At 44.7% G+C, this 41,517-nt stretch carries 41 protein-coding genes and 1 pseudogene; 21 read left to right on the top strand and 21 right to left on the bottom strand.

From position 1 onward, the window contains the following. The first annotated feature begins 626 nt into the window (after positions 1-626). The 6 genes from AB4482_RS09465 to AB4482_RS09440 are packed head-to-tail and all read left to right on the top strand — an operon-like array spanning position 627 to position 5,904. Positions 627-1,070, top strand: coding sequence for a PTS sugar transporter subunit IIA (locus AB4482_RS09465; RefSeq protein WP_017065190.1), 444 nt, complete (start codon positions 627-629; stop codon positions 1,068-1,070). Positions 1,071-1,099: 29 nt separating this feature from the next. Beyond that, positions 1,100-2,506 carry a PTS mannitol transporter subunit IICB gene (locus AB4482_RS09460; protein ID WP_372074844.1) on the top strand — a complete coding sequence of 469 codons (1,407 nt, stop codon included), beginning with the start codon at positions 1,100-1,102 and terminating at the stop codon, positions 2,504-2,506. Between the two features lie 48 nt (positions 2,507-2,554). Beyond that, the gene (locus AB4482_RS09455) at positions 2,555-3,826 is read left to right on the top strand and encodes a zinc-binding dehydrogenase (RefSeq protein ID WP_372180831.1); all 1,272 of its coding nucleotides are present in this window, start codon (positions 2,555-2,557) and stop codon (positions 3,824-3,826) included. A 52-nt stretch (positions 3,827-3,878) separates the two neighbouring features. Next, on the top strand, positions 3,879-4,397 hold the full coding sequence (locus AB4482_RS09450) for an MltR family transcriptional regulator (protein WP_372180833.1): 519 nt from the start codon (positions 3,879-3,881) through the stop codon (positions 4,395-4,397). Positions 4,398-4,407: 10 nt separating this feature from the next. Continuing rightward, positions 4,408-5,142: a nucleoside/nucleotide kinase family protein gene (locus AB4482_RS09445; protein ID WP_017065845.1), complete on the top strand. Its 735-nt coding sequence runs from the start codon at positions 4,408-4,410 to the stop codon at positions 5,140-5,142. A 15-nt stretch (positions 5,143-5,157) separates the two neighbouring features. Further along, positions 5,158-5,904: a phosphatase gene (locus AB4482_RS09440; protein ID WP_372074845.1), complete on the top strand. Its 747-nt coding sequence runs from the start codon at positions 5,158-5,160 to the stop codon at positions 5,902-5,904. 138 nt (positions 5,905-6,042) lie between these two features. Here AB4482_RS09440 and AB4482_RS09435 read toward each other — a convergent pair whose 3' ends face one another. Then, positions 6,043-6,258: a hypothetical protein gene (locus tag AB4482_RS09435; RefSeq protein WP_017065196.1), complete on the bottom strand. Its 216-nt coding sequence runs from the start codon at positions 6,256-6,258 to the stop codon at positions 6,043-6,045. A gap of 448 nt (positions 6,259-6,706) precedes the next feature. Here AB4482_RS09435 and AB4482_RS09430 point away from each other — a divergent pair, with 448 nt between their 5' ends. The 3 genes from AB4482_RS09430 (at position 6,707) to AB4482_RS09420 (ending at position 8,040) form a co-directional block, all read left to right on the top strand. Then, positions 6,707-6,967, top strand: a complete 261-nt coding sequence (locus AB4482_RS09430) for a DUF5062 family protein (protein WP_017061084.1) — start codon at positions 6,707-6,709, stop codon at positions 6,965-6,967. Positions 6,968-7,335: 368 nt separating this feature from the next. Beyond that, entirely contained in the window at positions 7,336-7,491 is a 156-nt protein-coding gene (locus AB4482_RS09425) for a DUF5993 family protein (RefSeq protein WP_017061085.1), read from the top strand. Between the two features lie 9 nt (positions 7,492-7,500). After that, on the top strand, positions 7,501-8,040 hold the full coding sequence (locus AB4482_RS09420) for a disulfide bond formation protein B (protein ID WP_372130868.1): 540 nt from the start codon (positions 7,501-7,503) through the stop codon (positions 8,038-8,040). 105 nt (positions 8,041-8,145) lie between these two features. Here the strand turns inward: AB4482_RS09420 and AB4482_RS09415 are convergent, their stop codons facing one another. From AB4482_RS09415 to AB4482_RS09405, 3 genes are all read right to left on the bottom strand, one after another. After that, entirely contained in the window at positions 8,146-8,775 is a 630-nt protein-coding gene (locus tag AB4482_RS09415; RefSeq protein WP_372180829.1) for a bifunctional 4-hydroxy-2-oxoglutarate aldolase/2-dehydro-3-deoxy-phosphogluconate aldolase, read from the bottom strand. Between the two features lie 15 nt (positions 8,776-8,790). Beyond that, positions 8,791-9,759 (bottom strand): sugar kinase, encoded by a 969-nt coding sequence (locus AB4482_RS09410; protein ID WP_171733173.1) that lies wholly within the window; start codon positions 9,757-9,759, stop codon positions 8,791-8,793. 113 nt (positions 9,760-9,872) lie between these two features. Continuing rightward, a complete protein-coding gene (locus AB4482_RS09405; RefSeq protein WP_372180827.1) occupies positions 9,873-11,306 on the bottom strand; it encodes a PTS transporter subunit EIIC in 1,434 nt (477 codons plus the stop codon). Positions 11,307-11,566: 260 nt separating this feature from the next. Here AB4482_RS09405 and AB4482_RS09400 point away from each other — a divergent pair, with 260 nt between their 5' ends. Then, a complete protein-coding gene (locus tag AB4482_RS09400; protein WP_004732372.1) occupies positions 11,567-12,766 on the top strand; it encodes an enolase C-terminal domain-like protein in 1,200 nt (399 codons plus the stop codon). 186 nt (positions 12,767-12,952) lie between these two features. On the opposite strand, the gene AB4482_RS09395 is transcribed toward AB4482_RS09400, so the two are convergent. Continuing rightward, complete coding sequence (locus AB4482_RS09395) at positions 12,953-13,660, bottom strand: GntR family transcriptional regulator (protein WP_372180825.1); 708 nt, start codon at positions 13,658-13,660, stop codon at positions 12,953-12,955. Positions 13,661-13,937: 277 nt separating this feature from the next. Here AB4482_RS09395 and AB4482_RS09390 point away from each other — a divergent pair. After that, a pseudogene (locus AB4482_RS09390) lies at positions 13,938-14,560 on the top strand (HAD family hydrolase). 37 nt (positions 14,561-14,597) lie between these two features. After that, positions 14,598-14,792: a hypothetical protein gene (locus AB4482_RS09385; RefSeq protein ID WP_017072485.1), complete on the top strand. Its 195-nt coding sequence runs from the start codon at positions 14,598-14,600 to the stop codon at positions 14,790-14,792. On the opposite strand, the gene AB4482_RS09380 is transcribed toward AB4482_RS09385, so the two are convergent. Both AB4482_RS09380 and add read right to left on the bottom strand, forming a co-directional pair. Beyond that, on the bottom strand, positions 14,789-15,355 hold the full coding sequence (locus tag AB4482_RS09380; RefSeq protein ID WP_102321248.1) for a sugar O-acetyltransferase: 567 nt from the start codon (positions 15,353-15,355) through the stop codon (positions 14,789-14,791). The two genes, AB4482_RS09385 and AB4482_RS09380, sit on opposite strands and share 4 nt — an antisense overlap. A gap of 118 nt (positions 15,356-15,473) precedes the next feature. Next, positions 15,474-16,472 carry an adenosine deaminase gene (gene add, locus AB4482_RS09375; RefSeq protein WP_372180824.1) on the bottom strand — a complete coding sequence of 333 codons (999 nt, stop codon included), beginning with the start codon at positions 16,470-16,472 and terminating at the stop codon, positions 15,474-15,476. Between the two features lie 126 nt (positions 16,473-16,598). Between add and AB4482_RS09370 the strand changes: the two genes are divergently transcribed. Then, positions 16,599-17,546 carry a LysR family transcriptional regulator gene (locus AB4482_RS09370; protein ID WP_017061092.1) on the top strand — a complete coding sequence of 316 codons (948 nt, stop codon included), beginning with the start codon at positions 16,599-16,601 and terminating at the stop codon, positions 17,544-17,546. A 306-nt stretch (positions 17,547-17,852) separates the two neighbouring features. Here AB4482_RS09370 and AB4482_RS09365 read toward each other — a convergent pair whose 3' ends face one another. The 9 genes from AB4482_RS09365 to AB4482_RS09325 form a co-directional block, all read right to left on the bottom strand. After that, the gene (locus AB4482_RS09365) at positions 17,853-18,233 is read right to left on the bottom strand and encodes a hypothetical protein (protein ID WP_017057786.1); all 381 of its coding nucleotides are present in this window, start codon (positions 18,231-18,233) and stop codon (positions 17,853-17,855) included. A gap of 64 nt (positions 18,234-18,297) precedes the next feature. Beyond that, a complete protein-coding gene (locus tag AB4482_RS09360) occupies positions 18,298-20,346 on the bottom strand; it encodes a glycoside hydrolase family 3 N-terminal domain-containing protein (RefSeq protein ID WP_102398630.1) in 2,049 nt (682 codons plus the stop codon). A gap of 272 nt (positions 20,347-20,618) precedes the next feature. Next, positions 20,619-21,122: a YgjV family protein gene (locus AB4482_RS09355; RefSeq protein WP_017057788.1), complete on the bottom strand. Its 504-nt coding sequence runs from the start codon at positions 21,120-21,122 to the stop codon at positions 20,619-20,621. Positions 21,123-21,251: 129 nt separating this feature from the next. Further along, a complete protein-coding gene (locus AB4482_RS09350; protein WP_017068137.1) occupies positions 21,252-21,878 on the bottom strand; it encodes a bifunctional 4-hydroxy-2-oxoglutarate aldolase/2-dehydro-3-deoxy-phosphogluconate aldolase in 627 nt (208 codons plus the stop codon). Positions 21,879-21,887: 9 nt separating this feature from the next. Continuing rightward, entirely contained in the window at positions 21,888-22,880 is a 993-nt protein-coding gene (locus AB4482_RS09345; protein WP_372130854.1) for a sugar kinase, read from the bottom strand. Between the two features lie 3 nt (positions 22,881-22,883). Beyond that, on the bottom strand, positions 22,884-24,296 hold the full coding sequence (uxaC, locus tag AB4482_RS09340; RefSeq protein WP_102394443.1) for a glucuronate isomerase: 1,413 nt from the start codon (positions 24,294-24,296) through the stop codon (positions 22,884-22,886). Positions 24,297-24,308: 12 nt separating this feature from the next. Beyond that, positions 24,309-25,772 carry a fructuronate reductase gene (locus AB4482_RS09335; protein ID WP_372130852.1) on the bottom strand — a complete coding sequence of 488 codons (1,464 nt, stop codon included), beginning with the start codon at positions 25,770-25,772 and terminating at the stop codon, positions 24,309-24,311. A gap of 96 nt (positions 25,773-25,868) precedes the next feature. Continuing rightward, positions 25,869-27,176: a TRAP transporter large permease gene (locus tag AB4482_RS09330; RefSeq protein WP_017068141.1), complete on the bottom strand. Its 1,308-nt coding sequence runs from the start codon at positions 27,174-27,176 to the stop codon at positions 25,869-25,871. 15 nt (positions 27,177-27,191) lie between these two features. Then, entirely contained in the window at positions 27,192-27,704 is a 513-nt protein-coding gene (locus AB4482_RS09325; protein WP_017068142.1) for a TRAP transporter small permease, read from the bottom strand. A gap of 299 nt (positions 27,705-28,003) precedes the next feature. Between AB4482_RS09325 and AB4482_RS09320 the strand changes: the two genes are divergently transcribed. From AB4482_RS09320 to uxuA, 3 genes are all read left to right on the top strand, one after another. Further along, positions 28,004-28,987, top strand: coding sequence for a TRAP transporter substrate-binding protein (locus AB4482_RS09320; protein ID WP_029235323.1), 984 nt, complete (start codon positions 28,004-28,006; stop codon positions 28,985-28,987). A gap of 107 nt (positions 28,988-29,094) precedes the next feature. Further along, the gene (locus AB4482_RS09315; protein WP_017068144.1) at positions 29,095-29,877 is read left to right on the top strand and encodes an FCD domain-containing protein; all 783 of its coding nucleotides are present in this window, start codon (positions 29,095-29,097) and stop codon (positions 29,875-29,877) included. A 207-nt stretch (positions 29,878-30,084) separates the two neighbouring features. Then, positions 30,085-31,272: a mannonate dehydratase gene (gene uxuA / locus AB4482_RS09310; RefSeq protein ID WP_017068145.1), complete on the top strand. Its 1,188-nt coding sequence runs from the start codon at positions 30,085-30,087 to the stop codon at positions 31,270-31,272. A gap of 99 nt (positions 31,273-31,371) precedes the next feature. Here the strand turns inward: uxuA and AB4482_RS09305 are convergent, their stop codons facing one another. Next, positions 31,372-32,145 (bottom strand): helix-turn-helix domain-containing protein, encoded by a 774-nt coding sequence (locus tag AB4482_RS09305; RefSeq protein ID WP_372111209.1) that lies wholly within the window; start codon positions 32,143-32,145, stop codon positions 31,372-31,374. Positions 32,146-32,242: 97 nt separating this feature from the next. Here AB4482_RS09305 and AB4482_RS09300 point away from each other — a divergent pair, with 97 nt between their 5' ends. From AB4482_RS09300 to AB4482_RS09285, 4 genes are all read left to right on the top strand, one after another. Further along, entirely contained in the window at positions 32,243-33,376 is a 1,134-nt protein-coding gene (locus tag AB4482_RS09300) for a multidrug effflux MFS transporter (RefSeq protein WP_372130850.1), read from the top strand. Between the two features lie 155 nt (positions 33,377-33,531). Beyond that, positions 33,532-34,050, top strand: a complete 519-nt coding sequence (locus AB4482_RS09295; RefSeq protein ID WP_372130848.1) for a TetR/AcrR family transcriptional regulator — start codon at positions 33,532-33,534, stop codon at positions 34,048-34,050. Continuing rightward, positions 34,047-35,102, top strand: a complete 1,056-nt coding sequence (locus tag AB4482_RS09290) for an alcohol dehydrogenase family protein (protein ID WP_372130846.1) — start codon at positions 34,047-34,049, stop codon at positions 35,100-35,102. Before AB4482_RS09295 ends, AB4482_RS09290 begins: the two co-directional genes overlap by 4 nt. A gap of 236 nt (positions 35,103-35,338) precedes the next feature. Next, positions 35,339-36,433, top strand: coding sequence for an HDOD domain-containing protein (locus AB4482_RS09285; RefSeq protein ID WP_372130844.1), 1,095 nt, complete (start codon positions 35,339-35,341; stop codon positions 36,431-36,433). A 96-nt stretch (positions 36,434-36,529) separates the two neighbouring features. On the opposite strand, the gene AB4482_RS09280 is transcribed toward AB4482_RS09285, so the two are convergent. From AB4482_RS09280 to AB4482_RS09265, 4 genes are all read right to left on the bottom strand, one after another. Beyond that, positions 36,530-38,050 (bottom strand): SgrR family transcriptional regulator, encoded by a 1,521-nt coding sequence (locus AB4482_RS09280; RefSeq protein WP_372180821.1) that lies wholly within the window; start codon positions 38,048-38,050, stop codon positions 36,530-36,532. A 10-nt stretch (positions 38,051-38,060) separates the two neighbouring features. Continuing rightward, positions 38,061-39,071, bottom strand: a complete 1,011-nt coding sequence (locus tag AB4482_RS09275; protein ID WP_372136986.1) for a Gfo/Idh/MocA family protein — start codon at positions 39,069-39,071, stop codon at positions 38,061-38,063. A 113-nt stretch (positions 39,072-39,184) separates the two neighbouring features. Further along, positions 39,185-40,084 carry a homocysteine S-methyltransferase family protein gene (locus AB4482_RS09270; RefSeq protein ID WP_372136985.1) on the bottom strand — a complete coding sequence of 300 codons (900 nt, stop codon included), beginning with the start codon at positions 40,082-40,084 and terminating at the stop codon, positions 39,185-39,187. A 107-nt stretch (positions 40,085-40,191) separates the two neighbouring features. Continuing rightward, the gene (locus AB4482_RS09265; RefSeq protein ID WP_372136984.1) at positions 40,192-40,581 is read right to left on the bottom strand and encodes a site-specific integrase; all 390 of its coding nucleotides are present in this window, start codon (positions 40,579-40,581) and stop codon (positions 40,192-40,194) included. Between the two features lie 336 nt (positions 40,582-40,917). On the opposite strand from AB4482_RS09265, the gene AB4482_RS09260 reads away from it, so the two are divergent. Continuing rightward, positions 40,918-41,427, top strand: a complete 510-nt coding sequence (locus AB4482_RS09260; RefSeq protein WP_017069595.1) for a hypothetical protein — start codon at positions 40,918-40,920, stop codon at positions 41,425-41,427. The last annotated feature ends 90 nt before the right edge of the window (positions 41,428-41,517 follow it).

Below are 41,517 nucleotides of genomic sequence, written 5' to 3'. Positions count from 1 at the left end.
GGTGTTCATGACACGCTTACTAAACAACTAGTAAAAGAGTCTATAAGTACCTATAACAATATGAGGCCGCACCTTAGTCTCAGGATGAAAACTCCAAATGAGGTGCATGAAAAAAGCCAACAGCTGATGCTGTTGGCTTAGTAGAAATACTGTCAACGTATTTTAGGACGAGACAGAACCAATGATAACCAAATTATCCAATATGAGGCAGATCTGAATAGGTGCGTGAACGAGGTGTTACTCACTTACAAAGTGGTGGTGTTTGTATTTCATACGGGATCTTGGTCACTGATCTTAGCGCTTAACATTACCCAAACGCCCAAATTAAATGTAACCATCATCACAATTAATACTTGGTCAATACGTATAAATAGATCTTTATCACGTTTGTGTAATCTTATTTAAATCCTATAATTGGGCTTGCTATCAAATTTAAACTATTGACTTGTTGTTAATAATAAAATTGTAATTAAATTTCATGATAAATATGAGAGGTAGAGAATAACTAATCGTTTGACTCTGATATTTAAGTGACCTGGATCTCACTTTGTTGCCATTTCTCTATTCTTCTACTTCCATTGATAATAATCCCAACAAAAACGAACAAAGAATAACTGGGATATATTATGCTTTATGACCTTATTGACCACGACCTAATTGATGTTATTAACCACTCTGAATACAAGTGGGAAGATGCAGTTAAGGAAACGACTCGTTACCTACAAGATAAGGGCTACGTTACCGATAACTACGCAGACGCGATCATTCAGTCAACGCATGATAATGGACCTTATTACGTTCTTTGTCCAGGTATTGCTATGCCTCATGCCCGCCCAGAAGCAGGTGTACTAAAGACTGGACTTGGTATTCATGTCTTTTCTAACCCGGTGGATTTTGGGTCTGATATGGGGCCTGCCAATGTCTTATTAACATTAGCTGCAAAGGATTCAGATACACACATTGAGGTTATTCAAGCGCTTAGCGAAATGCTGGTTGATGAAGAAAACATTGCCAAACTGGCTGCTTCTTCTTCAAAAGCAGAAGTGCTTGAAATTATTAAAAGTTACTAATAATAACCTTTGAAAATAAGGAATATAACGTGTCTACAAATATAAGAGCCAAAGTGCAAGCTTTTGGTGGTCATCTGACTGCCATGGTATTGCCAAATATCGGAGCCTTCATTGCTTGGGGCTTCATTACCGCATTATTTATCCCAACAGGTTGGATGCCGAATGAGTATTTCGGTGAGCTTGTTGGTCCGATGATTACCTATTTATTACCATTATTGATTGGTTATACCGGTGGTCAGATTGTTGGTGACAAGCGTGGTGCTGTAGCTGGTGCTATCGGTACTATGGGTGTTATTGCCGGCGCCGAGATTCCAATGTTTGTTGGTGCAATGATCATGGGTCCACTAAGTGGCTGGGTGATTGTTCAAATCGATAAACGCCTACAAGACAAGATCCCTTCTGGTTTCGAGATGGTGGTAAACAACTTCTCGCTAGGTATCTTCGGCATGTTGATGTGTCTATTTGCTTACGCGATTGTTGGTCCAGCTGTAACTGCAGCGAACCTATTCGTTAAATCGGGCATCGAAGCGCTTGTAGCGACTGGCTTCCTACCGTTACTTGCAATTATTAATGAACCAGCAAAAGTCTTGTTCCTGAACAACGCTATCGACCAAGGTATTTACTACCCACTAGGCCTACAAGCAGCAGCTGAAACAGGCAAATCTATCTTCTTTATGGTGGCGTCTAACCCTGGCCCTGGTTTAGGTATGCTTCTGGCTTACGCTAAGTTTGGTCAAGGTCTAAGTAAGAAATCAGCACCAAGTGCAATCATCATCCACTTCTTCGGTGGTATTCATGAGCTGTACTTCCCATACGTGCTAATGAAGCCAATCATGATTTTAGCGATGATTGCAGGTGCGGCAACAGGCATCGCAACGTTCAATCTACTTGATGCTGGTCTGGTTGCAGGTCCAAGTCCAGGTTCAATCTTCTCTTACCTAGCTCTAACACCAAAAGGCAGCTTCTTCGCGACCATCGCCGGTGTAACAACAGCAACGATTGTTTCTTTCTTAGTCGCAAGCGCAATCCTCAAAGTAAGCAAGAAAGAGGAGTCTGAAGAAGAGTTTGAGCAATCAATCACAGACATGAAAGATATGAAAGCTGAAGGTGCAGCAGCAAAATCGCCAGCACAAGCAGCGGTAAAAGCAGAAGCGAAAGACATTAAATTTGTCGCCTTTGCATGTGATGCAGGGATGGGCTCAAGCGCAATGGGGGCATCAACCTTTAAGCGCAAACTCGAAAAAGCCGGCTTTAACGTTGAAGTGAAGAACTTCGCAATCGAAAAAGTGCCGAGCAACGCGGACGTGGTGGTGACCCACGAGAGTCTAGAGAGTCGAGCAATCAAAGCAACAGGCCTGCCTGTGGTGACCATCAAGAACTTCCTACATGACCCAGCATTAGACAACCTAATGGACACCATCGGTCAGCAAGCTTAATTAATATTCTGGGGTCAGGTATTGGCCCCACTTTTCGGAGATAAAATCATGGTTCAAACAACTGCAGCGGTAATTTGTGGTGAGAAAGACGTTCAACTAAGAACCTTCGATCTACCAAAGATTTCAGATGATGAACTGCTGGTTAAAAACGTTTCAAACAGCATCTGTCTATCGACTTACAAAGCAGCACTCCTCGGCAGTAACCACAAACGTGTGCCTGAAAATATTGCTGAAGTACCTGTAATGACAGGCCATGAATACGCAGGTGTGATTGTAGAAGTAGGTGCTAACTTACAAGACCGTTTTAAGCCGGGCGAACCATTTGTACTGCAGCCCGCAATGGGCTTGCCAACAGGCTACTCAGCAGGCTACAGCTACGAGACATTCGGTGGTAACGCGACGTACTCAATCATCCCTAAAGTAGCGATTGATTTAGACTGTGTGCTGCCATACAAGAGTTCTTACTATGCAAACGCATCGCTTGCAGAGCCAATGTCTTGCATCATCGGTGCGTTCCACGCTAGCTACCACACAACCCCATACGTGTATGAACATCAAATGGGCATCAAAGAGGGCGGAGCGTTAGCGCTACTTGCATGTGCTGGCCCTATGGGTATTGGCGCGATTGATTACGCGATTAACGGCCCTGTGAAGCCAAGCCGTATTGTGGTGACTGATATCGATGAAGCTCGTCTCTCGCGCGCAGAAAGCCTTATCCCGGTATCAAAAGCGACCGAGAATGGTATTGAACTCCATTACGTAAACACAGCGAAAATTGATGACCCTGTTACGTACTTAAAAGAACTGAATGACGGCAATGGCTATGACGATGTCATGGTGTATGCAGCGGTTGCACAGGTGCTTGAGCAAGCTGATGAGCTATTAGGTAACGATGGCTGCCTGAACTTCTTTGCTGGTCCAACAGATAAGCAATTTAAAGTACCGTTCAATTTTTACAATGTGCATTATGAATCTACGCATATTGTAGGAACCTCTGGCGGTTCAACAGGGGATATGGTTGAATCCATTGAACTTTCGGAAGCGGGTAAGATCAACCCATCATTTATGCTAACTCACGTTGGTGGCTTAGAGGCGGCACCTCACACTATCCTAAATCAACTGGATATTCCGGGTGGTAAAAAGCTAATCTACCCGCATATTGACCTGCCACTGACGGCAATTGATGAGTTCCATAAGCTAGCAGAGCAAGACCCGTTCTTCGGCGAACTAGACCGAATTTTGAAAGATAACAACTACGTTTGGAACGAACTGGCAGAGAAAGCAATGCTTGAGTTCTACGGCGTTAGCCTAACGGCGTAATCGATGATTTCGTGGCAGCTACACTGCTGCCACGACCAATAAGGAACATGTTATTACGGTGCAAGACGAATTATTAGATGCCTTAGAAGAGTGCGAAACCGCCACTAGTTTTATCCAAGCATCTCATAAGCTGATTAGCGTTAAGTTAAAGCATTTGTTACCAAGGGTATTTGTTCAAGATCCTTTGGTGATTGAGTATGCCGTGACCCCTCTACTCAAAGAGGATGGTCCTTTGGTCGAGATTGATGTGGTATCAAAGCTGATGTTTGCGATGGGTAAGATCTCACTAGAGAGTTACGCAGATATTAACTTGTTTGACCAAATGCACGGTTTTGTCGCTCAGCAACAAGAGCCAATTTCGTTTAGTGATGATGTCATTTACGACTTCATCACTAATCAAGCGACGCTCTCAAAGAGCGACGGCAGCATCTATCTTGATTCGATTAACCAATTAAAATTTTCATCATTCGACTCCTTTTCTCAAGCTCGCTATGAGTCACTGGTCAAAACCGTGTTGAAGCTCGCTTGCGAAGGTTTATTAGAAACCGTGGAGAACGAAATTTTAGATTAAGGCTTTTCATATGAAAGTTTCCCTAAATGTCAGTGGCTTTGAGACCGAAGCTGTGTTTTCAGATAACAATATCGAACAAATTCATAAGCCATTGGTTGAAAAGTTTTCTCGTCTTTACCAAGAAAAGAACGAACGAACGGTTATATTCTTAGCTGCGCCTCCTGGCAGTGGAAAATCAACCCTAGCGGCATTCTGGGAGTACCTATCTCACACAATCCCAAATGTTGAACCATTGCAGGTGCTGCCTTTCGATGGCTTTCATTACCCGAACGAGATCCTCGATTCGAATTACACCATCCGCGGTGAAGAGAAGATAAAGCTGCGTAGTATTAAAGGCGCACACGAAACCTTTAACCTCACATCTCTTATCGACAAACTCAAGAAGCTAAAAGTTCAAGACCCAAAGTGGCCTTACTACGATCGTAACCTGCATGATCCAGTTGATGACGCAATCACCGTTGAAAAAGAGATTGTGGTGATTGAGGGAAATTGGCTTCTGCTCGATGAACCAGTATGGAGTGGGTTGAATGAGCTTGCTGATTTCACCATCTTCATCGATACCGCTCCTAAGTTTTTAGAAGAGCGTTTAGTGAACCGCAAGATTCGTGGTGGCTCAACGCTTGAAGAGGCTCTCGCTTTTTATAAAAGTTCAGATTCAAAGAATGTAGACATGGTTTTAAATCATTCTGTAAAAGCGGACCTAACTCTATATATGAACCAAGATGGTTCTTTTGATATCAATTAATTCTAGGAGGTCGCTATGAAGATCGTCGTCGACAGCCACACTCATACTCTTGCCAGCGGCCATGCTTACAGCACTATTATTGAGAACGCTAAAGCAGCACAGCATAAGGGGCTGAAACTTCTTTGTACAACGGATCATGCTCCTGAAATGCCGGGTGCCCCCCACTACTGGTTTTTCAACAATCAAAGAATTTTGCCCCGCTTTCTTCACTATGTTGGAATCCTGCGTGGAGTGGAAGCAAACATCACCAACATTGAAGGAGACTTAGATCTATCCCCTTCAACCTATCAGCACCTTGACTGGACTATTGCCAGCTTCCACGAACCTGTGTTTCCTCCATCCACTGAAGAGATACATACCCAAGCCCTCATTAATATAATTGAGGGGGGAAAGGTTGATGTGCTTGGGCACCTTGGTAACCCAAATTACCCATTTGATATTCGAGCCGTGCTCGAGTGTGCTAAACAGCACAATGTGGCGATTGAGGTGAACAATACCTCTTTGACGGGAAAAAGCCGCAAGGGGAGTGATGTACGCTGTTCTAAGATTGTGGAGATTGGAAAGCAAGTCGGGGTTTATTTCTCGACAGGCTCAGATGCCCATTTTTGTGAAGATATAGGGCGTGTAGATCTCGCCATAGCGCTCCTTGAAAAGCATGATGTGGAAGAAGACAAAATAATCACTACCTCAACATCCCGCTTTTTGAACTTTTTATTATTGCGCGGTAAGAGTCGAATCGAAGAATTTGCACACTTATATTAAGTGTGTTGTTGAGTTAATGATTACTGGTATCAAAAAGCCCAAAGCTATTAACTTTGGGCTTTTCCGTATCTGGTAACCAGCATTTTATAATGAATTTTTAAAAAGAGAATGCTTGGTGATAGAGAACTGATTGGTTGATTAATGCATGCCTGAGCGCATTTTGTCGGCGAGCGCAAAGAAGACAAAAATGACGAAGCATACTAGAGCAACACACAGTGAAGCTATGATTGTAGTTGCGTCTTTTGATATCAATGGAACAACGATAGAAGCTAATGCAACCAACATAACCAAGATATGAACGACTCGTCCGATGATTGGGTTTTTATGACAGAATGAAGCCCAGAGGTAACGCATTTTTAACACCAGTATAATATTAGTGGTTTTATTCTATTTTCTTAATGAGTGTTTTGTAAATAATATTCTATAACAAGAACCTGTAAATATGAACTAAGTCATCATTGTATAAAACTAGTTAAATAACAGGGGTTTATCAATAGAAAAAAGATTGCCTCTCATTTTTATAATAAAACATAGTATTCGGTATTGTGTTGGATATTAAGCTAAAATTTGTTCAATTTTGATTTCTTGACTTAAGATCTCATTTACTGAGTGTTTTGTTAAGAGATCGTTTGCGTATAGCCATTGATGCCATAAATACCAACCGAATTAGAATCAGCCTTGAGCCTGTTATTCGTTTTACGTTATTTATCAAAGCGACTCCTCAAATTGAGATCGAAGTAATCTTGTGAGTTTTTCGGTTTGATATACTCAGTATTCATTCGATAAAGATGATGGAGATGATATGTCGAAAACCGCGAAGATCATTAATGAAGATAAGCTGGTAAAAAAAGCAGTTGAAGTCGGTTTTAAGATGGCTAAGCTACAAGGTTTTGATTTGCCAAATTCATCCCAACCGATAAAGGTTAAAGCGGTGTACTTGTTCCTTGTTGAAGTCAATCAGATCACACCGTTACCGGACGATAAGCTTGATGGCGCGAACATCAAGAAGCGTTTAGCACTCTGGCTTCATAAGGCACTGCCGGACAATGACCCGCTGAAGTAAACTTGTATTACCTCATTTTTTATATTTGAAACCTAGCGATTTTTCGCTGGGTTTTTTGCTTTATGGAGCAGTAAAAATAGCCTCTTGATATCTCCTAAGCCTAACTTCATTCACAGATTCGCCAATCTTACCTGCCCATCAACATTAATGCGCATCATCGGTTCATTAGTTGCCTCAACGTATTTGTGAGCATTAAGTACGAGGCTCCAAACTTGACAGCTTGGATCTTACTAACAACTATTAAGTTGATGATTTTCAATTCGTAATCCATCGATTTACCGAAGTTGAATGATTAAGAGCATCGGTGTGGATATTCATTATGACGTTTAGTCTGACTGAACAGAATAAATAGAAAGGAAATTCCTCTTATGATGTCTTTACTGTTTTTGTTGTTACTTGTGGCGATGCTATGCGCGTTTTTCGATAAGAAGACCGCTGCTTATGGCTTTTTTGCTAGCTCAGTGATCCTAGGTTTGTATTGGTTTAACCATCATGCCACCGACCCACTATCGATCTTATTGTAAGGAGTTAGCATGAATCGAAATCAGTTAACTCTCTTGAATACACTGGGCTTGCTGGGTATGACAGCCGTTTTGTTGATCGGCTTTATTCTTCAGTTTGTTCTTAATGAGTTGCCTTGTCCGTTATGCTTATTACAACGTATTGGCTTTGTGATGGTGGTGTTTGGCTTCATGTTGAATGTGGTTTATGGGCCTCAATCTCGCCACTATGGCATCGTCCTAATTGGTGCTTTATATGGTGTTGCAACCTCCCTAAGACAGGTCTCATTACATGTGATTCCCGGAACTCCGGGTTATGGTAGCCCCATCCTCGGGATGCATTACTATACGTGGGCTTTTGTTTTGTTCACGGCCACTATCTTTGCGGTTGCTGTGATCTTGATACTAACGAATAAGACAGAGACTCAAGAACCATACAAAATGAGCAATCTAGGGCGTATTGCGTGCTTACTGGCAATCGTTGTGGTTGCGCTCAATGCCATTGCTACGTTTACTGAGTGTGGGCCTTATCAATGTCCTGATAACCCAGTGAGTTATTGGTTGCTCAATTAACCGACTCATTAGAGTTAGCAACGAAGCCACAGCATGTGCTGTGGCTTTGTTGCTATGGAATCAAGGGAGTTTGTCCTTTCTAGAACGTTTTCGACTAGCTTTCGACTAGCGATTCACTTGCTCAACAACCTCGCGTGTTAGGCGTGCGATCTCGTCCCACTCCCCGTTTATAACCAGCTTCTTGTCCACCATCCATGTACCACCGCAGGCTAATACTTGAGGCACTGCTAAGTAGTTATCGATGTTTGATGGCGTAATGCCGCCTGTAGGCATTAGTCGAATATCGCCGTATGGGCCAACGAGCGATTTAACCATGCTGATCCCACCAGATGCTTCTGCTGGGAAGAACTTCAAGGTTGTTAAGCCCATCTCTAATGCCGCTTCAACGGTGCTTGGATTGTTCACACCTGGAATGATATCGATGCCGATCTCTTGGCATGCTTTAACTGTGTTCGGGTTAAAGCCCGGTGATACCACAAACGTTGCGCCCGCTTCTTTTGCTGCGAGTGCTTGCTTATGGTTCAAGATGGTGCCCGCGCCGATCAGCATGTCAGGCTGTGCTTGGCGAAGCAGTCGGATAGCTTCAACAGCGGCGTCTGAACGGAACGTAATTTCAGCGGCGGGAAGCCCATTCTCAGCCAATACTTTGCCTAGAGGGATAATATCCTCTGCGTTATCAATGGCGATAACAGGGATAACTTTAAGTGCGTTTAGCTGTTCGTTAATTGTAGACATGTGTACTTCTTAATATCAGTTTGAAAGAGTGTCGGTGATGGGTTTTGGGATGATTGCGCCGTGATGTTGAATGACCAGTCTCGCCAGTGCATTGCCTTTGCGGCAGGCTTGCTGAACAGAGCCGCCAGATAGATAGCAAGACAAGAATCCGCCATTGAATGAATCGCCTGCTGAAGTGCTATCAACCACGGTTTCTACTGGCGTGGTTTCAATTAGGCTTGGTGTTTGGGCTGGAGTTTCACTGACCAAACAGCCTTCAGCACCGAGTTTTACAATGATGGTCTGCACGCCAAGCCTGTGTAGTCGGTCGATGGTGTCTTGAGGTGTTTGGTCGCCCCATAGTTGCTGTTCATCATCAAAGGTAACTAAGGCGATATCAGTGGTTTGATAACCCAGTCGATAGCACTCTTTGGTCGCGCTTTCTGATTCCCATAGTTTTGGTCGGTAGTTACTATCAAAGGCGATGGTAACGCCACGTTCACGCAGGCCTTCAATGATAGTGAGCAACTTTAGCTGATCGCTGTGTGGCAGTATCGCGAGGGAAATGCCACTCAGAAACACCATATCAACATCGTGAAGTTGGTTGGCTATCTTATCGAAATCGGGGTGCTGTACCATGTAGCGAGCCGCCGAATCGTTGCGCCAGTATAGGAAGGTGCGCTCACCAACATCGTCGAGTTGAATGAGATAGAGCCCGGGTGAACGCTGCTCGTCAATAAGCACGAATTCGGTTGATAGTCCTTCATCTTGCCATCGGTTAAGCATCTCTTGGCTGATAGCGTCAGAGCCAAGCGCCGAGACATAGCTAGTTCGCATCGCTGGATTCGCAGTGTTATTGCAGTTCATGGGGTTGCTAACCGCAGCGCTGCGGTTCAAGTAGATTGCCGCGTTTAATGTGTCTCCACCATAGCTTTGATGCATGTCGCCAAATGGAGCCCCATTCAGTTCAATCATGCACTCACCGATGATTGCGATGTGGGTCATAATATAGCCTTAGAAAGGAAAGGTTGGGTTTGTTCGTATTGAGGAAAGCATGACCATAATGAGATATGGTCATGCTTTTTCGATTCTAATCTTACGGGAGTGAGACTAGCCGATTACTTGTTGTCTAGTTTTACGAACAACATCGTTAGGACGAAAGACAGTGCAAATACACCCACCACGCCCATCAGTGCTTGAATGAAGTTTTGCGTACCGCCTGCAAGGTAAGCTGGCAAGCTGAATACAGAAGAAAGAATGTAGCTTGTTAAGTGCGTATCGATTGTTACCGAGATAGCACCGAACACGCCTGCAGCCAAGCTCGCGGTCATCATCGCTTTGGTGTATTTCGTGAGTACACCAAATAGAGCCGGTTCCGTGATGCCTAAGATAGCGGTAACACTTGAGCCCATCGTAATTGAAGATTGCTCTTTAGAAACCGTTTTACGTTGCTTGTGCCAGATAGCCATTGTCGCGCCAGCAATTGCCATGTTACCTAAGCACATGATCGGCATAAGTAAATCCTTACCATACAGTGCAAAGTTGTTCAGGCTGATTGGCGTCATGCTGTGGTGGATACCAAATACGATGGTAATCGGGCGAGTTAGACCAAACACAAAGCCCGTTAACGTGGGAGAGATTTCCAGTAGTGAACTCATTACCCAACCTGCGCCATTACTTAGCCAGATTCCTGCAGGGCCAACAAATGATAGTGTGATGGTTGAAGTCACCGTAAAGGCAAGCAGTGGCGTAAATACTGGCTTTGCTGAAGAGGGTACCAGTCGGTCAACTAGAGGTGTCACTTTAGACAATAACCAGATTGCTAGAATCGCAGGAACAATCGCGCCGCCGTAATTAAGCAGTTCAATAGGAACCACGCCTAGCACCGTCAGCTCAGGAGCCGCGCCAGCATCTTTTAGCATCACCGCTTTATCTACTAGCTTGGGTGCTAGCATTGCAGAGGAGACAGCAAGTGCGATGTACTCGTTTACTTTGAATACCTTAGCGGCAGAGAAAGAGACCAGCATAGGCAAGAAGAAGAACACAGCGACAGAAATTGAACGGAAGAAATAAACCGTGTCTGAGGTTTCAGAGATAACGTTTGTTGCGATAAGGCCAGAAAGTAGACCCATTAACATACCTGCACCGGCAATCGCTGGAACTACTGGGCCGAAGATACCCGCGACAATGCGCATCACGCCTTGGAACAGCTTGCCTTTCTCTAACTCATCTGCAGGGTTAGCGTCAGCTTGCTGAGTATTTGATAGTGCGTTGAACCACTTCTCGACCTCAACACCGATGATGACTTGAGTTTGGCCTTGTTGAAGTACCACACCTTTCACATCTGCGATCTGCTTGATCGCTTCTTCGTCTACCAGCGCTTCGTCGGCTAATTTGAATCTCAGCCTTGTCATACAGTGCGTGATACTCACGATATTGTCTTCACCACCAAGTGCAGTGATTAATAACTGTATATTTTCTTTGAAATTTTTCTTCTTCGATGATGACTTCGAGTTATTAATAACGGCATCACTTTTTTCTACCATTTGCATACTACACCTGTTATTGGAATATATTTAACTCGAGCAATCATAACGACAACCAATTTAAATCCAACGGAGTAAAAAGAGATCTCAATCACACTTAAAATCCGAAAAATTATTTTTTCACCGTTTTTGGCCAATTGGTATGTTTTGGTTATCAAAAAAAATCACTTAACGTACCAATTATTTTTACGCAAAATTAGCGCTTGAAATGTGGTTTTTAAAGCGGTTAGATAATAGGAGTTGACTTAAGTTTAGGTTATTTAATTGTGAAAGAAACTATTATATCTGATATCCATTGTATTATTACTAAACCAGACAGACACAACCTCATTACCGTGGTAGTTGAAACGAATGAAGGCGTGACAGGGTTTGGTTGTGCGACATTCCAACAAAGACCGCTTGCTGTAAAAACAATGGTCGATGAATATTTAAAACCTATTCTTATTGGTAAAAACGCCAATAATATTGAAGACTTATGGCAAATGATGATGGTCAACGCTTATTGGCGAAATGGCCCTGTTATCAATAATGCAATTTCCGGTGTTGATATGGCACTGTGGGATATTAAAGCCAAATTGGCGGGTATGCCGTTACACCAGTTATTTGGTGGTAAGTCTCGTGATGCTATTCCTGTATACACACACGCGACGAGCGACACGATGGAAGGGATTTATGAGCTGGTGGAATCTTTCCTAGACAAAGGCTACAAGCACATTCGTTGTCAGCTTGGTTTCTATGGCGGCGTTCCAACGGATTTGCATACCACTCAAAACCCGACTGAAGGTTCGTACTACGACCAAGATCAGTACATGGACAATACTCTAACGATGTTTAAGTCGCTGAGAGAGAAATATGGTAACCAATTCCATATTCTTCATGATGTTCATGAGCGCCTATTCCCGAACCAAGCGATACAATTTGCGAAGGAAGTCGAGCAATATAAGCCGTATTTCATTGAAGATATTCTGCCGCCAAATCAAACGGAATGGTTGGATAATATTCGCAGCCAGAGCTCAGTTTCATTAGGTTTAGGGGAGTTATTTAATAACCCTGAAGAGTGGAAATCATTGATTGCTAACCGCCGCATTGATTTCATTCGTTGCCATGTTTCACAGATTGGTGGTATTACGCCTGCTCTGAAACTTGGTCACTTATGTCAGAATTTCGGTGTTCGTATTGCATGGCACTGCCCGCCAGATATGACGCCAATTGGCGCAGCGGTAAACACGCATTTGAATGTGCATTTACACAATGCTGCCATTCAAGAACATGTCGAGTACAACGAGAATACACACAAGGTATTCCCGAACGCTGCAGAGCCAATTAATGGCTACTTATACGCTTCTGAAATCGCAGGTATTGGTGTTGAAATCGACCGAGAGGTTGCAGCCGAGTTCCCTGTTATGTATCGCCCCCACGAGTGGACTCAAAGTCGCCTTCCTGATGGCGCGATTCATACCCCTTAACTCGTATTTTTAATATCAAATGGTCGCTATAAGCGGCCATTTTCTTATTTAATATACTTACCAGATATTACGTATTATCTGGTAAGTATATTTCTAGTATCATTAAATTAATAATATTAGTAGCTAATCTATAGAGTAATTAACTTATATCTATAAAAATTAACCATATTAAATCGAATTAAAAGGTTACTTCTTATCTCGGAAGCTCATGCTCTCATTGTTAAAAGGAGTGTGATAGGTGCATTGATATTTGATGTCGATGATATCGCTGACGATGAATAGATCCCCCGATGCTAAGAAACCTCGGTTGGTGATATTCATCGCCGCCGCATTTTTTTTGCAGCCGAGCAACTCCGCATCTTCTTTAGAAACATTGATCGCTTGATACGTCGTTAAGTAGCTATCGATCTGAAGGCCTTTCGCTAGCGCATGTTTCTGGATTGAGCTTTCAATGATCTCGGCATTCATCTCTGGGAAGACGCTGACAGGGATCTTGGCTTCTTCAATCTGAACTACTTTGTTGTTAATCAATCGAAGACGTCTAATTTTCCAAATGTAGTCATTGTCGTCTAAAGAAAAAATCTGCTGTTCGTGGTTATCGGGTAGCGCTTTATTCAGTTGGAGCTTTTTATAAGAGATCTCTTCAAAACTGTTTTCAGTAATGGAGTTGTACACCAGTGGTGTACCAATGAGAGAAGTGTTGACGAAGTAACCAGAACCCACCTTAGATTTCACCATGCCAATAGTCTCTAGCTTGGCTAGCGCTTTTCGAATAGTAAATCGAGATAACCCATATATTTCAGAGAGTTCTCTTTCCGCGGGAAGCTTATGATTGATACTGTTTTGACAGATCTTGCTCACAATATCTTGGACAACTAACTCGTACTTTTTCATAGATCAATAACTTTAAAGTGTATTCACTGTGACTAAAGAATAGTGAACTAAATCAGGGATTCAGTACGCTCTGAATGACTCATAATTGTAACATAGAAGGTTAAGTGGGTGATGATAAATAGGGTTAGTTAGGGGTACTAGTGACCACCTTTTGCGCTGACTTGATTACATCTTGTGATTCTAGTCCTCATTTTGTAAAACAAGATTATGAACTTTAACGTGCGGCATTTAATGTCTGTGTTGTTGCTATTTTAAGTGACTAATTCAGGAGTAGGGTATGAGTTCGAATCAAATCAAAATGTCGTATTTGATGTGGGTAATGTGATTGTGCGTTGGTCGCCGCTGGAAATTACTCAACTAACGTTTGGTAACATTGCCGACCCTGAAGCCCGAGCGCTTTCGATTTTCCAAAGTGCGATTTGGTCGGATTTGAACAAAGGGTTCTTAACCGAAAATGAAGCCAAACTTCGCTACCAACAAGAGCTCGATTTATCTTCATTAGAGTGCGACCGCCTGTTTTATTACGTTAAGAAAACGCAGATCTTATTGCATGGTTCTGTCGACCTTATCGAGCGCGTAAAGCGTGCTGGGTATGGTGTGTATGCACTTACCGACAACGTGGTCGAGATTGTTGAACACCTAAAAGCCACCTACGAATTTTGGCCTTTGTTTGATGGCGCAGCCGTATCCGCTGAACTTGGCATGCTTAAACCGCAGCCTGAGATTTACCAAGCGTTGCTTTCAAATAATGGACTGGAGGCTTCAGAAACGGTGTTCATTGATGATATGCCTTACAACGTAGAAGGAGCAAAAGCCGTAGGTATGGCGGGTATTCAGTTTATCGATGCCGTTCAGTGTGAAAACAGCTTGCAGGCGCTTGGCGTTAATTTATTAGATTGACACCTTGGCGAGTGAGTTAAATTTGAGGGTGTAGAAAATGAAAAGATACCCACCTAAGTCTATCGTTGCATTCTTGTTTTTGACTATATCAGCGCTGGTTTTAGTTGCGGCTGTCGTGCTTCAAATTCGCGGTGAACAAGCGTGCGATAAAACAACGCTGATAATTAGATTAAGAGCCATGCTATTGAAACATCGCTCTTTTTTAGATTTGGATACGCGCTTTCTTGTTTAATCGCGAGTTTGTTCGGCATTCAAATGCCGAATCAACTTGGCTGGAGTGCCGCCGTACAGGCAATCTGGTGGTACATCACTGTTAACCACTGAGTTCGCTGCGATAACAGAGCGAGCGCCAATCGTAACGCCTTGGTTGATGACTGAGTTTCCACCAATCCACACATCGTCTTCGACTGTGATAGGTAGGCAGAAAGTTTCCCACTTACGGCGGCTGAGATAATCCAGTGAGTGGGAGGCTGTGTAAAACTGGGCACTTGGCCCTATCAATACATTGTTACCAATCTTGATATTCGCGCCATCAAGCATCACCACGTTCATGTTGATAAAGGTGTCGTCACCGATCTCGATGGTTTTGCCAAACTCGCAATGAAAAGGAGGACGGACAACGCTGCTTCCTACTTTACCAAACAGATTAGCCTGAAGACTTGGCAGTTGAGTATCGTCTGAACATTGATTCAAGTCTGATAGCGCCTTGCTGGCGTGAGTGCGCATGTGGTCTACCTCATGGTCTGCGCCATCAAAAATCTCGCCGGACAGCATTTTCTCGAGTTCTGTTTTCATTGTTTGCATCCCATTCGTCAACATCGATATTAGAATACGGATAATTGGACATAAAAAAAGAGAAAAGCCTAAGCCTTTCTCTTCCTGTTTTTCTACTTAGCAATCAAGATTGCTCAAATTAGATTTGCTCAACGAAACCCATTAGGTGCTGTTTCACTTCGTCTGAAGCAAAAGCGCTCTCTACAGAGTACTTGTAGATCTCTGCGTAGTCTTCTTGTGTTAGACCGAACGTTTCACATACACGTTTCACTTCGTTAGTCATGGTTGTGTTCGACACAGTGCGGTTGTCTGTGTTGATCGTTACAACGATGCCGTCTTTCTTGAATTCAGCAATTGGGTGGTCGCTGAATTTGTGAATACATTTAGTTTGCACGTTACTTGTTGGGCAAGTTTCAAGCGCAACCTGCTTCTCTTTAACGATGTTGTACGCGTCTTCGTTACCTTGGATGTGGACACCGTGGCCGATACGCTCAGCGTCAAGCAGTGTGACTGCATCGTAAACGTTCTGACCATGCCATTGCTCACCTGCGTGAACCGTCACACGGTAGCCTTGTTCAATAGCGTATTGCGTGTACTCAGGGAATTCAGCGCAGAAGCCCGGCTTTTCACCGCCTGCAATATCAAACGCAACCACGCCTTTACCAAGGTATGGTTTACCAGCGTCGATTACATCTTTGATTGAGTCTTTCGGGAACATACGAAGTACAGACATGATGTAGTTGCCCTCAATGTCGTATTTCTCTTCTGCACGCTTCATGCCTTTAACCGCACTTGCGATGATTGCATCAAGAGACAAGCCCTTGTTTACGTGAAGAATCGGTGCAAAACGAACTTCTAGGTACTTAACGTTTTCTAGTGCTGCGTCTTCGTAAAGCTCAAAAGAGATACGCTCAATCGCTTCTTCCGTTTGCATCACTTGCAGTGGCAGGCTAAAGCAAGCTAGGTACTCATCAAGGTTTTTGCAATCTTCAGGCACTGTTAGAGACTTTACTACCGCTTCACGGTCTTCTGGAAGTTCGATTCCGTACTGTTTCGCCAGATCAATAATGGTGTCTGGACGAACACTTCCGTCTAGGTGGCAGTGCAGATCAATCTTAGGGAGTGCTAGAAAGTTCATGAGTATTCCTTAGGTCTATTATTTTTTGAGTTATTAACTCATAGGTTACATGGGCTTAAATTAACAAGTTTGTGATATGATTTAAAGTGACATAAAGTCATCATTAATCTGAATCTAAGGAATATCATGGTAGATGTTAAAAGCTTACTCAAATGTGATATGAATTTACTGCTGTGTTTACACGTGTTGCTTGAAGAGCGCAGCGTGAGCAAAACGGCAGAGCGATTGTTCCTTAGTCAGTCTGCGGTGAGTAAACAACTCACTAAGCTGCGTTCTTTGTTTGACGACCCTTTGTTTGAACGTGAGTCAAAAGGCCTGTTTCCAACACCGAAAGCCACCTCTTTAGCGCCTAAAATTCATCAAATCCTTCTGCAAGTTGAACAGCTAACCGTGCCGGACATTTTTGAGCCGAAAGACAGCGAACGTACTTTTAATATCGATCTTGTTGAAACCGCTTATACCGCGATTTACCCTAAATTTATGCCTAACGCGCTAGCAGATGCGCCGAACATTACGGTAAACAGCACTACTTGGAGCAGCGAAACCTTTAAGCGCTTACTAAAGCGTGAGGTCGATTTCGGGATTGGAATTTTTGAGCTCGATGAAAGGGCTAGCACCCACATTCAAAATATCCCTGCCGAGCTAAACCACGTCGAGTTGCTGCAAGATTACTCTGTGTGCTTGATGCGAAATGATCACCCAGTACTTCAAGAAGAGTGGAATCTGCAAGCCTTCCTTAAATACCGTCATATTCAGTTGGTGACCGGTGGCGTTGGCGACTGGTTGCTACTGGAAATCTTGCAAGCCAAACAGCTTCAAATTAACAAAGCCGCCAACGTGTCGGACATCACCAGCGCAGTAAAGCTGTGCAAACAAAGCGATTTGCTGATGTGTTATCCGTACAACTCGGTTCGTGACTATATTGAGAGTGGCGAACTGGTGATGAAGCCGATTCCTATTGAGTTGGTTCCCGGTGGTTTGTTTTTGCTTTGGCACCGTTACTTTGATTCTGAACCAAGCCACAAATGGCTTCGCGACCTCATAGTCAATAAGACCCAAGAACCTCAGCTGTAAACCGCGAGCTACGATGATCAAAACGGCGAAATAAGTTTTTTAAATTTATTTCGTCTTTTTCGAATGAGCATTGTCTTATTACGGGTGCCAAATGCCCGCCAAGAATGAGATATCTAAATGAATCCAATGCCATCGATTCGTTGGTGTTGATTGATTAGTGCTTAATCCTGATGACAGACAGACAGACAGACAGACAGACAGACAGACAGACAGACAGAAGTAAGGCCAACGTGTATACGCTGGCCTTTTTTATGGTTCTTCGCAGATTAGCGCCAAGTTGGATAAGCGACTCGGCTTGTTGTTACGTTATGCTGGAACCTTAAAACAAGAATCTTGATTGCTGTATTTTGGTACGAAGCACAATTTGTCTGCCGACATTTTTAAGCCGTTTTGCATCTGGATATGTGTTACCGCCCAAATCACGCAGCCATGAGGCAAATTGAATAGCGAGCGAGTTTGAGTGAACAACACGCCGTCATCATAGGCTGGTGTAATGTTCGTCGCTTTGCCTTGCCACGCCTTATGAGTGGTTTGCACATCAATATTTGGAACAATCAATGAGAGCATTTCTGGCTCAACGTCTTTTACGACTTTCAAGCAGATACGACACCCATCGTAGTATTGTTCTATCCAGATTTTATGTGGAATAGCGTGATCATCCCAACCCAGTTGTAAGATATGTTCCATGACTTTGTCCTTGGTATCTAAGAAGGAAAGGCAGTGCTCAACACTGCCTGAATTAGCTCAAATATTATTCGTAACTTAAACCATGTCCGAACGGGTAAAGGGTGTCGGCTTGATCATACCCAGGGTAGTCTGAGTCTTGGTTTTGAATGGCTTGGGCACTGTTCGCTAAAGCAAATGGCAGTTTTCCTTGAGGAGCAAAGTTGCCTGAAAGTACTTCCATTAGGTTGCTGTCCGAGACACCAAATGTGGCGATCACGGCACCGGCTTGCTTAAGATTACTTTGATCGTCTAGCACGAAGGGTTGTCTAAAGTTGATGGACAATACCGTTTTGTCAGCGCCCACTTCGTTCATAACGGCTTTAATGTCGCTTAGGCTTGGTTCAATATGCCAAGATGCAGCTGTAGCCATTTCACTGAACGCAAGAATATCGAGTTCATCTGGGTTCGCGCCACCAAAGATAAGATCAGGATCTGAGCCTTCGTTAGATACGCGAACACGAATAACCGCATAGTCCGTATCGGCTGGTACTGGTGGACGCGTTTCTCCCGCTTCGTAATCTCCGGAAGTCACGGTAAAGTTGTACTTGTCGTCTCCTGCAATGTTTTCGTCCATTCCCATGACATACAGAGCAACAGGATTTTGTGCGGTTGATTCAGCTAGAGGTAAAGTCTTATTGGTATTTTGAAGTAAGACGACAGACTTTTTCTGTGCGTAATCAGCGCGTTCTTGGTACTTCTCGTTGCCTAAAATCTCTTGGGCTTTTTTCTCATCAACGTAAGTGTTTTCGAAAAGGCCAAGCTTGAATTGTTCTTCAAGTAAGCGTGTGACTGATAGGTCGACACGCTCTTCGGTAAGCAGATCTTTTTCCACGAGTTTCACGATGACTTCTTTATCATGGAAACCTGAAAGAACATCGACTCCAGCTTCGACCGCCATGGCAACCTGCTCATCAATCGTTTTGTGTTCCACACCCCATGCACGATCGCCAATAATGCCGGTATCTGAGTTCACGTTACCTGTGTAGCCCAATTCGTCTCTGAGAAGGTCGGTAACAATGCCTTTTGAGAAGGACATACCAACATCGTTTGGCATCCACTTTTGATCTACAGGGATGCCGTAGTAAGGCATGATTGAAGAAGCGCCAGCCTCAATCGCAGCAATAAACGGTTTTAGGTGGTAATCAAAATTGTTCTTTGGATAGACTTGGTTTTTACCGAAGTCATAATGTGGGTCACCACCGTTTTCTTGTGGACCGCCACCAGGGAAGTGTTTGATGGTTAGCGCGATACTGTCTTCGTTGACCTCACCGCCATCCTGCAACCCTTTGATAAGTGAGCGCATAATGTCAGACGCTAAATCTGCATCTTCGGTAAAGGTTTCGTGTACTCGGTACCAACGAGGTTCTGTCGCCAAATCCATCATGTATCCGTACATACTGCGTAGGCCAATTGAAGACCATTCTTCATTCATGATACCTGCAAATTCAGTGATTAAATCCATGTCGCGAGTGGCTGCTAAACCTGCCTCTTTAGGCCAAGCAGAAAAGGCACCTGAAGAAACGTTGATCCCTGCTTTAGCTGATGGATCTATGTGGTTACGAGCATTGGATTTGAATAGAGCGGGGATACCCATTCGCGTCTGTTCACGCAGTTCTTGAACACTATTCATGAACTGGGCAGCTTCTGTTGGGGTTATCTGACAACCTGAACGGCCTGAATCGCAATCAGGCGCATTGGTAGGTGTTTCAACTACGCTGTTACGGAAGATAAAGCGCGTCATTTGGGCATCGCCAATCATGTCTTGTCCTTTACTACTAACGAGCCCACCTTTGGACGAGTTTAAGGTGTCAATGAGCATCATGCCGGCTTTCTCATCTAGCGTCATGCGGCTAACCAAGTCTGCTGCTCGCTCTTCTGGAGATAATCGCCAGTCTTCAAAAGGCTCCAGTGTTCCATTACCGTTAGAATCTCGGAATTGGTAGCCCTCAACGTTCAATACATCATGAACACGAGAGTGAACTTGGGGTTGCTGGAAGTTATTGTCGCTATCAGATGAGTTACATCCTGCAAGAAGCAACGCGATTGCTATAGGTGTCAGGGTAAGACGCTTCATGGTCACGATCCTATTGTTAGTATAATAATAAGTACATGACCAATTTTAATAATTAACGGGTTATTGGTTAACCAAAATAAATCAAACTAAAGATTTGGATCACCATATAAATTTAATTGGTGATTTAATTCAATTTAGTATTGGAAATATATTGACGAAGTTTAAATAACGTAAACTTAACTAGATTTAATTTTTTGATATCCAATTAATCCCCCATTTAATTAGTGATGTATTACTTCCATATTTTAAATTTAGAATAAAAAATATATTGCCTATTTTATAGTTAACAATCTGCGTTGATGTAAACGATAGATAGTGACCATGTTGGTGACAATAAAGGTGATTTCGACAAAGGACCCGCCAATCGAACCAATCCAAATGTTATGGCTAGCCCAACAGAAAGAATTGAATAAGATCAAGGACCTCAATGCGATGCCTTGTCTTGAAAAGAGTGCCCATGTCGCAACGGATGAACCAACAACCGTAATAAATTCAAAGAAATGATTCATGTTGGGTAAAGTCATGCACCACATCAAGCCAATAAAGAACCACATCACTTTGCGCGATTGAGTTTTTATCGATACATAGCTGCGAATAGCATTAATAATTACGCCTATAGCCGCCACTATGGCGCCCATTAATATGAAATGGATACTCATTACAAAACAAAAGATCATCATCTGGTAGCGAAAACGCATATCATCTTTTTGCCAAAATGCCATTACACCGATACAAAAAGCCAGGCCGCCAACTCCTTGTGTTATCCAGTTTTCCATATTTAGCCTTTATTTTTAAGATGCTATCGAGCACGATTAAATATTAACTTTGAAAGAATAATGCTCAACCATAAAATAACCCTCCAAAAGGAGGGCTAGATATAACGTCAAAATGCTATTGCACTAGGTTTAATTGACTAACTTAACGGCTTCACGAGTTAAATGAGCCAGCTCTTCCCAATTGCCTTCTTCAATCAGCTTCTTATCCACCATCCAAGTACCGCCACATGCGAGCACGCGAGGTATCGCTAGGTAGTCTTTAATGTTGTTTGGGTTGATACCACCGGTCGGCATGATTTCAATATCCGTGTAAGGCGCAAGAAGTGACTTAACCATGTTGATGCCACCTGATGCTTCAGCAGGGAAGAACTTCAATGTGGTTAAGCCCATTTCTAGAGCGGCTTCTACTGTACTCGGGTTGTTGACCCCAGGAATGATATCAATACCAATCTCTTGGCAGGCTCTTACCGTGTTTGGATTAAATCCAGGAGAGACGACGAACGTTGCGCCTGCTTCTTTAGCCGCAATAGCTTGCTCACGATTGAGCACAGTGCCTGCGCCGATCAACATATCTGGTTGTGATTCACGAAGTAGACGAATAGCTTCAACTGCAGCTTCCGAACGGAATGTAATTTCTGCTGCAGGTAAACCATTTTCAGCTAACACTTTACCCAGAGGGATGATGTCTTCAGCGTTGTCGATAGCGATCACAGGGATAACTTTCAGTGTTTTCAGTTGTTGTTTGATGTTAGACATTGGTATTCCTTAAATGGCTGTGATGGCCGCTTGAGTGAGTTCTTTTGCAATAATGGCACCACGATGTTGGATAACGACGCCTGCCATGGTATTGCCGCGCTGGCATGACTTTGTTAAGTCTTCGCCCGCAAGGTAAGCCGATAAAAATCCGCCATTGAATGAGTCTCCTGCCGAGGTCGTATCAACGACATGATCAACAGGCAGGGTTGGCACCGCTAGTGGAGCCGAAGCGGCACCAGAATCTGGGTGTATGTTACTTTGAATGGTGGCATCTTGAATGAGACAGCCATCTGCACCCAGTTTGACGATGCATCGCTTAACACCCAGCGTCGTTAGACGTTCGATAGTTTGTTCTGGAGAGCTATCGCCCCAAATTAATTGTTCATCATCGAATGTGACCAACGCTAAATCCGTCAATGTATACATGGCCTGGTAGCTGTTTTTGACGGTTTGGTTTTCGTCTTGTGGCCAAAGTGCAGGGCGGAAGTTACTGTCGAAGGCAATCTCAACACCTTGTGCCTTCAACGCAACCAAGATGTTCAATAGCTCGATACGATCTTGTTCAGGCAGAATCGCTAATGTGATGCCGCTGAGAAAGACCATATCGACATTGCGCAGTGCCTGCTTTATCTGATTGAAATCTGGGTGCTGTAGCAGGTAGCGTGCAGCCGACTGGTTTCTCCAGTACAGAAAGGTACGTTCACCTGCGTCATCAAGCTGAATTAGGTATAGACCCGGAGTACGTTGGCTGTCTTGTAGAACAAGGTCCGTCGACACCCCCTCTTGTTGCCAGCGTTCTAACATTCCCTTGCTAATCGGGTCTGCGCCCAAAGCCGTGACGTAGGACACTTTTATTTCATCTTGATTGAGGTTGGCCTCGCAGCCGCGGCTTAGATAGACCGCAGCATTGAGTGTGTCCCCGCCAAACGTTTGATGTATTGAGCCGAACGGTTTGCCGTTCAGCTCGATCATGCACTCACCAATAATGGCGATATGTTTCATCGGTTACGCCCTCTCTTCGAAGTAGCGTTTTGCGTTACCAAAGCAGATGTCTTCGACCATAGGGCCAAGCAGTGACATGTCGTTTGGTACCTCGCCGTTTTCAGCCCAACGACCAAGCATGTCACACAGAATTCGGCGGAAGTATTCGTGGCGTGTGTACGACAAGAAGCTGCGAGAGTCAGTCAGCATGCCGACAAACTGGCTAAGCAGACCAAGTTGAGATAACTGTTCCATTTGGCGTTGCATGCCGTCTTTCTGATCGTTGAACCACCAACCAGAACCAAACTGAACTTTGCCCGCGATGCCGCCACCTTGGAAGTTACCAATCATGGTTGCCATCATCTCGTTATCGCGAGGGTTTAAGCAGTAAAGAATGGTGCGAGGTAACTCGTTGCTTTGATCCATTTCGTCTAACAGGTGAGCCAATTCGAAGGCAAACGTCTTATCGCTGATCGAATCAAACCCTGCATCTGCGCCTAACAGTTGGAACATGCGCGTGTTGTTATTGCGCTGAGCACCAATGTGAAGCTGCATTACCCAACCCATTGCGGCGTAGCGCTTGCCTAACCACACCTGAACCGCTGTTGAAAACTGCGCACATTCTAGATCGGTGAGCGTTTCGCCATTGAGGCGTCGAGTTAACAGGGCATCCAAATCCGATTCTGATGGAATAGGTGCGTAGCGAACCACTTCAATACCGTGGTCAGCCGCACGACAGCCATGGGCATTAAAGTGGACTAAACGCTTGTCTAGCGCACTCAACAGATCATCAAATCGACGGATCTCGATATCGGCTACTTGACCAAGTTGGCGCAGGTAATCGACAAAGGTGTCGAGTTCGATTTTGAAGGCTTTATCTGGGCGCCAGCTTGGTAACACTTGTACATCAAATGAATTGTCTTGAGCGATCGCCTTATGGTGTTCAAGAGAATCAATTGGATCGTCTGTCGTACCAGCCATCACCACATTCATCTGCTTCATGATGCCGCGAGCACTAAATTCTGGTGTCGCTAATAGCTCGTTGCCTTCGTGCCAAATTTGGTCTGCGGTTTCTGGACCAAAGAGAGTGCCAGTAATACCAAATGGGCGGCGTAGTTCTAAATGAGTCCAATGGTAAAGTGGGTTGCCCAAGGTTTGAGGGACGGTTCTAGCCCAGGCCATGAACTTATCATAATCGCTTGCGCCTCCAGTAATCAGACGCTCATCAATCCCTGCTGAACGCATACCACGCCATTTGTAGTGGTCACCTTCAAGCCAAATCTTAGACATGTTTTCGAACTGACGATCTTGAGCCACTTCTGCCGGGTTTAGATGGCAGTGATAGTCATAAATCGGCTGGTGGCTTGCGTGTTCATGGTACAAACGACGTGCAGTCTCATTCGACAGTAAAAAGTCTTCACATAAGAAATTCTTCATTGTTTGTACTCCTTATAACGCAGCCACGGTCGCAACGGCACCGTGTTCAATTAATGATTGGTACGCTGAACTTACCGCATCAATGACCTGCGGGCCTTGGCCTAGCTCGGCAGGGAAAATCGCTTCAACCGCAAGTAATGCTGGAACCACAGAAACATTGAGTCCATGCTGGTCGCAGATCTGGCGAAGTGTGTCTGCCATTGGATCGCGGACATCAATCTCATTGCCTTGCTCATCAACGCCAGATACATAGCGCATCCAGCCAGCGATGGCGGTTGCAAGCCACGAGAAATCTGAGCCTTGATCTAAATGGAATCGTAAGCTGCCACCCATACGTTGAGGGATCTTCTGGCTGCCATCCATCGCAATCTGCCACGTCTTGTGCTTCAAGCTTGGGTTAGTGAAGCGGTTGATCAGCAAGGTTGCGTAACCTTCTAAATCAGTCCCTTCAGGCATCGTTAACGAAGGTGCCTGTGATTTCATCATCATGTCAAAAGCGGCTTTTCGGTAGCCAGCATCCGTCATAGTGTCGGAAATATGGTCGTAGCCACCAAGGTATCCAAGGTAAGCAAGGAAAGAGTGACTGCCATTGAGCATACGCAGTTTCATCTCTTCGTAAGGCACCACATCTTCTACGAACTCTGCGCCAGCGACATTCCAATCTGGACGACCTGCCACAAAGTTATCTTCAATCACCCATTGGCGGAAGGGTTCACAGGCGATGCCACATGGGTCTTCACAACCAAGCAGTTCTGCAATTTCTGTCAGTGTTTCTTCTGTTGCTGCGGGTACGATACGGTCAACCATGGTGCATGGGAAGGTGACATTGGTTTCAATCCAATCACGTAATTCTGGGTCAAGCAGTTGAGCAAACTCAATGATCGCTGCTTTTGCTACATGACCGTTCTCTTGCACGTTATCGCAAGACATGACCGTGAATGGTGTTAAGCCACGTTCACGTCGAATTTTGAGCGCTTGCACAATGTAACCTAATGCTGATTTAGGTTCGCTTGGGTTAGCTAGGTCAGCGATGACTAATGGGTTATTTTTGTCGAGTTTTCCTGTCGCTGGGTCTGCGCAGTAGCCTTTCTCTGTGATGGTCATAGAAACGATAGCCACTTGAGGTTCGGCCATTTTTTCTAATACGGTTTCAATGCCGTCTAGGCTTGGGTGAAGAGATTCGGCCACTGAGCCGATCACTTTAACGTCTGTGGATTCAGCGCCTTTTTCAGCAACCGTGTAAAGGTGATCTTGCGTGCGAAGTGATTCAATTAAGTCTTCGCCTCCGAATAGGTTAATTTCGCAAATACCCCAATCAGTGCTGGTCTTGCTGAGCATTTCATTGGTGAACAACGCTTGATGCGCTCGGTGAAATGCACCGAAGCCTAGGTGCACGATACGGCTTTGGAGTGCTGAACGGTCGTAGTCAGGTCGTAGTACAGTGTTTGGCAGCGTAGAGTTAGCAACAGTCTTCATTATTCAGTTCCTTTTCCCGCCAGCGAACCAGCGGGATTTTATTATTTGATAAAGCGTTTGAGTGTTTAGCAGTCTTAGAATCTATCTGTGACCAAATTACGAACCGTAGCCCAGTACCAATTCAGGTAGGAACAAGCTCAGCTCAGGGATAAAAGTAACGGCCATTAGGGCTGCAATCAGTGCAGCATAGAATGGCAATAAAGGCTTGATGACTTTGTCGATGGCAATGTTGGCAACCGAACAACCGATGAACAGAGCACTACCTACTGGCGGTGTACAGATACCGATAGCAAGGTTGAAGGTCATCATGATGCCGAAGTGCACAGGGTCGATGCCTAGGTCTAGCGCGATTGGTAAGAAGATTGGTGTGAAGATAAGAACCGCAGGGGTCATATCCATAAAGATGCCAACAATTAACAGAATCACGTTGATAATCAGTAGGATCATTAGTGGGTCTTCAGAAACCGCGAGTAGAGCATCGGCAATCATGTAAGGTACATCGGCGTTCGCCATTGCCCAAGACATGCCCATTGATGCGCCAACCAGTAATAGAACGATAGATGTTGTTACTGCAGACTCAAGGATGATCTTTGGAATATCACCCCATTTCACTTCGCGGTAGACAAGCACAGCTAAAACAAACGTGTATACCACAGCAATTGCGGAAGCCTCAGTCGCAGTAAAGATACCGCCAATGATGCCGCCCATGATGATGCCGATCAGTGCTAAAGAAGGTGCTGCTTTTAGGAAGGTATTCCATACCATTGATGTGGAAGGACGAGCTGCGACTGGGTAGCCACGACGTTTCGCGATAATACCTGCCACCATCATGATGCTCAGGCCCATCAATAGGCCTGGGATGTAGCCTGCTAAGAACAATGCTGCAATAGAGGTACCACCAGAAACTAATGAGAACACGATCAGCGTGTTGCTGGGTGGGATAAGCAAGCCCGCAGGACATGACGTAATATTTACCGCAGCCGAGTAGTTTTCGTCATATCCATCTTTCTTTTGCAGAGGAGACATAGTGCCACCAACTGCAGCAGCCGATGCAACCGCTGAGCCTGAGATAGACCCAAACATCATGTTTGCCATCACGTTTACGTGGGCGAGTGAACCTGGTAGACGACCACCCAACACTTTCGCGAAGTTGATCAAACGCAGCGCGATGCCGCCTTGGTTCATGATGTTGCCCGCCAAAATGAAGAACGGAATTGCTAATAGTGCAAAGTTATCAAGGCCTGCCGCCATACGTTGAGCAACTACAGCAATTGCAGGCTCAAGCGGTAAGCTCATTAAGATGGTTGCTAGTGACGATAAACCAATCGCAAAAGAGACCGGTACACCGATTGTAAGCAGTACAGCGAAACTACCGAATAATGTCAGTATTACTTGCCATTCCATTGTGAAATCCTTCTATCAATCAAGTTGTGAGTCGGTGATCAAATCGTCACCTGACATTAATTGTTTAACGCGTTCGTAGGTAAATACGACTGAGTAAAAAATCATCAAAGCGCCACTAACCGGTAAGCAGAAGTAGATGTAGCCCATTTCTAAACCTAGAGCGGGAGTCAGTTGTCCCATCGCAAGTGTTTTAGCTGCAAGTTGGCTGCCACCGTGTACCAGAACGATATAAGAGAAAGAAGCGATGGCTATTTGGATAATGATTTCGTTGATTAATTTACGTTTGCCAGTCAGCTTCATCGTAAGTAGGTCGATGGCAAGGTGGCGTTTCAGACCTGTTGTGTAAGCAGCACCAATCAGGGCTACCCACATAAAGAGGTAACGAGCGAGCTCGTCGGTAACAGTACTTGGTTTGCCAATAACATAGCGGGATAGAACCTGCCATATCACGCATAGCACCAAGAAAGACGATAGAGACACTGTAAAGGCGGCCAACCCTCTATTTATGTAACTGACCAATTTATTCATGTTTATTTCCTTTCAACAAAATTGCGTATCTCATAACAATTGGTTTACCAATGTAAGAAATTGTTTCTATGTAGGGATGGGATGTTCAAAAATCTGGCTGAATCATAAGCTATTCATTTTTTGGTTGGCGTGAGCAACTTCACAAATGATTTTGGTTGACCAATTTATGGGTTTTTATTGTGACTTTGGTCAATCAATTTTAATTTCAGCTTTGACGGTTCCTTTTTTGAGCCCCAATATGAGCCCATAACAAAAAACACCCTACATTTTGGATAACCAATCCACGGAGAATAAGAATGATGATGACGCGTAAAACTTTGATTAGTGCGGTTGTCGGTGCTGCTTTGACTTTTGGAGCAACAGCTTCTGCTTATGCAGCGACAACATTGAAACTGAGCCATAACCACCCTCGTGACCATGCAGTACATGAAGCGATGACGTTTATGGCGAAAGAAGTACGTGAATTGACTGATGGTGAGGTGCGTATTCGTATTTACCCTGATGCTCAATTGGGTACACAGCGTGAATCTATGGAGCTGATGCAGAACGGCGCTTTAGATATGGTGAAAAGTAATGCTGCTGAGCTAGAAGCTTTTTCTCCTGCTTATTCATCATTCAACATGCCTTACTTATTCCGCGATCAAGCGCACTACTACAGTGTGACTGATGGTGAAGTAGGCCGTGACATTCTTAACTCTTCTCGTGATAGCGGCTTTATTGGTGTGACTTACTACGACGCTGGTGCGCGTAGCTTCTATACCAATAAGCCAATTAACACACCAGAAGATCTGAAAGGTTTGAAAGTTCGTGTTCAACCAAGCCCATCAGCAATTGCGATGGTGAAAGCGTTAGGCGGTAACCCAACGCCACTAGCTTACGGTGAGTTGTACACAGCACTGCAGCAAGGTGTCGTAGATGCGGCTGAAAATAACATTCCTTCTTTCAGCTTGAGCCGTCACAGTGAAGTGTCTAAATACTTCAGCTTAGATGAGCACACGATGGTTCCGGATGTGTTGGTTATCTCAACCAAAGCATACGATAAACTGACTGCAGAACAACAAGATGCGCTAATGAAGGCGGCAAGTGATTCATCTGAATTGATGAAAAAATTGTGGGCTGAATCGGAAGCAAAAGAGCGTGCTAAAGCCGAGAAAATGGGCGTTACTTTTGTGGAACCAGACAAGGCTGCGTTCGCACTAGCGGTTCAACCTATGTACGACGCGCTAGATAAAGCGGACCCAGAATTGAGCGCATTGATTGACCGTATTCAGGCTGTTGAATAACGAGCAAATATAGAAAAAAGAGTAATACAAAAACAAGGTGTTACTGCATTTTAAGATATAGAGGTTGACCAATTATATTTGGTCATTATGATGGCGAGAGAAATACAATGGAAAGAAGTGACAATATCATCATGATGCCTTTCGAGCCGAAAAGACCTTATCAGGAGATAGGGTTAGTACTAAGAAAAGAACTGATTGAAGGCCTGTATAAGGTCGGAGATAGGTTACCTCCAGAACGCGATATTGCTGATCGTCTAGATGTAAGCCGCACTGTAGTGCGTGAAGCGATCATCATGCTAGAGCTTGAAAACTTAGTTGAGGTAAAAAAAGGGTCAGGTGTTTATGTCCTGAACATTCCTACTCATTCTCGCGAGAATGTGGTCAGCGATGACGCTGGTCCATTCGAGATGCTGCAGGCCCGCCAATTACTGGAAAGTAATATCGCGGAGTTTGCGGCAACTCAGGTCACTCCGGGCGACATCATTAAGATGCGCTCTGCACTCGAACTCGAGCGCGAAGAGCTTGCAAGCGGCACTACCGATTGCAGCGGAGATGAAAGATTTCACATGTGTATTGCAGAGGCAACTCAAAACTCTGTGCTGGTAGATATGTTGAAACAATCCTGGGATCGACGCGAAAAGAGTCCAATGTGGAATAAACTCCACTCTCACATCAGTGGTCAAGATTACCGTGAAGAATGGTTAGATGATCACGCTCGTATCCTCGCCGCCTTACAGCGCAAAGACCCTGTCGCTGCTAAGAACGCAATGTGGCAACACCTTGAGAATGTTAAACAGCGTTTGTTAGCGCTGTCAGACATTGATGACCCAAACTTTGATGGTTACTTATTTAGCTCCAACCCAGTGGTGCTGCTTAGCTCAGAAAGCTAGTTCTGAAGCTAATGTTGAATTCAGCGACAAGGCTCCTCTTGAAAGCTGATTCATTCAATAGGTTGTAGATAGGTAATCGTCTTTAGACCGGCGTAGACCGGTGCTATCTCGGGCAGTAATTGTCATTGCTGCCATTAAGAAGTCGTTATTGCATTTAGCTTGATTAATTCGAGCCGGCTAAGTGCGTCTTAAAGAAAGGTAAGTCTCATGGAACAAACGTGGCGTTGGTACGGCCCTAATGATCAAGTCTCGCTAGACGATATTCGTCAAGCGGGCGCAACTGGTATTGTGAATGCACTGCATCATATTCCAAATGGTGAAGTTTGGACAAAAGAAGAAATCCTCAAGCGTAAAGCCATTATCGAAGAGAAAGGTTTAACGTGGTCGGTTGTAGAAAGCGTGCCTGTGCACGAAGAGATCAAAACTCAAACTGGCAACTACCAGCAGTGGATTGATAACTATAAGCAAACTCTGTCTAACCTTGCTGAGTGTGGCATCGATACGGTTTGTTATAATTTCATGCCAGTGTTGGACTGGACGCGTACCGATTTAGAATTTGAAATGCCTGATGGCTCGCGCGCACTGCGTTTTGACCAAATCGCGTTTGCGGCATTTGAGCTGCATATCTTGAAACGTCCAGGTGCAGAATCGGACTATTCAGAATCAGAGCAAGCTCAAGCGTTGGATTACTTCAACAACATGACGCCAGAGCAAATTCAGCAACTGACTAATAACATCATCGCTGGCCTGCCAGGCGCTGAAGAAGGTTACACACTAGAAGCGTTTCAAGCACAGCTAGATCGCTATGCGGGAATCGACAAAGACAAGCTACGTGAGCACATGTCTTACTTCCTCGCTGAGCTGATGCCTATCTGTGATGCGAATGGCTTGAAGATGGCGGTTCACCCAGACGATCCACCGCGTCCGATTCTAGGCTTGCCTCGCATCGTTTCAACGATCGAAGACATTGATTGGTTGACCGAGCATGTACCGAGCAAAATGAATGGCTTGACGATGTGTACGGGTTCATACGGTGTTCGTGGCGACAATGATCTGGTTAATATGATCAAAAAGCACGGTGACCGAATTTACTTTACGCACCTGCGTTCAACTAAGCGTGAAGAGAGCAACCCAATGACATTCCACGAAGCAGCGCACCTCGATGGTGATGTGGACATGTACAACGTTGTGATGGCTATTTTGGATGAAGAAAATCGTCGTGCAGAAGTGGGCGATCACCGCTTAATTCCAATGCGTCCGGATCACGGTCATCAAATGCTGGATGACCTTAAGAAAACCACTAACCCAGGTTATTCGGCGATTGGTCGATTGAAAGGCTTAGCTGAAGTTCGTGGTTTAGAGATGGCATTGAAACGCGCTTTCTATACCAAGTAACGACGGCATCTAGCTTTAAAATACTTTTAAAAACCAGAACTCATGTTCTGGTTTTTTGTATCTGAGCTCAGTAAAACTTCAGAGTTTGGATAACAACAATCACGCCCCTAACTTGGTAAAGGCCAACGGGGTTTGTCCAGTTTGCTGTTTGAAAAAAGCGATAAACGCACTGTTAGATGAGAACTCTAGCAAATGTGCCACATCACCGACTTGTCGGTTTTCTGAGAGCAGTTCAATCGCTTTAAACAAGCGCCATTGCTGTCGCCACTCTTGGTAAGTCATGCCTGTTTCGGCTTTGAATAATCGAGTAATCGTTTTGGTGCTTGCGCCAACCGAGTTCGCTAATGTCGAGAGGGCTGGGGCAAGAAAGGAATCGGTTCGGACTTGTTTGCAAAAGCTTTTAAAGCGGCGATCTGTCGGTAGTGGCAAGATAAACGAGTGTTGGTTAGCACTGTAAAACTCTTCCCAGAATAGGTTGGCGGTATTGGTGGTTTGCTCGCGGGCAACGTCCCAATCCCAGAAAGCCATCTTATTGATCAGGGCTTTTAAAAGCTCATTCACTTCCACAATTTCAATCGCTTCTGGGCAGGTGTAAATACTGCTATCAAAATAGAGCGACCGATAAGCAACCACATTGGTCATCTGCGCGCGATGTTTGGTATAAGGCGGGATCCACACGGCTTTAGTCGGCGGCAAAATGCAAATGGCGTTTTTTAAGGTCAAGGTGATGCAACCCTGTGGAGCATACAACAGCTGTCCTTTTACGTGGTGATGTATTCCTGAATCATGCTGACCTAGCTCTGCCGCAATCCCTATTACGGGCGCAGGTAAGCTGTCTGCATCAAACTCAATCGTTTCGCTGATTAATGCCATTTGTCCTAATCTTGTTGTTTTTGGTTTTAATGTTGTTAACGAGCCAAGGTTAGTTTCCCCTAGACTCCTCGTCAAGTTCACTGGTCTTGGAAAAATGATGAAAACAAAACCTTCTTTATGGCAAATGGTGCTATTGCTGATGTTCCCTCAAATCGCAGAAACCATCTATAGCCCGACTCTGGATTCAATATCGAAATCCTTTGATGTGAGTTACGCACAAGCGGCGCAAACCCTCTCGATCTACTTCTCAGCGTTTGCGCTCGGTGTTGTGGTATGGGGCATATTGGCAGACAAATGGGGGCGCCGACCAACCATGTTACTGGGCATGGGGTTATTCGCCTGTTCAGCACTTATTGCTATGCAAACCGACAGCTTTACGTGGTTGATGATAGCCAGAGCCATGGGTGCTTTCGGGCTTGCGGTGGGCTCGGTGGTGACACAAACCATGTTGCGCGATGCCTTTAGCGGCGCGGAACTGGCCAAGGTGTTTGGTTACATGGGGATGGGGCTGTCGATTAGCCCAATCATCGGGCTGCTTCTTGGCGGTCAACTAAGCCAAGCGGGCGGGCATCAATATGTGTTTATTGCCTTGTTTATTATGGTGTTAGCGTTGTTGGCACATAGCCTATGGTCATTGCCTGAAACGCAACAATCTAAGCAGCCATTGCAGTTAAAGTCACTCAGTATTCACATGATCAAAGATAGCGATATATGGATGTCTGCGTTGCTGGTTGCGTCGTTCAATATTGCGCTATTTTCCTATTATCAATTGGGTTCATTTGCCTTCATTCAACTTGGATTTAGCGTTGAGCAGTTTGGCTACAGCGGCATTGTGCTTGGGTTCGGGACTCTGTTGGGAAGCTTGGTGAACAAGACATTGTTGAAGAGACAAGTGTCTTCAATGTCTCTGATTGGTATCGCAGCAGGGCTTCAAACATTAGGTGCGGTGGGTGTGTATTTTTCACAACACACGATCTGGTTCTTGCTTCCAATGATGTTGGTGGTTATGGCGTTTGGTATTGCGATCCCCAATGTGTTGAGTCGCACATTAGTCAGCTACCAATCTCAAGCAGGAAGTGCAGGCGCACTGTTTGGTTTGATGTATTACACCTTGATCGGCTCAGGGCTCGCTTTAGCGGGAATGATTCAAGATTTAGGGGTGGTGTTGGTACTTTGCGGCGCTTTGTCTGTGTTGGTGACGATACGCAACCGACTCCAGCTCAAACGCTAAGTCTCTCATCTGTATTGATAAATTCCGTGTCCTGTTTGGCGCGGAATTTATCATTTCTTGGTGTGTAAATTTGGATATTGACAGAGGTAGAGTGATCGTTCTACCCTGTAAGTAGAACAATCATTCTACCCTTTGTCGGGTATTGAGAGAGCACTATGTTGAGAGAACAGATTGCAGCAAGCCTTGAAGTGGCGTTTAGCCAGCAAGGTTTTGCTGAGCCGAGTGTTGCACAGCTGAAAACGGCGTGCGATGTAAGCCTAAGAACCTTGTATAAACACTTCCCTTCAAAAGAAGCGATGATCGTTGGTGCCTTGGAGTATCGACACCAACGTTACCTAGATTTCTTGTTGGAAACGTCGCCTGAAAAGGGGCTCGCATCGGTTACTCATATCTTCAACAAGCTTCAACAATGGTTAGAAGAATATGCGCCGCACGGGTGTATGTCGATGAATGCGATGGCCGCGTTTCCCGATAATGAGCTTATCAGCCAAGCGGTTACACAGCATAAAGAACAAGTTCGTTTGCTAATAGGCAAGCAGAGCCTGCGAGAGGAGCTCGCGACACCGCTGTTTTTACTTCATGAAGGAGTATCAAGCGCGTGGCCAGTCTTAGGCGAAGAAGCAGTGGCATCGGCACAGAAGATGGTGACAAAATTACTCAAGGAAACAGTATGAATTTCGAGATACCAAAAACAATGAAAGGCGCAGAGATGCTAGGACACGGCGGGGCAGAAATGCTTGGGTACCGTGAAGACATTGCTGTTCCACAAATTGAGCCTAATGAAGTGCTGATCAAAGTCATGGCAGCAGGCGTTAATAATACCGACATCAACACGCGAATCGGTTGGTATGCAAAAAGTGATGATTCAGACGATGCCAGTTGGTCTGGCGAAGCGTTGAAATTCCCTCGCATCCAAGGTGCCGATGTGTGCGGTTTCATCGTAGCCGTTGGTAACGAAGTTTCGGCTGAACGTATTGGCGAGCGTGTTCTGATTGAGCCTTGTTTGACCGAGGTTTATGGACAAGATCTACCACAGCCATGGTATTTCGGATCTGAATGCGATGGTGGTTTCGCTGAATACACCAAAGTAGCAGCTAAGCATGCTTACGCGGTGAACAGTTCTATGTCGGATGTTGAGCTAGCGTCTTTCCCATGTTCTTACTCAACAGCAGAGAACATGCTAACTCGTGCCAATGTGGCTGAAGGTGATCGCGTGCTTATCTCAGGTGCATCGGGCGGTGTGGGCTCTGCGGCTATTCAGCTAGCAAAAGCTCGCGGCGCGTATGTTATTGCCATCACTAGCCCAAGCAAGAACCAACAGTTACTTGAACTTGGCGCTGATGAAGTGATTGCCCGTGATGCAGATTTGGTTAAAGCGCTAGGCGAAAGCAGTGTGAATGTGGTTATCGACTTAGTCGCCGGTGACAAATGGCCGGAATTCCTTGAAGTGCTGAAACCACATGGTCGCTATGCCGTATCTGGCGCAATTGGTGGCGCTATGGTTGAGCTTGATGTTCGCACTTTATATCTTAAAGATCTCAGCTTTTTTGGTTGCACAGTTTTAGAACCACAAGTATTCCAGAACCTAGTCAACCGTATTGAGAAACAGCAGATTGGCGCCATCGTTGCAGATTCTTATCCGCTAGCCGATATCCATAAAGCGCAAGATGAGTTCTTAAAGAAAAAGCATGTTGGTAAGATCGTGTTGGAAGTGGCAGAACGCTAGTTTTAGTCAGCTTCACGGTTTAGATTTATGGAAGAGCGAGCAAGCGTTATGTGCTCGCTCTTCTTGTTTCTGGCGAATACTGGCGGGCTCAGTCTTGCAACCCGTTGAGTAACAGATCCTATACAGCTGAAAGGTTAATGATTCATTTATCATTGTGTGGTTTATTAATTAACTGTGCGATAATCACCGCCGTTATATATCCCTATCTATGTTGTATTCATCTAGGAGCCGTATTGATGTTTAAAAGGGTATTGCAGGCATTATTCTCACCTTTTGTTGATTCAAAAAACAAACCCTCTGCAGAGCCTGCCCAACAAGAGCAGCAGCAAACCGTTGCTACTGATTCTGTTCAGTCTTCAATCTTTGTTCCGCCGTCGTCCACTCAGCCATCATCATTAATCGTCGATAATACGCTTAGCCTTCACGATGGTGAGTTCCTTGATTATTTGTTTGGAGAGTCTCGTCTTCGAACGGAGTCAGACCCATTTAGTGATTTTGTCGCTTGTCAGATCGAACGTTTGATTCGCTCTCCAAAAGCCCTGCTTAATGAACTGCCAGTGATGCCAGCCTCTGTAACCACGTTAATGGCAGAATTACAGAGCGACGAGTTTGATGTCGATGCATTGTTAAGAGTGATTGAGCGCGAGCCGAGTATGGCTGCCGATGTGATTAAACTGGCTAACAGCGCCTTCTACAAACGCAGTGAAAAACAAGTTACTGACTTAAAAACTGCTTTCCTCAATATGGGTTCACAAGGGCTAATTGAAGGCGTGGTTAATTCTTACATGAAGAACTTCACGCCGGGGAACAATATTTACTGGCGTCACTTCGGTGAGAAAATTTGGAATCACAGTGTTCAAACCGCGTCGTTTTCTAAGGAGTTGATGAAAGACTCTTCATCTCAAGAAGAGCAAGCAGCGGCGTATTTTGTTGGGTTAATTCGCAACTTAGGCAAGATGATCATTTTCCAGATGATGGTAGAAGCCTTCAAGCATGTTGATCCTTCTGTTCCACCTAACTCGTTAGCATTGAAGCGCCTGATGAACAGCTACTCCATTCGCCTGACTTACACCATTGCTAAGTTCTGGGAACTGCCAGAATCAGTGTTGACCGCGATTGGCTACCAAGAGTCGAGCCGATACGAATGCACGCCACTTGGTCAAGCTGTGTTTGAAGCTAACTACTTGAGTGAGCTGTGCTATTTACTGGAAGAACAAACGATTGAAGTCGAGCAATTTAAGCGCAGATGCAAAGAGACACTGATGTCTCCGGCTGCATACAAAGTGGCTAACCGTATCTATAAAGAGTCTGAATTATCGCTAGTGAGCTAACCCTTAGCCTATTCGACCTACGCTGTGACTGAACATAATGATTGGTTGCAGCTTGGTTGGGCTAGGTTGTGAAATACATTCAGCTACGAAATACGCTTACAAATGGCTAATCCACAGCTTGTCGAGTTCGCACCAACCGAAACCATTTACTTGTGCGCCGTGTATCTTTTCAGAAACCTCTAAGTTGAACGCCTCTTGCTTGAGCTCAGTCACAACCCCAGATTCATGCAACCAATGCCGGAGCGACAACAGTGCATTCATCGCTAACTCAAAGTCTGGTTGGTTTGTTATTGAAGCTAAGCCTTGTTCGATTGTCTCTAGCATCTCAGAAGGTAAAGTTAATTCCTCAAACGGGAAGCGAGTGAAAAAGCTTAACCACGAAGTGAAGGTGTCGTTCTCATCAATAATACTGCACAGCGCGACGTCTTTGGTAGTTAGGTAGTGAGTTAGGTAGTGCCCATATTCCACGCTGGTTTTGTGGTCGCCGGATACTGATAATTGCTCGAAAAGGGTTTGGCATTCAGAGGTGTCTTCAACGGTGAACTCCCGCTCTGTTTTCGACAACGTTGGGTTTTGAATTTTGAAGAAGGTTGAGCCGAATTCCGGTTGGGAAGCATGGCCATCGCAAGCCACAGTGGTCGTTTTCTCGGGCAGTTTCACGCACACCTGATTTTGAGCGCAGGCTTTGCTCTGTGCCCATTCCGGGTAGACCCACAACTCGACTCGATTAAGAATCGGCGTGCTGTGTGAATACGCGCTATTGCGGCTCAATCTCAACATCTTGCTTGAGAAGATGTCTAATGAGAACGCGCCAGATCCAATCAGCCTATCAGTCGGTGATGAGTGATCGAATACGGAGGCTTCAGCCCTAGCAAGTAGGCGCGGTAAATGCCAATCAGGTTGATTCAATTTCACGACAACCACATTGCCTGCCAAGACAGAGACCTCATCAATATGCTGATAACAGCGACGCCATATTTTGCTTTGGCAGAGCGAGTTAAGGTTGCGTGCTATGTCTTGAGGTTCGAGTGTTCGACCGTTATGAAAGTGAACACCATTGCGAATCTGAAAGTGCCACTGTGTCGCATCTTGATTAGGCTGCCAATGATAAGCCAGATCGCCGCTGAGTTTGCCGTGCTTAACGGAGGTTAGGCGTTGGCAAACTTGCATAACTAAGAAACGTTCGGTGCGTCTAAGCACGCGTTGAGGGTGAAGCGCTTCGAGTTCTCGGTGAAACGGGATGTACGCGATATTCTGCGTCGACGGATTGGTATTGCTTAGAAAGGCTTGCAACTCAGTGCCAGCATTGCGGCCGTTGAAGCTCAAGGTGCTAAACACCTGTTCTATGTTGCCTGCGTCAGCTTGGGTTTGTGCGTATTGGTAACACGCCGCAATGGGTTCAACCAGACACGTGAGTTGTGCCTTCTTGCTGCGGCCTGAGCTAGCTTGCCACTCAATCCAGCCTTGTGCTGTCATCGCTTTGAGTAAGGTCTGAACGTGACGTTCACTCACGTGCAGCAGTGTGGCCAGTTGGTTGACCTGACAATGTGATACTCCAGGCCCAAAAGCCTGAAATATCTTTTCATACAGTTCAAGCTTGCGCTTAAGGTTGCCCAATTTGCTTTTCCTAACGACGAGGTTGAGTTAAATGTGGACAGCCAGAGTCAATCAGTGCTTTTTCCATCGTGCCGAGAACTCGAGAGGTTATCTCTGAGCTTAGGATATTCGATTCAGTTTTGCCTTGAAGCACCAAATCTGAAAAATGGTCGATTTCAAACTCGAATCCATTCCCTGTCACTCGGTAGTTAATGGTCGACTTTTTGCCTTGATGTTCAATCTCAATAAAGGCCGGATTCCACCATTTTTCGTGAATGGTGATTTTGGTTTCAGGTCCACTCAAGTGTGCTGTTCGGGGAAGGTTTTGCACTGTTGATGCCGATATCTTACCGCTTATATCACCAGAGAATGTAAAGCATGCATTGGTATCAACATTCGCTCCCTCATAAAGACACGACATCTCTACCTGAGGTTTTGAAGGGTTTACACCCAGCGTTCGGCACAGATCGTAAAAGAACCAAAGCCCATAGACCCCAACATCGAGTGTTGCTCCGCCTGACAAATCCGGATTGAAGATAAACAAATCGGGCTCATAGTCATGATGGTTACCAAAGCTGGCTTCGATTGAATCTATCTGAATGTTGTTATCGACCAAGAATGATTGGAGCTCACGATATGCGGGAAACACCACGGTTTTCATTGCTTCTAACAGCATCACGCCATTTTGCTTCGCGAGAGCTTTCATCTCAAGCCAGTCACCAAGGTTGGTAAAAGCCGGCTTCTCGACCAATACATGTTTTTTATTCTTTAGAAACAACTCAGTGAGTGGCTGGTGGTATGGGTGAACCGTAGCGATGTAAACCGCTTCAACACTTGGGTCATTCGCCATCTCTTCATAAGAACCATACGCCTTGTCGCAAGCAAACTTGTTGGCGAACGTGGCTGCGCGTGAGTGATCTCTGGCGGCAACCGCATCAAGCTCACCATGCAGACAGTGCTCTGTTACTGCAGTCGCGAATCGATTGGCGATATTGCCTAGCCCTGCGATGCCCCATTTAATTTTTCGTTGCGTGTCGCTCATCAGTTGCTCCAAATCGTTGTTTTGTATCAGTGTACTCAGAGACGTCACATACAAATAGAGAACAGATTTCTCAACCTGTTCTCTATTTATTTTATTCTAGTTGAAGCTCAGGATTAGCTCTGTATTGAGTGTTTCCAATCGGCTAGGGCTTTAATGTGTTTTGGCCCGATGCCACAACAGCCACCGATAATATTCGCGCCCAGTGCATGCCAGCGTTTAGCGTAAGTTAAGTAACCTTGGCCATCCAGCTCACGCATCTCCTGAAACATATCATTCGCTTCATGTTCGTTGCTGATAGGCGCAAAATTGTTGGCATAGACACCAACTTCTAAATCACTGCCTAGCTCATCGATCACTTTCTTGGCATCGATAATGGCTTGATCCATCACTTCAGGCACTGAACAGTTAAACATAATGCCTGTCGCGTTTGATTGGCAGGCAAGTTTGATCGCGTCTGTTACGCTCTCGCCAGAACGAATATTGGCAGAATCGCCCTTGGTGTCTTCCAAACTGAATGCGTAGTAACACGGCTTATCTGACTGCTTAAGAACCGCATGAATGGATTCGAACTCTTGCAGGCTGCAGATGGTTTCCGCTATCCAAAGATCGATGTTTGGATCCTGGGCATCGTAAAGCGTTTGAATGATTGGCGCTGCCTCTTCTACCTTAAACAAGTCTGGTCGGTAGCTGCCAAATGGCGGTGGAATCGCGCCTGCTACTTTCACTGTGTGGGGTGCATTGTCTGCAACTGCTTTAGCCAGCTCACCAGACAGTGTGGCTAGTTCAAAGCCTCGCTGCTCGAACAGCTCTTCACCCAAATGAAAAGGCACACAGGCGTAGCTATTGGTGATTAGGATTTCAGCACCTGCATCGACAAAGTTTTGATGCGCTTGGCTAACAAATTCGGGTGCTTCAATCAGCGCTTGAGCACTCCAAAGCGGTTGAGAAAATGGCGCGCCAATTTCTTTGAGTTCTCGGCCCATGCCGCCATCAAGTATGGTTAGTGTTTTCATATTCAATACTATCTAAACAATTGCTGAAGTTCTGCTGCCACCATATCAGACAACCTTGTCAGACAGAAGCCATCAAGCCAGGTTCAACTATCGATGAGGGAGTTTCGTTATAGGTGGTCTAGCGGGCTAGTCGTGCCGCTAAAGTGTTGCCCAATAACGTGAGTGTATATCTGAGTTGTCTTAACATCACTGTGCCCCAGTAACTCTTGAACCGTTCTGATATCGGAGCCTGACTTTAGAAGTTGCTTAATAAATTGATTGTATAAATAGGCTAGAGCATTGAGAGCTACCTTTTGAGTATTGATGGCTACTTTTTGTTGATTAGCTAAATGAGAAAGAAAGGAGACAACTTCAGCGGCATGCATCTGTTCAGGGTGTTTAAGCTTATGAAAATGAATGAAGTATTTTATCCAGTAACAGTAGGCTTTGATTGTCTTGCGACTATAGCCTCGCATCGTCATATGTTCGCAAATTGCCTGCATGAATTGACTCGCCATATATTCCCCTCACAAAATCTGTACATACAGACAGTTTATTGCTTGTTGAATAATTAATGACTTAAAAAAGAGTGGTTTTTAACTCTGATTGAGCACGAATTTAACGAGAGGCTTATTTTAAATTATTGATTATACTGCAGATTTATGGGTGGTTAAGAATGAGGCCGAGCGTTACATAGTCGGCAATATGTGCTTGCACGTTTTCACACTTATTGTTTAGACCCACTTTTATATTAAATGCATAGCATTCAGTTGGTTATGAGTGACCTTTTTGATATGTTAAGCGGATGGATTCGTGCTTGCACAATATTAAAATGTTATGTGCTTGGAGGCTAAATGGTAACGTTCACAGAGAAAGAGTTAGATGCTGTGTTGAATAATGCAGTTGAAACCAATCCTGATTTTCTGAGATGGTTCGTTCATCAGACGAAATTTAGAAGTGGTGGATACAAGTACCTGTGGTCTCGTTCAGACCATCCTTGGGGAATAATTGACTTCGAAAGGCTTGATCCTGCAACTAATGGTACAGTGACCGAAAGGCGTCAATCCGAAACAGATATTCTGGTGGTACTTGAGGGGCAAGATGGTGGCAGGGTCGCTCTCCACATAGAGAACAAATTATCCGACGGGCACTTTACGGAATATCAAGCGGAAATGTATTCGCAAAGAGCTAAACAATGGATGAACAAAGAGAAGTTTAAGAACTATACAGACTTCCAAACCATCCTAATTGCTCCTCAATTCTTTTATAATAACAACATAGAGAAAGCTAGGTTGTTTGATTGCTATATAAGCCATGAAGATATTGGTAAGTATCTGGCGAAGTTCGCTTTAGAACGCACATAACAAATAAGGATTAAGGTGTTGCGCAGCCAACACTAAATCCCGAGTGTTGAACAAGCCCGAAGCCACTTTATTAAGTAAATTGTACGATTG

It is taken from the genome of Vibrio sp. 10N.222.55.C7 (assembly GCF_041473335.1).
Lineage (GTDB): Bacteria > Pseudomonadota > Gammaproteobacteria > Enterobacterales > Vibrionaceae > Vibrio > Vibrio crassostreae_C.
Note: the sequence above shows the minus strand (reverse complement) of the source record. Positions and strands in the feature narration are given on the sequence as shown.

Bases quoted from the DNA above. Each gene is read 5' to 3' on its own strand.
- AB4482_RS09295 (WP_372130848.1), top strand. From the start codon at position 33,532: ATGTTGAGAGAACAGATTGCAGCAAGCCTTGAAGTGGCGTTTAGCCAG.
- AB4482_RS09410 (WP_171733173.1), bottom strand. From the start codon at position 9,759: ATGACCCACATCGCAATCATCGGTGAGTGCATGATTGAACTGAATGGG.
- uxuA (WP_017068145.1), top strand. From the start codon at position 30,085: ATGGAACAAACGTGGCGTTGGTACGGCCCTAATGATCAAGTCTCGCTA.
- AB4482_RS09455 (WP_372180831.1), top strand. From the start codon at position 2,555: ATGGTTCAAACAACTGCAGCGGTAATTTGTGGTGAGAAAGACGTTCAA.
- AB4482_RS09445 (WP_017065845.1), top strand. From the start codon at position 4,408: ATGAAAGTTTCCCTAAATGTCAGTGGCTTTGAGACCGAAGCTGTGTTT.
- AB4482_RS09440 (WP_372074845.1), top strand. From the start codon at position 5,158: ATGAAGATCGTCGTCGACAGCCACACTCATACTCTTGCCAGCGGCCAT.
- AB4482_RS09265 (WP_372136984.1), bottom strand. From the start codon at position 40,581: ATGGCGAGTCAATTCATGCAGGCAATTTGCGAACATATGACGATGCGA.
- AB4482_RS09315 (WP_017068144.1), top strand. From the start codon at position 29,095: ATGGAAAGAAGTGACAATATCATCATGATGCCTTTCGAGCCGAAAAGA.
- AB4482_RS09345 (WP_372130854.1), bottom strand. From the start codon at position 22,880: ATGAAACATATCGCCATTATTGGTGAGTGCATGATCGAGCTGAACGGC.
- AB4482_RS09395 (WP_372180825.1), bottom strand. From the start codon at position 13,660: ATGAAAAAGTACGAGTTAGTTGTCCAAGATATTGTGAGCAAGATCTGT.
- AB4482_RS09330 (WP_017068141.1), bottom strand. From the start codon at position 27,176: ATGGAATGGCAAGTAATACTGACATTATTCGGTAGTTTCGCTGTACTG.
- AB4482_RS09405 (WP_372180827.1), bottom strand. From the start codon at position 11,306: ATGCAAATGGTAGAAAAAAGTGATGCCGTTATTAATAACTCGAAGTCA.
- AB4482_RS09365 (WP_017057786.1), bottom strand. From the start codon at position 18,233: ATGGAACATATCTTACAACTGGGTTGGGATGATCACGCTATTCCACAT.
- add (WP_372180824.1), bottom strand. From the start codon at position 16,472: ATGAACTTTCTAGCACTCCCTAAGATTGATCTGCACTGCCACCTAGAC.
- AB4482_RS09285 (WP_372130844.1), top strand. From the start codon at position 35,339: ATGTTTAAAAGGGTATTGCAGGCATTATTCTCACCTTTTGTTGATTCA.
- AB4482_RS09430 (WP_017061084.1), top strand. From the start codon at position 6,707: ATGTCGAAAACCGCGAAGATCATTAATGAAGATAAGCTGGTAAAAAAA.
- AB4482_RS09370 (WP_017061092.1), top strand. From the start codon at position 16,599: ATGGTAGATGTTAAAAGCTTACTCAAATGTGATATGAATTTACTGCTG.
- AB4482_RS09435 (WP_017065196.1), bottom strand. From the start codon at position 6,258: ATGCGTTACCTCTGGGCTTCATTCTGTCATAAAAACCCAATCATCGGA.
- AB4482_RS09290 (WP_372130846.1), top strand. From the start codon at position 34,047: ATGAATTTCGAGATACCAAAAACAATGAAAGGCGCAGAGATGCTAGGA.
- AB4482_RS09305 (WP_372111209.1), bottom strand. From the start codon at position 32,145: ATGGCATTAATCAGCGAAACGATTGAGTTTGATGCAGACAGCTTACCT.
- AB4482_RS09325 (WP_017068142.1), bottom strand. From the start codon at position 27,704: ATGAATAAATTGGTCAGTTACATAAATAGAGGGTTGGCCGCCTTTACA.
- uxaC (WP_102394443.1), bottom strand. From the start codon at position 24,296: ATGAAGAATTTCTTATGTGAAGACTTTTTACTGTCGAATGAGACTGCA.
- AB4482_RS09335 (WP_372130852.1), bottom strand. From the start codon at position 25,772: ATGAAGACTGTTGCTAACTCTACGCTGCCAAACACTGTACTACGACCT.
- AB4482_RS09360 (WP_102398630.1), bottom strand. From the start codon at position 20,346: ATGAAGCGTCTTACCCTGACACCTATAGCAATCGCGTTGCTTCTTGCA.
- AB4482_RS09300 (WP_372130850.1), top strand. From the start codon at position 32,243: ATGAAAACAAAACCTTCTTTATGGCAAATGGTGCTATTGCTGATGTTC.
- AB4482_RS09320 (WP_029235323.1), top strand. From the start codon at position 28,004: ATGATGACGCGTAAAACTTTGATTAGTGCGGTTGTCGGTGCTGCTTTG.
- AB4482_RS09380 (WP_102321248.1), bottom strand. From the start codon at position 15,355: ATGAAAACAGAACTCGAGAAAATGCTGTCCGGCGAGATTTTTGATGGC.
- AB4482_RS09465 (WP_017065190.1), top strand. From the start codon at position 627: ATGCTTTATGACCTTATTGACCACGACCTAATTGATGTTATTAACCAC.
- AB4482_RS09270 (WP_372136985.1), bottom strand. From the start codon at position 40,084: ATGAAAACACTAACCATACTTGATGGCGGCATGGGCCGAGAACTCAAA.
- AB4482_RS09350 (WP_017068137.1), bottom strand. From the start codon at position 21,878: ATGTCTAACATCAAACAACAACTGAAAACACTGAAAGTTATCCCTGTG.
- AB4482_RS09275 (WP_372136986.1), bottom strand. From the start codon at position 39,071: ATGAGCGACACGCAACGAAAAATTAAATGGGGCATCGCAGGGCTAGGC.
- AB4482_RS09355 (WP_017057788.1), bottom strand. From the start codon at position 21,122: ATGGAAAACTGGATAACACAAGGAGTTGGCGGCCTGGCTTTTTGTATC.
- AB4482_RS09420 (WP_372130868.1), top strand. From the start codon at position 7,501: ATGAATCGAAATCAGTTAACTCTCTTGAATACACTGGGCTTGCTGGGT.
- AB4482_RS09385 (WP_017072485.1), top strand. From the start codon at position 14,598: ATGAAAAGATACCCACCTAAGTCTATCGTTGCATTCTTGTTTTTGACT.
- AB4482_RS09260 (WP_017069595.1), top strand. From the start codon at position 40,918: ATGGTAACGTTCACAGAGAAAGAGTTAGATGCTGTGTTGAATAATGCA.
- AB4482_RS09415 (WP_372180829.1), bottom strand. From the start codon at position 8,775: ATGTCTACAATTAACGAACAGCTAAACGCACTTAAAGTTATCCCTGTT.
- AB4482_RS09425 (WP_017061085.1), top strand. From the start codon at position 7,336: ATGATGTCTTTACTGTTTTTGTTGTTACTTGTGGCGATGCTATGCGCG.